54 protein-coding genes, 2 pseudogenes and 1 riboswitch (1 of these 57 running past the window's edge) are annotated in these 57,671 nt (G+C 40.8%); of the genes and pseudogenes, 48 read left to right on the top strand and 8 right to left on the bottom strand.

Annotation, left to right across the window (positions count from 1 at the left end; genetic code table 11):
• From ACQRD1_RS00280 to ACQRD1_RS00270, 3 genes are all read left to right on the top strand, one after another.
• Nucleotides 1-1,293 carry the 3' portion of a [FeFe] hydrogenase, group A gene (locus ACQRD1_RS00280; protein WP_235233731.1) on the top strand. Its footprint begins 462 nt before the window's first position, so the window shows 1,293 of its 1,755 coding nt (coding positions 463-1,755); its start codon lies beyond the left edge, outside the window; it ends in the stop codon at nt 1,291-1,293.
• Between the two features lie 168 nt (nt 1,294-1,461).
• Nucleotides 1,462-4,074: a bifunctional acetaldehyde-CoA/alcohol dehydrogenase gene (adhE, locus tag ACQRD1_RS00275; protein WP_235233732.1), complete on the top strand. Its 2,613-nt coding sequence runs from the start codon at nt 1,462-1,464 to the stop codon at nt 4,072-4,074.
• A gap of 233 nt (nt 4,075-4,307) precedes the next feature.
• Complete coding sequence (locus ACQRD1_RS00270; RefSeq protein WP_235233733.1) at nt 4,308-5,063, top strand: aminoglycoside phosphotransferase family protein; 756 nt, start codon at nt 4,308-4,310, stop codon at nt 5,061-5,063.
• A 172-nt stretch (nt 5,064-5,235) separates the two neighbouring features.
• On the opposite strand, the gene ACQRD1_RS00265 is transcribed toward ACQRD1_RS00270, so the two are convergent.
• Nucleotides 5,236-6,324, bottom strand: coding sequence for a cell wall hydrolase (locus tag ACQRD1_RS00265; RefSeq protein ID WP_427786765.1), 1,089 nt, complete (start codon nt 6,322-6,324; stop codon nt 5,236-5,238).
• A 112-nt stretch (nt 6,325-6,436) separates the two neighbouring features.
• On the opposite strand from ACQRD1_RS00265, the gene ACQRD1_RS00260 reads away from it, so the two are divergent.
• From ACQRD1_RS00260 to ACQRD1_RS00180, 17 genes are all read left to right on the top strand, one after another.
• A complete protein-coding gene (locus ACQRD1_RS00260) occupies nt 6,437-7,018 on the top strand; it encodes a hypothetical protein (protein ID WP_235233735.1) in 582 nt (193 codons plus the stop codon).
• Complete coding sequence (locus ACQRD1_RS00255) at nt 7,008-7,841, top strand: Cof-type HAD-IIB family hydrolase (RefSeq protein WP_235233737.1); 834 nt, start codon at nt 7,008-7,010, stop codon at nt 7,839-7,841. Before ACQRD1_RS00260 ends, ACQRD1_RS00255 begins: the two co-directional genes overlap by 11 nt.
• Nucleotides 7,842-7,856: 15 nt before the next feature.
• Nucleotides 7,857-8,684, top strand: coding sequence for an undecaprenyl-diphosphate phosphatase (locus ACQRD1_RS00250; protein WP_427786764.1), 828 nt, complete (start codon nt 7,857-7,859; stop codon nt 8,682-8,684).
• 142 nt (nt 8,685-8,826) lie between these two features.
• A complete protein-coding gene (locus ACQRD1_RS00245; protein ID WP_235233739.1) occupies nt 8,827-9,600 on the top strand; it encodes a basic amino acid ABC transporter substrate-binding protein in 774 nt (257 codons plus the stop codon).
• A gap of 22 nt (nt 9,601-9,622) precedes the next feature.
• A complete protein-coding gene (locus ACQRD1_RS00240) occupies nt 9,623-10,315 on the top strand; it encodes an amino acid ABC transporter permease (protein WP_427742629.1) in 693 nt (230 codons plus the stop codon).
• On the top strand, nt 10,305-11,051 hold the full coding sequence (locus ACQRD1_RS00235) for an amino acid ABC transporter ATP-binding protein (protein WP_328282621.1): 747 nt from the start codon (nt 10,305-10,307) through the stop codon (nt 11,049-11,051). Before ACQRD1_RS00240 ends, ACQRD1_RS00235 begins: the two co-directional genes overlap by 11 nt.
• Before the next feature lie 195 nt (nt 11,052-11,246).
• Nucleotides 11,247-12,476, top strand: coding sequence for a PucR family transcriptional regulator (locus tag ACQRD1_RS00230; RefSeq protein ID WP_427786763.1), 1,230 nt, complete (start codon nt 11,247-11,249; stop codon nt 12,474-12,476).
• Between the two features lie 105 nt (nt 12,477-12,581).
• Nucleotides 12,582-13,742 (top strand): double-cubane-cluster-containing anaerobic reductase, encoded by a 1,161-nt coding sequence (locus ACQRD1_RS00225; RefSeq protein ID WP_235233245.1) that lies wholly within the window; start codon nt 12,582-12,584, stop codon nt 13,740-13,742.
• Nucleotides 13,743-13,986: 244 nt separating this feature from the next.
• Nucleotides 13,987-14,988, top strand: coding sequence for a methionine ABC transporter ATP-binding protein (locus tag ACQRD1_RS00220; RefSeq protein WP_235233244.1), 1,002 nt, complete (start codon nt 13,987-13,989; stop codon nt 14,986-14,988).
• Nucleotides 14,988-15,656, top strand: coding sequence for a methionine ABC transporter permease (locus ACQRD1_RS00215; protein ID WP_235233243.1), 669 nt, complete (start codon nt 14,988-14,990; stop codon nt 15,654-15,656). The genes ACQRD1_RS00220 and ACQRD1_RS00215 overlap by 1 nt, the downstream gene beginning before the upstream one ends.
• Nucleotides 15,657-15,730: 74 nt before the next feature.
• A complete protein-coding gene (locus ACQRD1_RS00210) occupies nt 15,731-16,564 on the top strand; it encodes a MetQ/NlpA family ABC transporter substrate-binding protein (RefSeq protein ID WP_235233242.1) in 834 nt (277 codons plus the stop codon).
• A gap of 111 nt (nt 16,565-16,675) precedes the next feature.
• Nucleotides 16,676-17,593, top strand: coding sequence for an AEC family transporter (locus ACQRD1_RS00205; RefSeq protein ID WP_347375752.1), 918 nt, complete (start codon nt 16,676-16,678; stop codon nt 17,591-17,593).
• Between the two features lie 12 nt (nt 17,594-17,605).
• Complete coding sequence (locus ACQRD1_RS00200; protein WP_347375753.1) at nt 17,606-18,691, top strand: uroporphyrinogen decarboxylase family protein; 1,086 nt, start codon at nt 17,606-17,608, stop codon at nt 18,689-18,691.
• A gap of 68 nt (nt 18,692-18,759) precedes the next feature.
• Nucleotides 18,760-18,935: riboswitch (cobalamin riboswitch) on the top strand.
• An 83-nt stretch (nt 18,936-19,018) separates the two neighbouring features.
• The gene (locus ACQRD1_RS00195; protein ID WP_427786762.1) at nt 19,019-19,954 is read left to right on the top strand and encodes a CobW family GTP-binding protein; all 936 of its coding nucleotides are present in this window, start codon (nt 19,019-19,021) and stop codon (nt 19,952-19,954) included.
• Between the two features lie 18 nt (nt 19,955-19,972).
• Nucleotides 19,973-20,623, top strand: a complete 651-nt coding sequence (locus tag ACQRD1_RS00190; RefSeq protein ID WP_235233238.1) for a corrinoid protein — start codon at nt 19,973-19,975, stop codon at nt 20,621-20,623.
• 14 nt (nt 20,624-20,637) lie between these two features.
• Nucleotides 20,638-21,663, top strand: a complete 1,026-nt coding sequence (locus tag ACQRD1_RS00185) for a uroporphyrinogen decarboxylase family protein (RefSeq protein WP_235233237.1) — start codon at nt 20,638-20,640, stop codon at nt 21,661-21,663.
• Between the two features lie 10 nt (nt 21,664-21,673).
• Nucleotides 21,674-22,543 carry a uroporphyrinogen decarboxylase family protein gene (locus tag ACQRD1_RS00180; protein WP_235233236.1) on the top strand — a complete coding sequence of 290 codons (870 nt, stop codon included), beginning with the start codon at nt 21,674-21,676 and terminating at the stop codon, nt 22,541-22,543.
• Nucleotides 22,544-22,637: 94 nt separating this feature from the next.
• On the opposite strand, the gene ACQRD1_RS00175 is transcribed toward ACQRD1_RS00180, so the two are convergent.
• Nucleotides 22,638-23,249, bottom strand: a complete 612-nt coding sequence (locus tag ACQRD1_RS00175; protein ID WP_347375755.1) for a peptidylprolyl isomerase — start codon at nt 23,247-23,249, stop codon at nt 22,638-22,640.
• 189 nt (nt 23,250-23,438) lie between these two features.
• Here ACQRD1_RS00175 and ACQRD1_RS00170 point away from each other — a divergent pair, with 189 nt between their 5' ends.
• From ACQRD1_RS00170 to ACQRD1_RS00105, 14 genes are all read left to right on the top strand, one after another.
• The gene (locus tag ACQRD1_RS00170) at nt 23,439-24,488 is read left to right on the top strand and encodes a uroporphyrinogen decarboxylase family protein (protein WP_427786761.1); all 1,050 of its coding nucleotides are present in this window, start codon (nt 23,439-23,441) and stop codon (nt 24,486-24,488) included.
• A 104-nt stretch (nt 24,489-24,592) separates the two neighbouring features.
• Nucleotides 24,593-25,894, top strand: coding sequence for an ABC transporter substrate-binding protein (locus ACQRD1_RS00165; protein ID WP_235233233.1), 1,302 nt, complete (start codon nt 24,593-24,595; stop codon nt 25,892-25,894).
• A gap of 49 nt (nt 25,895-25,943) precedes the next feature.
• Nucleotides 25,944-26,831 carry a carbohydrate ABC transporter permease gene (locus tag ACQRD1_RS00160; RefSeq protein ID WP_235233232.1) on the top strand — a complete coding sequence of 296 codons (888 nt, stop codon included), beginning with the start codon at nt 25,944-25,946 and terminating at the stop codon, nt 26,829-26,831.
• Nucleotides 26,832-26,841: 10 nt separating this feature from the next.
• Nucleotides 26,842-27,663 (top strand): carbohydrate ABC transporter permease, encoded by an 822-nt coding sequence (locus ACQRD1_RS00155; RefSeq protein WP_235233231.1) that lies wholly within the window; start codon nt 26,842-26,844, stop codon nt 27,661-27,663.
• A gap of 23 nt (nt 27,664-27,686) precedes the next feature.
• Complete coding sequence (locus tag ACQRD1_RS00150) at nt 27,687-29,354, top strand: DUF4091 domain-containing protein (protein ID WP_427786760.1); 1,668 nt, start codon at nt 27,687-27,689, stop codon at nt 29,352-29,354.
• A gap of 15 nt (nt 29,355-29,369) precedes the next feature.
• Nucleotides 29,370-31,442: a molybdopterin-containing oxidoreductase family protein gene (locus ACQRD1_RS00145; RefSeq protein ID WP_427786759.1), complete on the top strand. Its 2,073-nt coding sequence runs from the start codon at nt 29,370-29,372 to the stop codon at nt 31,440-31,442.
• Nucleotides 31,439-31,855 carry a 4Fe-4S dicluster domain-containing protein gene (locus ACQRD1_RS00140; RefSeq protein ID WP_235233228.1) on the top strand — a complete coding sequence of 139 codons (417 nt, stop codon included), beginning with the start codon at nt 31,439-31,441 and terminating at the stop codon, nt 31,853-31,855. The genes ACQRD1_RS00145 and ACQRD1_RS00140 overlap by 4 nt, the downstream gene beginning before the upstream one ends.
• 60 nt (nt 31,856-31,915) lie before the next feature.
• A complete protein-coding gene (mobA, locus tag ACQRD1_RS00135; RefSeq protein ID WP_235233227.1) occupies nt 31,916-32,503 on the top strand; it encodes a molybdenum cofactor guanylyltransferase in 588 nt (195 codons plus the stop codon).
• Nucleotides 32,496-33,701, top strand: coding sequence for a molybdopterin molybdotransferase MoeA (locus tag ACQRD1_RS00130; RefSeq protein ID WP_427786758.1), 1,206 nt, complete (start codon nt 32,496-32,498; stop codon nt 33,699-33,701). The genes mobA and ACQRD1_RS00130 overlap by 8 nt, the downstream gene beginning before the upstream one ends.
• A complete protein-coding gene (gene mobB, locus ACQRD1_RS00125) occupies nt 33,683-34,189 on the top strand; it encodes a molybdopterin-guanine dinucleotide biosynthesis protein B (protein WP_427786757.1) in 507 nt (168 codons plus the stop codon). Before ACQRD1_RS00130 ends, mobB begins: the two co-directional genes overlap by 19 nt.
• Nucleotide 34,190: 1 nt before the next feature.
• Nucleotides 34,191-34,664 (top strand): cyclic pyranopterin monophosphate synthase MoaC, encoded by a 474-nt coding sequence (gene moaC / locus ACQRD1_RS00120; RefSeq protein WP_427786756.1) that lies wholly within the window; start codon nt 34,191-34,193, stop codon nt 34,662-34,664.
• Between the two features lie 36 nt (nt 34,665-34,700).
• Nucleotides 34,701-35,633 (top strand): molybdopterin-binding protein, encoded by a 933-nt coding sequence (locus tag ACQRD1_RS00115; RefSeq protein WP_235233223.1) that lies wholly within the window; start codon nt 34,701-34,703, stop codon nt 35,631-35,633.
• Between the two features lie 14 nt (nt 35,634-35,647).
• The gene (mutY, locus tag ACQRD1_RS00110; RefSeq protein ID WP_427786755.1) at nt 35,648-37,393 is read left to right on the top strand and encodes an A/G-specific adenine glycosylase; all 1,746 of its coding nucleotides are present in this window, start codon (nt 35,648-35,650) and stop codon (nt 37,391-37,393) included.
• Between the two features lie 106 nt (nt 37,394-37,499).
• Nucleotides 37,500-38,651: a double-cubane-cluster-containing anaerobic reductase gene (locus ACQRD1_RS00105; protein ID WP_235233221.1), complete on the top strand. Its 1,152-nt coding sequence runs from the start codon at nt 37,500-37,502 to the stop codon at nt 38,649-38,651.
• A gap of 58 nt (nt 38,652-38,709) precedes the next feature.
• Here the strand turns inward: ACQRD1_RS00105 and ACQRD1_RS00100 are convergent, their stop codons facing one another.
• The 4 genes from ACQRD1_RS00100 to ACQRD1_RS00085 all read right to left on the bottom strand — a co-directional run bounded on the left by ACQRD1_RS00100 (nt 38,710) and on the right by ACQRD1_RS00085 (nt 42,034).
• Complete coding sequence (locus tag ACQRD1_RS00100; RefSeq protein WP_347375766.1) at nt 38,710-39,378, bottom strand: phosphatase PAP2 family protein; 669 nt, start codon at nt 39,376-39,378, stop codon at nt 38,710-38,712.
• Nucleotides 39,379-39,477: 99 nt separating this feature from the next.
• Nucleotides 39,478-40,212 (bottom strand): glycerophosphodiester phosphodiesterase, encoded by a 735-nt coding sequence (locus tag ACQRD1_RS00095; RefSeq protein WP_331473117.1) that lies wholly within the window; start codon nt 40,210-40,212, stop codon nt 39,478-39,480.
• Nucleotides 40,213-40,317: 105 nt separating this feature from the next.
• A complete protein-coding gene (locus ACQRD1_RS00090; RefSeq protein ID WP_235233219.1) occupies nt 40,318-41,238 on the bottom strand; it encodes a diacylglycerol/lipid kinase family protein in 921 nt (306 codons plus the stop codon).
• Nucleotides 41,239-41,431: 193 nt separating this feature from the next.
• Complete coding sequence (locus tag ACQRD1_RS00085) at nt 41,432-42,034, bottom strand: TetR/AcrR family transcriptional regulator (RefSeq protein WP_347375767.1); 603 nt, start codon at nt 42,032-42,034, stop codon at nt 41,432-41,434.
• A 179-nt stretch (nt 42,035-42,213) separates the two neighbouring features.
• Here ACQRD1_RS00085 and ACQRD1_RS00080 point away from each other — a divergent pair, with 179 nt between their 5' ends.
• The 9 genes and pseudogenes from ACQRD1_RS00080 to ACQRD1_RS00040 all read left to right on the top strand — a co-directional run.
• Nucleotides 42,214-44,370: a Tex family protein gene (locus ACQRD1_RS00080; RefSeq protein WP_347375768.1), complete on the top strand. Its 2,157-nt coding sequence runs from the start codon at nt 42,214-42,216 to the stop codon at nt 44,368-44,370.
• A 27-nt stretch (nt 44,371-44,397) separates the two neighbouring features.
• Nucleotides 44,398-45,279, top strand: a complete 882-nt coding sequence (locus tag ACQRD1_RS00075; RefSeq protein ID WP_235233216.1) for a YitT family protein — start codon at nt 44,398-44,400, stop codon at nt 45,277-45,279.
• Between the two features lie 50 nt (nt 45,280-45,329).
• Nucleotides 45,330-47,078, top strand: a complete 1,749-nt coding sequence (locus ACQRD1_RS00070) for an ABC transporter ATP-binding protein (protein WP_235233215.1) — start codon at nt 45,330-45,332, stop codon at nt 47,076-47,078.
• A 3-nt stretch (nt 47,079-47,081) separates the two neighbouring features.
• Nucleotides 47,082-48,986, top strand: coding sequence for an ABC transporter ATP-binding protein (locus ACQRD1_RS00065; protein WP_235233214.1), 1,905 nt, complete (start codon nt 47,082-47,084; stop codon nt 48,984-48,986).
• A 90-nt stretch (nt 48,987-49,076) separates the two neighbouring features.
• Entirely contained in the window at nt 49,077-50,354 is a 1,278-nt protein-coding gene (locus tag ACQRD1_RS00060; RefSeq protein WP_427786754.1) for a serine dehydratase subunit alpha family protein, read from the top strand.
• A 360-nt stretch (nt 50,355-50,714) separates the two neighbouring features.
• A complete protein-coding gene (locus tag ACQRD1_RS00055; protein WP_427786753.1) occupies nt 50,715-50,909 on the top strand; it encodes a hypothetical protein in 195 nt (64 codons plus the stop codon).
• Nucleotides 50,910-50,967: 58 nt separating this feature from the next.
• Nucleotides 50,968-51,966: a helix-turn-helix transcriptional regulator gene (locus tag ACQRD1_RS00050; protein ID WP_235233211.1), complete on the top strand. Its 999-nt coding sequence runs from the start codon at nt 50,968-50,970 to the stop codon at nt 51,964-51,966.
• 310 nt (nt 51,967-52,276) lie between these two features.
• Entirely contained in the window at nt 52,277-53,488 is a 1,212-nt protein-coding gene (locus ACQRD1_RS00045) for an ATP-binding protein (RefSeq protein ID WP_427786752.1), read from the top strand.
• A gap of 8 nt (nt 53,489-53,496) precedes the next feature.
• A pseudogene (locus ACQRD1_RS00040) lies at nt 53,497-53,604 on the top strand (site-specific integrase); the annotation flags it as partial.
• Here ACQRD1_RS00040 and ACQRD1_RS00035 read toward each other — a convergent pair.
• Nucleotides 53,575-53,832 carry a hypothetical protein gene (locus tag ACQRD1_RS00035; RefSeq protein WP_427786811.1) on the bottom strand — a complete coding sequence of 86 codons (258 nt, stop codon included), beginning with the start codon at nt 53,830-53,832 and terminating at the stop codon, nt 53,575-53,577. The pseudogene ACQRD1_RS00040 and the gene ACQRD1_RS00035 overlap by 30 nt on opposite strands.
• A gap of 501 nt (nt 53,833-54,333) precedes the next feature.
• Here ACQRD1_RS00035 and ACQRD1_RS00030 point away from each other — a divergent pair.
• From ACQRD1_RS00030 to ACQRD1_RS00010, 5 genes and pseudogenes are all read left to right on the top strand, one after another.
• Nucleotides 54,334-55,254, top strand: a pseudogene (locus tag ACQRD1_RS00030) (Abi family protein).
• A gap of 152 nt (nt 55,255-55,406) precedes the next feature.
• A complete protein-coding gene (locus tag ACQRD1_RS00025) occupies nt 55,407-55,622 on the top strand; it encodes an AAA family ATPase (RefSeq protein WP_235233208.1) in 216 nt (71 codons plus the stop codon).
• Between the two features lie 219 nt (nt 55,623-55,841).
• Nucleotides 55,842-56,429 (top strand): type IV toxin-antitoxin system AbiEi family antitoxin domain-containing protein, encoded by a 588-nt coding sequence (locus ACQRD1_RS00020; protein WP_427786751.1) that lies wholly within the window; start codon nt 55,842-55,844, stop codon nt 56,427-56,429.
• Nucleotides 56,426-56,665 carry a hypothetical protein gene (locus ACQRD1_RS00015; RefSeq protein WP_427786750.1) on the top strand — a complete coding sequence of 80 codons (240 nt, stop codon included), beginning with the start codon at nt 56,426-56,428 and terminating at the stop codon, nt 56,663-56,665. Before ACQRD1_RS00020 ends, ACQRD1_RS00015 begins: the two co-directional genes overlap by 4 nt.
• A gap of 17 nt (nt 56,666-56,682) precedes the next feature.
• A complete protein-coding gene (locus tag ACQRD1_RS00010) occupies nt 56,683-57,147 on the top strand; it encodes a nucleotidyl transferase AbiEii/AbiGii toxin family protein (RefSeq protein WP_427786749.1) in 465 nt (154 codons plus the stop codon).
• Nucleotides 57,148-57,234: 87 nt separating this feature from the next.
• Here ACQRD1_RS00010 and ACQRD1_RS00005 read toward each other — a convergent pair.
• Nucleotides 57,235-57,671: YecA family protein (locus tag ACQRD1_RS00005; RefSeq protein WP_427786748.1), on the bottom strand; the 437-nt coding region annotated here is incomplete at its 5' end.

Below are 57,671 nucleotides of genomic sequence, written 5' to 3'. Positions count from 1 at the left end.
TGTGATAAAGTACAGGGATTGAGTGTCTGGGATGTGGAAGGAACCGGATCCAGAACGACTGTAAATGTAGGTGGTCATAAGAACATTCAGGAAGCAGACTGTTCATTGTGCGGACAGTGTATTACACATTGTCCGGTAGGAGCATTGAGCGAGAGAAATGATACGGAAAAGGTCTGGGAAGCAATTGCAGATCCAGATAAAATTGTTGTAGCTCAGGTTGCACCGGCTGTACGTGCTGCATGGGGCGAACAGATTGGACTTGCTCCAGAAGATGCAACCATTGGAAAGATATTGGATGCCTTGAAGCGTATGGGTGTGGACTACGTGTTTGATACTGTATTTTCAGCCGATCTGACAATCATGGAAGAAGGACACGAATTTGTTCAGCGTTTTACAAATGGTGAACTGAAAGATCGCCCGATGTTTACATCATGCTGTCCAGGATGGATTCGTTTTATTAAAACACAGTATCCACATTTGGTAAAATATTTATCCTCTGCAAAATCACCACAGCAGATGTTCGGCGCAGCAATGAAGACCTACTTTGCAGAAAAACTAGGTGTATCACCAGAGAAAATCTACACCGTGTCTGTAATGCCTTGTGTTGCGAAAAAAGGCGAGAGCGAGATGGAACTGTTCTATGGAGAATATGCAGGACATGACATTGATACAGTAATCACGACCAGAGAGCTGGTAAGAATGATTCGTTCTGCACACATCAGCCCTGATACATTGGTAGATATTGAAAGCGACCGCCCGATGCAGGCTGGTACAGGAGCTGGTGTCATCTTTGGAGCAACTGGCGGTGTAATGGAAGCAGCGCTTCGATCCGCATATTATATCATCAAAGGAGAAAATCCACCGGCAGATGCATTTACTGCAGTAAGAAGTCAAGGCTTCAACGAAAATGATGGTGTACAGGAAGCAGATTTCCAGATTAATGATATTACCGTCAGAACCGCTGTTGTAAGCGGTCTTGGCAATACCAGAGCACTGCTTGATAAGATAGAACGAGGAGAAGTACACTACGACTTCGTAGAAGTTATGGCATGTCCAGGAGGCTGCGTAGGCGGAGGCGGACAGCCAATCCACGATGGTGAAGAGCTGGCCTTTGAACGCGGCAAGAACCTGTACTATCTGGATGATAATTATGACATTCGATTCTCACATGAGAATCCAGATATCCTTCAGATGTACGAAGAATATTTCGAAAAGCCAATGTCACATAAAGCTCATATGCTGTTACATACAGAACATGATGCAAAAATAGTAAATTACGGCAAAGGATTTTAAAAAATAGTTAATAGGGGACGTAGTAAAATTAAAAAATACTACGTCCCCTGTTATTTTTTTGTCATTATCGTTAAAAAAATATCAAAAACATATTGACAAATAATTAACACACAGTTATACTATGACCATTGAAACGATAGTAACACAGTTACAGGGAGGATAATCAAAATGGCAAAGAAAAAAGAGGCAGTACCAGAGATTATTGATAATGTCGAAGCTCTTGAAGCAAAGATGAAGGCGATGAGAGAAGCACAGAAGATCTTCGCTACATTCACACAGGAGCAGGTAGATAAGATCTTCTTCGAGGCAGCAATGGCAGCAAACAAGATGCGAATTCCTCTTGCAAAACAGGCAGTTGAGGAAACTGGTCGTGGTATCGTGGAAGATAAGGTTATTAAGAATCATTACGCAGCAGAGTATATTTACAATGCTTATAAGAATACCAAGACTTGCGGAGTTATTGAAGAAGACCCAGCATATGGAATTAAGAAGATTGCGGAACCAATTGGCCTTGTAGCGGCAGTTATTCCTACAACTAACCCAACATCAACAGCAATTTTCAAAACATTGATCTGCTTGAAGACCAGAAATGCAATTATCATCAGTCCACATCCGGCAGCAAAAGCCTGTACGATCGCTGCAGCAAAGATTGTTCTGGATGCAGCTGTCAAAGCAGGAGCACCGGAAGGAATTATCGGATGGATTGACGTTCCGTCCCTGGAACTTACCAATACAGTTATGAGAGATGCAGATATTATCCTTGCAACAGGTGGACCTGGAATGGTGAAGGCTGCATACTCTTCAGGAAAACCGGCACTTGGCGTTGGACCTGGAAATACTCCTGTTATTATTGACGAGACAGCAGATATCAAGATGGCAGTAAATTCTATCATTCATTCTAAAACATTTGACAATGGTATGATCTGTGCATCCGAACAGTCTGTAACGGTGCTCGACAGTATCTATGATGAAGTAAAGAAAGAATTTGCATATCGTGGATGCTATTTCCTGAAAAAAGGCGAAGAGCTGGATAAAGTTCGTAAGACTATCATTATCAACGGTGCCTTAAATAATAAGATCCCAGGAAAATCTGCATATGAGATTGCAAAACTCGCAGGTGTAGATGTCCCGGAAGATACCAAGATCTTAATCGGTGAAGTGGAATCCGTTGATATCTCTGAAGAATTTGCGCATGAGAAATTATCTCCGGTACTTGGAATGTACCGAGCAAAAACATTTGATGAAGCCCTTGCAAAAGCTGAACAGTTGGTAGCAGATGGCGGATATGGACATACATCTTCTCTGTATATTCATCCTGCAGAGAAAGAGAAGATTGCAAAACATGCAGAAGCAATGAAGACTTGTCGTATCTTAATCAATACTCCATCTTCTCAGGGCGGTATCGGTGATCTTTATAACTTTAAACTTGCTCCATCTCTTACACTTGGATGTGGTTCTTGGGGAGGCAACTCTGTATCTGAGAACGTAGGTGTAAAACATCTGATTAACATTAAGACGGTCGCAGAGAGGAGAGAAAATATGCTGTGGTTTAGAACACCTGAGAAAGTATACTTTAAGAAAGGCTGTATGCCGGTGGCACTCGATGAACTCGGAACAGTGATGCACAAGAAAAAAGCATTTATCGTAACAGATACCTTCTTATATAAAAATGGTTATGTAAAACCAATTGAAGAGAAATTAGACCAGATGGGAATTCAGCATACATGCTTCTATGAAGTAGCACCAGATCCGACTCTGCAGTGTGCACAAAAAGGAACAGACCAGATGAGAGCATTTGAACCAGATACAATCATCGCACTTGGCGGTGGATCTGCAATGGATGCAGCGAAGATTATGTGGCTGATGTATGAGCATCCAGAAGCAAACTTTGAAGACATGGCTATGGACTTCATGGATATTCGCAAGAGAGTATTTACCTTCCCAAAAATGGGAGAGAAAGCCTACTTTGTTGCAATCCCGACATCTTCTGGTACAGGTTCTGAAGTGACACCATTTGCCATCATCACTGATGCAGAGACAGGCGTAAAATGGCCGATTGCAGATTACGAATTACTTCCAGATATGGCAATCGTCGACGTAGATAATGCAATGACAGCTCCAAAAGGACTGACAAGCGCATCCGGTATCGACGTTATGACACATGCAATCGAAGCATACGTATCCATTATGGCAACAGACTACACAGATGGACTTGCAATGAAAGCCGTTAAGATGGTATTCGATTATCTGCCATCTGCATATGCAAACGGAGCCAATGACCCAATCGCAAGAGAAAAGATGGCAAATGCATCCTGTATGGCTGGTATGGCATTCGCAAATGCTTTCCTTGGCCTGAACCACTCCATGGCCCACAAACTTGGAGCATTCCATCACTTGCCACACGGTGTCGCAAACGCAGTTCTCCTGACAGAAGTCATGAGATACAATGCAGCAGAAGTTCCGACCAAGATGGGAACATTCTCCCAGTACCAGTATCCACACGCACTTGCAAGATACGCAGAATTAGGACGCTTCGCCGGATGCCAAGGCAAGACAGACGAAGAAGTATTCGAAAACTTCCTCGCAAAACTGGAAGACCTCAAAGAAAAGATTGGAATCAAAAAATCCATCAAAGAATACGGAATCGACGAGAAATACTTCCTCGATACATTGGATGATATGGTTGAACAAGCCTTCAACGACCAGTGTACAGGAGCAAACCCGAGATATCCACTCATGAAAGAAATGAAAGAAATCTATCTGAAGTGTTACTACGGTTAATATTAGGGACGTAGACTTTTTAAAAAAGTCTACGTCCCTAATTGTGTTTTGTGGTGTACCTAAATGGAAAAAGGGGTGTACCCAAATGAATAAAGTTAATTATTTAACAATAAAAATATGCAATAAAAATAAGTTAAAAAAATATCAAATTACTCTTTCCAAATGAAATTTAAGGGTGTATAATGCAGTTAACAAATAAAAGATCGGAAGTATTATACAAGGAGGCACAGCTTATGAAACTTGAAGGAAGTAATTTGATCGTGAAACGTCCGTACAAAGAAGTCTACAAATGCGATAAAGAGATTGTCAAGGTATTCGAGACCACACATCCAAAATCTGCAGTGTTTAATGAGGCGTTGAATACAGTAAGAGTAGAGGAATCAGGATTGGATATTCCGCAATTAAAAGAGGTTACACAGATTGATGGCAAATGGGCTCTGGTTATAGAGTATAAAGAAGGAAAGACTTTGGAAGAGATGATGAAGGTGGACCATGATAATCTGGAAAAATATATGTCAGATTTTGTGGATCTGCAGCTGAAGGTTCAGAGTAAGAAAGCGCCGATGCTTAACAAATTAAAGGATAAACTGGCGAGACAGATTAATGGACTAAAAGAATTAGATGCAACACAGAGGTATGAATTGTTGACCCGTCTGGAGAGTATGCCGAAGCACACTAAGCTTTGCCACGGTGATTTTAATCCAAGTAATGTAATTGTAGGAAAGAATGGCAAGATGACGGTTGTTGACTGGGCGCATGCGACCCAGGGAAATGCCAGTGCGGATGCAGCTATGACTTACCTTCTTTTTGCACTGAAAGATCAGGATGCAGCTGACCTCTATATGAAGCTTTTCTGCAAGAAGAGTGACACTGCAAAGCAGTATGTACAGCAATGGCTTCCAATCGTAGCAGCATCACAGTTAGAAAAAGATAATGAGCTGGAAAAAGATTTCCTCATGAAATGGATTGACGTTATGGATTATCAATAGCCATGTTGAATAAAAGAGAATAAAGTAAAAGAGAATAGAGTAAAAGAGAATAAAGTAAAAGAGAGAGAATACGGAAAATAAATTCCATATCCTCTCTCTTATGTTATATGATGAGATACATATTATCTATCTGCGAAGTTAATAAGCAAGATAAAAATATCATATTAAAATATTAATAAAAGACATTTCCACCAATATTAATTCCCTGAACTCCAGAACCAGCATAATTGAAGTTATAGCAATGAATAACCGCAGAGTGCCGTGCACCGCCCAAAGCGGCCTGTGCAACAGAATATGCTGTGGAGGATGGTCCCTTTGCAAGGACACGCTCCAAAGAACCGTTCCAGGTAGGACTAAATTGTCCAGACTGATAAATGACACCGCGTAAGGTGCTTGGATAACTCGGGCTGGCAACACGGTTCATGATAACCGTTGCTACAGCTAACATACCATCATAGCTATTACCGGCCTCACATTGGAGTAAAGCGGCAAACAAAGCTACATCTGAGGTGGAAGCATCGATTGGATTTCCTCCGTTGGTAGTTGAACCTGAAGAACCATTGTTGTTCTGACCACCATTGCCAGGCGATGTGACAGAACCAGCAATCTGATTATTCTGTGCAGTTTTACTTGCTTCCTCAGCGGCACGTGCACGGTCCAGCTGTTCTTTATAATCATCCAATTGTCCGGAAGTAGAAGCAATCTTTGAGTTGAGCTCTTCTTCTTTTGCGGTCAGATCACTTTGCATTTGTGCAAGTTCTTCCTGCTTTGCAGTCAGATCCTCTTGTTTTTTTTCTACATTGACACGAACCTCTTTTAACTCGTCCAACATATGTCTGTCATACTCACTGATAGTTGAGACATATTCTGCCTTATTCAGAAAATCAGCCATATCTTCTGAAGAAAATAATATCTGCAATAAAGAAACATTGCCACCTTCATACATGAATTTGATTCTATCTTTCATGGAATCATACTGCAGTTCTTCATTTAATTGAGCTGCGGCCAAATCCAGCTTGGCTTTCTCGACCTCAGCTGATAAGTCCTCAATCTGAGCTGCGGCAGAGTCCAACTCAGCGCTTAGAGCAGATAATTGGCTGTTCAAATCATCTAACTGATCTTGTAATCCACCAGTCGTTATCTCCAATTCATCAGCAGAAGGCGCTGCGAATACCAGAATATTTGTAGAAGCAATTGTTACGGTGGAGATAGCAATCGCTATGAGTGACCGTAATATACGTTCCTTTTTTGGGTTTATCATATTCATATCCTTTCTATCTACGATAAGTGCACAACATATTATACAACAAATTGCTTTATAAAGCAAACTTTGTTAGAATAGAATATAGAATTTAAGATTGAGAGGAATGCATATGAAAAAATATGAAGAAGAGCATTATAAATATGACAATATAAAAAAACATATTTATCCTTGGATAAAAGAAGAACTTACAGATACACAGGCCTTGAATGGCAAGAGGATTTCTGAACAGGATACTCCTGTTGTGGCATTTATCGGTGATTTGAAGATTATATTTGTTATTAAAAGAAGCGATGAAGCATATGAAGTTCTAAAGGATAATATGCTTCCGCCGGAATGCGATATTGAGGAATTATATCACACAGCTTGTGAGAATTTGAACAGAGATGTAGAATTTGTCATTGCAAATACCTGGTATGGCGGATTTGCGGTTCTTGCAGACGGACACCATGAAGCAAGTGCTTTATGCTTTAAGCATATCTGGCAAGTTTGTGTAGACAAATTAAAAGACGATCTGATCATTATGGTGCCGGCAAAGGATACGATCCTATTTGCACCAGCCGGACAGAAACAGGTTGTAGAAAAGTTAATCGAACATGGAGAACAGGCGTATGAACAGGCTCAGAATAAGATTAGCAGATCGCTGATGTTATTTTCGAAAGACAGAAAGGAATTATCTGAATATGAGAAGTAAGACAAAATTAATAGCGCTTGATCTGGACGGAACGCTTCTGACTTCAGAGAAAAAGATTACGCCGTATACTGGGAAGATATTGCAGGATGCTGCGGCACAGGGAATTATTGTGATGCCGGCGACAGGAAGACCAATCAGTGGAATCCCCAAAGAATTATTTGATATTCTTGATTTTAAGTATGCGGTAACCGCCAACGGGGGAAGAATCATTGATATGAGACAGAACAAGGCAATCTATGAGTGCCCCGTTCCATTAGAAACAGCGAGAATACTTCTGGACATATTCGAACATTATGATACCTTAAGAGAGATTTATTATGATGGCAAGGGATATGCCGAGAAAGATGCATTGGAGGACATTGATCGTTATCTTGAAGAGGCGCCGATGGCAGATTATCTGGTGAAGACCCGAATTGCAGTACCTGATATTCGTGCAAAGTTTGAGGAGGAAAATAGAGGAAGTGACAAGGTACAGGCAATATTTGCGAATATAGAAGACCGCAATGCAGCACTGGAAGAGTTAAAAGCAATACCGGATATAGAGGTTACAGGTGCACTGACTAAGAATATAGAGGTTAATGCAGCTGGTGTAAGTAAAGGAAATGCTTTGATTCAGCTCGGAATGATCCTTGGAATTAGCCGGGAAGAAATTATGGCATTTGGAGATGGATCGAATGATTTGAGCATGATACATAAGGCAGGTATTGGTGTTGCGATGCTTAATGGAACTGAAGAGGTAAGAGCAGCGGCAGATTATGTGACGACACTGTCGAATGACGAAGATGGAGTTGCACATTTTATAGAAGAGCATGTGCTGCAGTAAGAAAAGGAGAGAAAAATGTTAGATGTATTAAAAGTAATCATTCTGGGAATTGTTGAAGGTATTACGGAGTGGCTTCCTGTCAGCAGTACAGGGCATTTGATTCTGGTAGGGGATCTGCTTTCGCCAAGTATGAGCGATGAATTTATGGAAATGTTTAATGTTGTGATTCAATTGGGAGCGATTATGGCAGTCGTAGTTCTGTATTTTCATAAATTGAACCCATTCTCGCCAAAGAAAACCCAGAAGCAGAAGATGCTTACCTGGCAGATGTGGATTAAGGTATTGATTGCATCTGTTCCAGCTGCAGTGATAGGATTGTTGTTTAATGATATTTTAGATGAGATATTCTATAAACCATTGCCTGTAGCAGTTATGTTGATTGTCTATGGTATTCTCTTTATAATTGTAGAAAATCGGAATGCAGGAAGAAGAGCAACTGTAAGAAAAATCTCGGAGCTGACGGTTCCAATGCTTCTGTGGATTGGATTTTTTCAAATGTTAGCGTTAATTCCTGGAACTTCCAGGTCGGGTGCTACGATAATAGGAGCTTTGTTGATTGGTATTTCTAGAGAAGTGGCTGCGGAATTTACCTTCTTTCTTGCAATTCCGGTCATGTTTGGTGCAAGCTTCCTGAAGTTAGTAAAATTCGGGCTCCACTTTACAGGTTCAGAATTGGGACTTTTGCTCTTGGGATGTCTGGTGTCATTTGGATTGTCAATTATTGCCATCAAGTTCTTGATGGGATATATCAAGAAGCATGATTTCAAGGTGTTTGGATATTACAGAATCGTGTTGGGAGCTTTGATCATTCTTGTGACGATTGTTCAGGCATTTCTTGCATAAAAATTTATCCATAGTCAAGTGGATTTTTCCTGTAAAATATGTGGAAAAATCCACTTGTTTTTTATGGAAAATATGATAAAATATGAACTAGCTTGTATTTTTATGCAGAATAATAAATAAAGCAAATTGGAGGAGATTAGGTATGAAACTGAAAAAAATAGTTAGTGTATTATTAGTAGCTGCATGTGTATTCTCATTGGCAGCATGTGGATCTAAGAAAGATTCTGGAGAATCTGAGGATGGTGGCAAGGCTGACAAATTGGTAATGGCTACCAACGCAGAATTCCCACCGTATGAATACCATGAGGGTGATGAAATTGTTGGAATTGATGCTGAGATTGCAGAAGCTATTGCAGAAGAACTTGGCATGGAACTAGAGATTGAAGATATGGCATTTGATTCTATCATTCCGGCTGTTACAGCAGGAAAAGCTGATATAGGTGTTGCTGGTATGACTGTTACGGAAGACCGTAAGGAAAGTGTAGACTTTTCAGAGCCATATGCAACAGCAACGCAGGTTGTTATTGTAAAAGAGGACAGCGATATTGCAGGACCAGATGATCTGGTAGGAAAGAAAGTCGGTGTACAGTTAGGAACAACAGGTGATATCTATGCAAGTGATATCGAAGATGCAACTGTTGAGCAGTATAACAAAGGTTTTGAAGCAGTTCAGGCATTGACACAGGGCAAGATCGATGCAGTTGTAATCGATGGTCAGCCTGCAAAAGAGTTCGTAAAAGAAGCAGAAGGCCTTAAGATCTTAGATGAAGCATTTACAGAAGAGGAATATGCAATTGCAATCGCAAAAGACAATACAGAGTTGAAAGACCAGATCAACGATGCTCTTGCAAAGTTAAAAGATTCTGGTAAGTTAGACGAAATCATTGGAAAATACATTAAAGCAGACGCTGAATAATCAGAGAGTAAGGATGTAGGGTATGTTACAGACATTTCAGGATAAATTTTATCTTAATTTTATAAAAGATGACCGTTGGAAATATATACTGGATGGATTGGGTGTTACACTCAGGGTAACGTTTTTTGCAGTTTTGATCGGTATTGTATTAGGTTTTCTGGTAGCAGTAGTCCGCTCCACTTGTGATAAGACAGGAAAACTTAAGATTTTGAACGCAATTTGTAAGCTTTATCTGACAGTAATCCGTGGAACACCAGTAGTTGTACAGCTGTTGATTATCTATTTTGTAATTTTCGGAAGTATGGATATCAGCAAGGTAATTGTTGCAGTAATGGCGTTCGGATTGAATTCGGGAGCGTACGTGGCAGAGATCTTCCGTTCGGGAATTATGTCTGTAGACAGCGGGCAGTTCGAAGCAGGAAGAAGTCTTGGATTTAATTACGCCCAGACTATGATGTATATTATAATGCCGCAGGCATTTAAGAATGTTTTGCCGGCTTTGGGAAATGAGTTCATTGTACTTTTGAAAGAGACGTCTGTATCTGGTTATATTGCCCTGCAGGATCTTACCAAAGGCGGAGATATCATCAGAAGTCGTACATATGACGCTTTTATGCCTTTGATTGCTGTTGCATTGATCTATCTTGCAATGGTACTTATATTTACAAAGCTTGTAAATATTCTGGAAAGGAGGTTAAGAAGCAGTGACCACTAATCAAGGAGATACCTTAATTAAGGTAGAAGGATTACATAAGATCTTCGGGGAACTGCATGCGCTTAACGGAGTTTCCGAGGAAATAAAGAAAGGGGAGGTAGTAGTAATCGTTGGACCGTCTGGTTCTGGAAAATCTACTTTCCTGCGTTCATTGAATCTGTTAGAAGTACCTTCCAGAGGCCATGTGTATTTTGAAGGTGTTGATATAACAGATAAAAATGTAGACATTAATAAGCATCGTCAGAAGATGGGAATGGTATTCCAGCACTTTAATCTGTTCCCGCATAAGACGATTCTGCAGAATATTACGCTGGCACCAATCAAGCTTCTCGGACAGAAGACAGAAGATGCGCAGAAGCGGGCAATGGAACTGTTGGAATTGGTTGGGCTGCAGGAAAAAGCAAATGCTTATCCATCTCAATTATCAGGCGGACAGAAGCAGCGCATTGCGATTATCCGTTCCCTGGCAATGGATCCAGATGTTATGCTTTTTGATGAGCCGACATCAGCCCTTGATCCAGAGATGGTCGGTGAAGTTCTGGAGTTGATGAAGCAGCTTGCGAAAGATGGAATGACGATGGTGGTAGTGACCCATGAGATGGGATTTGCCAAAGAAGTCGCTTCCAGAGTTATTTTTATGGATGAAGGACAGATCAAAGAACAGGGAACTCCGAAAGAGTTCTTTGAACATCCGAAGGATCCGAGACTTCAGGAGTTCTTATCGAAGATATTGTAATAGAATATGATGTGTTAAAAGGATATCTTACAAAATGAGATATCCTTTTTTATATAAAATTGACTATTACTATAAGTGAACCCGAATATAGACATTAACGATTGGACAGAGATTTTTATCTTTAATATAATAAAATCAATATTTAAAAGTGTTTTTAGAATGGTAAATGATGTCGCAAAATGGGGGCATATATACATGAAAGAGAATTTTGACTTAAATGTCTGTTACAGAAAAGTATTTGAAATATTAAGTACAGAATGTAATATGCAAAAAGTAATCAACAGTATTGCAGATTATGCGGAAGTATCTTTTTTGGTAGTGGATATCGGAGGAAAAGCACTGGCTGCTTCTGACAAAAAACTGGATATAGGATGTCTGTCAGAACAAGAGATTGCTTACAAGGAATCTATGATTAAAATTATCTCTAAATGTATAGAATGTCAAAATAAGAATGAACAAAAAACATCTACTTATATAGAAGATGATGGAGAGTATAAAGTAGTTAATTCTATAGAAGTCAAAGGAAATACGGAAGGCTTTTGCATCGAAATGATTTCTTCAGATGCGGAGATGTCAGAAGATGAAAAAGAGATGATTTGTCAGGTAAATGACATCACCTGTCAGGCGTTGGGAATGGTGCTTGAACGTTATGGAACACAGGTCCATTATCATTCGTCTACCCTTAGGCGTATGATTGCAAGGAGCTTGTTTGAAGGAGAAACTGAAGAACGGTTGAGACTTAAGGGTATGCAGGAAATGTATGATGCATATGTAAAAGCACCATTTATTGTTGCTACTCTGGAATTAAAAAAAGATAGCATGATCCAGCTTCAGAAAGCCGGAAATCAGATAATGGATGTATATCACAATTCATTTGTATATATTAAGGAACGTACATTGTGTGTATTATTTTGCGATATTCATCTGGAAGAAACAGAAGGAATTATACGACATATTTTGGATGAAATCTGCGAGAAGTATGATATGCTCTGTGGATTTAGTGATGTATTTGAAAAAAGTGAACTGATTGATAAAAAAAGTTTTATGGCGTTAAGAGCACTTGAGATTGGGCGAAAAGTGGAACCGGATAAGAGACTATATATGGAATATGATTACTATATTCAGATCGTTTGTTCCTGTGCAGCGCCTTATATTGGGAAAGCGAGATATCTGGAAGATGAGCTTTTACAATTAAAATACGAGGATGAAGCGAAAGGGACTGAATTTTATAATACATTAAAAGAATATTTGCTTCATGGCAATAATGTAAGCATGACATCAAAGAAGTTATATATTCATCGGAATACGATGATCTATAGGCTTGGGAAAATTAATGAAATATTGGATGTAGATATTAATGATCCGGTAGTTTCCAGGCGATTAATGCTCAGTATTATGCTTCAGGAGCAGGAGGAGAGCATGTGATTGTGCAGTTTGCATAATTGAGAGAACGATGTTTGTATGGAGAATAATTGGAATTTTGGGAAGCATATGCTAAGATAAAAGTGATAATGTGTGAGGAGAGTTAATATGAATATTATTAAAGAGCTTCCTGAGATTTTTGAAGAGTTTGCAGAGCAAAAAAAACAGTCTTTTTTAACTATAAAGGAATTTAAAGAAAAGGGAACTCCTATAATAGGAGCGTATTGCTCTTACTTTCCGCGTGAAATAGCAATTGCTATGGGAGCTGTGCCGGTAGGATTATGCTCGTCATCCGAAGAAACGGTTCAGATTGCAGAGAGTATATTGCCGAAAAATATTTGCCCCTTAATTAAATCTAGCTATGGATATGCAATTTCTGACAGATGTCCATATTTTCATTTTTCTGATCTTGTTGTTGGAGAGACGACATGCGACGGAAAGAAAAAGATGTATGAGATGATGGCAGAATTTAAGGATGTCTTTGTGATGGAACTTCCCAATATTCAGTCTGAAAAAGGACTTGAGTTGTGGAAGCAGGAGATTATCCGCCTGAGACATTATTTGGAAGAAAAATTTCAAGTTGTTATTACGGAAGATGATATAAAGCATGCAATTCAGATTGAAAATCGACGAAGGATAGCGTTGAAACGCTTGTATGAAGTCATGAAATTGGATCCAGTTCCAATTATGGGGATGGAATTGCTTGATGTATTATATGGAAGCAAGTATAAGTTGAATCTGGAGAAAGTTCCAAAAGAATTGGACGCTTTGACGAATCAGATCCTGGAAGAGTATGAAGAGAAACCAAAGAAGGAACATCGTCCAAGAATACTGATAACAGGATGTCCAATTGGTGGAGATTCGAAAAAAGTCGTGAAAGCAATTGAGAATAATGGCGGTGTAGTTGTTGCTTTTGAAAATTGTACAGGTGCAAAAGTAATTGATAAATTAGTAGATGAGAATAATCCGGATGTATATGATGCGATCGCAAAAAAGTATTTTTATATTGGGTGTGCGATTATGACGCCAAATGATAATCGTATTGAGTTGTTAGGCCGGATGATCGATGACTTTAAAGTCGATGGAGTTGTGGAGATGATTTTGTCGGGATGTCATTCTGTTCAGATGGAATCAATTAGTGTTCGTAACTTTGTCAATGAAGAAAAGCATATTCCATATCTTGATATTGTTACGGATTATTCGCAAGGGGATATTGGACAGTTGAACACAAGGATGGCGGCATTTATTGAAATGCTCCGTATGAAATAATAATATAATAGATTTGGATGCTCACCATTTCGGTGAGCATTTTTTTCTTTGGGAAATTGTAGCTTATATAGATGATAAAAATAAATAGAAGAATATATAGATTATATAAATAATATAACCAAATATTAATGCGTAAAATTGTGCGCAATGCACAATAGAATGACAAAATATTGGAATTGTAGATGATGAAACTAAAGGCTTATTTCAATAAAATAGTAAGAGTGTTGTACAAGGAGGAAGAAAATTGATTGAAATAAAGAATTTAAAAAAAGTATGGGAAGATGATGGTAGCAGCGTTCTAGAAGATATTAATCTGACAATTGAAGATGGTGATATCTATGCTTTGGTTGGTCGAAGTGGAGCGGGAAAGTCGACATTGTTGCGCTGTATTAATGGACTGACTTCCTATCAGGAAGGAAGCCTTGTAGTAAATGGATGTGAGATTAATCAATTAAAAGAGAAAGAATTGAGAGAATTCCGCAGACATGTAGGAATGATATTTCAGCATTTCTCCTTGTTGGAAAGAGAAACGGTATATCAGAATATAGCGCTTCCGATGCAATGTTGGAAATATTCAAAAGAGGAAATTGATAAAAAAGTAAAAGAATTATTAGAATTAGTTGGATTGACGGATAAGATGAATGCAAAGCCGAGAAACTTAAGCGGAGGTCAGAAGCAGAGGGTTGCTATCGCAAGAGCTTTGACTATGGATCCGCAGATTCTCCTTTGTGATGAAGCAACATCAGCATTAGATCCGAAGACAACCAATTCTATACTGGATCTTTTGATGGAAATTAATCAGAAGATTGGAATTACAATTGTTATTGTTACACATCAGATGGAAGTGGTTAGAAAGGCATGCAATAAAGCTTGTATTTTGGAACATGGTAAGATTGCAGATGAAGGAACAGTAAAAGATATATTTATTAAACAGCCAAAGTCACTTCGCAGACTGTTGGGTGAAGAAAAAGTAAATTTGCCAAAGACTGGGCATAACCTTCAGATTGCACATATGGTCAATGATCTTCATGACGGAGAATTGTTTGGAAAGATGTCTTCTGATTTAGGATATGTATTTCCAATCTTGAATGGGAAAATCCAGGAATATCAAAATGAAAGTATGGGAATCTTCGTTATCAATGTGGATAATGAGCACTTTGAGAAAATCACAGAGTATTTAGATAAGAAACAGATTAACTGGCGTGAATTAGAAGTCGTTGATGAGGAAGAGGAGGAAGAGGAATAATGTCATTAAAAAATTTTACATTTGCACAAATCTGTCAGATGATTATTGTCCCGGCATTTTTTGATACTTTGAAAATGCTTTTGATTTCAGGCTTTATATCAACAATTTTAGGGTTCGTATTTGGAGTTATCTTAATTGTGACTGAAAAAGGTGGATTATATGAAAATGTTGTAATCAACAGGATCCTGGATTTTATCGTGAATACAATACGCTCTTTCCCATTTATTATCTTGATGGTTTCTATCATTCCATTTACAAGACTGATTGTGGGAAGTTCTATAGGAGATACAGCAGCTCTGGTTCCACTTACCGTTGCATGTACACCATTTATGGCAAGAATTTTTCAAAATAGCTTTAAAGAAGTGGATCCTGCTTTAATTGAAGCAGCGCAGTCATTTGGAGCTTCAAAATGGCAGATTGTTATAAAAGTAATGTTAAAAGAATCTGTACCATCTATTATTTCTGGATTGTGCCTTGCGATTATTAATCTGCTTGGAGCAACAGCCATGGCAGGAGCCGTTGGAGCGGGCGGATTAGGAGCAGTGGCGCTTACTTATGGCTATCAGAATTTTAATCAGCAGATTATGTATTCGATTTGTGCAATATTAATTGTTCTGGTTGCAATTATACAATATTTTGGTGACTGGATTTATAAAAAGTTAAAATAAAGATAATGGAATAAAAACAGAATAATAACAGAATAATTCTGTTTTTAGATATATTAATATTTTAGGAGGTAATTATGAAAAAAAGATTATTAAGTGCCATTCTTGTTATAGCTATGGCAGGAGTAATGCTTGCAGGATGCGGAAGCAAAGAGTCTTCAAGTGAAGACACAGCTGCTGAATCTACAGAAAAGAAAGAAGTTGTGAAAATTGGAATTCGTGCTGATATGGTAAATCAGCTGGAAGCTGTAAGAGATGAGATTGAAGCTCTTGGATATACAGTGGAAGAAAGTGTGTTTGATGACAGCATTCAGCCAGATGTAGCACTTGCAGAAGGAAGCCTTGATATGAACTGGTATCAGCATGGCCCTTATCTGGAAAGTTACAATGCAGAAAATGGAACAGATCTTGTTATGATTGAACCAAAAACTTTCTATCCTTTATTTGCAATGTATTCTAATAAATGGGATTCTGTGGAAGAGCTTCCAGATGGAGCAACTATTGGTCTTTGTAATGACGCAACAAATCAGGCACGTGGTCTGAATATGCTTCAAGCGCAAGGATTAATTACATTGGATGATTCTGTTGAAGTTCCTACAATGTACGATGTGAAAGAAAATCCTCATAACTTTAAGTTTATTGAAGCTGAGATGTCTGTGCTTCCACAGTCATTGGGAGATGCTGATGCAATCTGCCTTGCAGCTGGTCATATGGTAAATGCAGGACTTTCTGCAGAAGGATATCTTTGCCAGTCCGATGATAATGATACTTATGCTGTTGGATTTGCTGTAAGAAAAGAAGATAAAGATGCTGAATGGGCAAAAGAGATTGCAGAAGTTGTTCAGTGTGATGACCTGGCTGAGTATTTTAAAACAGAAAAACAGGGAACACAGATTCCATGCTGGGAATAATGAATTTAAATGATGGTAGGAGGAAAGGGGCAGACAGTTATTGGCTGTCCTTTTCGTCTTCCCAGTTAAATACAGGTGTGTTTGCCTGGGAAGGTGAAAAGGAGGAAGGTTGTGGGATTAGCATCGATTACATTATATAAGACATTGGTTATGGTATTTCTCGCATTAGTGGGGGTATTCGGCTATAAAACAGGAATTGTAGATGAAGAGATTAACAAAAAATTGTCGGATCTTGTACTGACACTTTTTACACCGATTCTGTTATTTACATCATTTCAAAAAGATTTTACGAAGGAATTATCATCAGGATTATGTATTTCTGTTTTGCTGTCGGTGATTGCATTTGGAATTATATGGTGTATATGTAAGGCAGTTGTATGCAAACAGGAGAAAAATTATGCAGCAGTGGAACACATTGCGCTTATGTATTCTAACTGCGGGTTTATTGGAATTCCGATGGCACAGGCCATTTTTGGCGAAGATGGAGTTTTTTATATGACAGCATATGTGGCATTGGCAAATTTCCTATTGTGGTCGCATGGAATTATTGTGATGTCTGGGAAAATGAATCTCAAATCAGTGAAAAAGGTATTCACATCACCTACGATTATTGCGATTGTATTGGGCGTAATTTGTTTTGTTATACAGATCAGGATGCCGAAGATTATTGAGGAACCGTTAGAAATGATTGCAAATATGAATACGCCGATGGCTATGATGGTAGCGGGAATTAATATTGCACAGGCAGACTTAAAGCATACATTTCAAAAAAAAAGGTTGTATTGGCTGAGTTTTGTAAAATTAATCATTATGCCGATGTTATTAATTGGACTATTGAAAATGTTTTCGGTGGAAGATACGGTTAAGACGGTTATTGTATTGGCGACTGCCTGCCCAGTGGGAGTGACAGGAAGCCTGTTCGCACTTCGTTACGGAAAAGATGCCATATATGCATCAGAATTATTTGCAATGTCGACGATTATATCAATTGTAACAGTGCCGCTTATGATGCTGTTTTGTGGCGCGTAGGGAGGAATAAAAATGGAATTGATCAAATTAGAAATGACCCCAAAGGAACGTACAATTGCTTATGCACAAGGAGAGGAAGTAGATAGAATCCCGACCTCTCTTAGCGCAAGTGAGACTGTGCCGCCCTTATATGGAATTCCTATTAGTAAATATTATTTTTCGGCAGATTTGATGGTAGAGGTAGAGAGCCGTCTGGCGGAAGATTTCCATGCAGATAATATGGGAATTGGATTAGGACTAAGAACACTGGTAGAGGCATTAGGGACGAAACTAGAGTATCCAAAGCAAAATGTGTCTTATATTTTAGAACCGGCATTAAAAAGCTTTTCAGATGTGGAGAACATGGAGTTGGTGAATGTGGAAAAAGACGGAAGATTCCCCATTATTATTGAAGCGTTTGAACGGCTACAGGAAAGATTCGGATCAGAACGGGTTCTTGGCAGCGGTCTTGCAGGTCCACTTACAACAGCTGCCAGTCTGATTGGAACAGAAACGTTCTTAAAAGCAACAGTGAAAAATAAAGAAGGTGCACATCGACTTCTTCAATATAGCACAGATTGTATTGTGAAGTGCTGCAGAGATATGAATCAGAAACTGGGAATTAAGTTTATGTTATCAGAGCCAATGGCTTCTCGGGATCTTTTAAGTAAAAGACAGTTTAATGAATTCTTTGTGCCTTATCTGAAACAGGCTGTTAAAAGATTGAACGAATTTCAGGGAGCAACGTCTATTCATATTTGTGGACATACAAAAGACCGGTGGCAGGAAGTGGTTGATGCCGGTGTTTCAGGATTCTGGGTAGATAATTGTGAGAGCTTGAAAGAATTGAAAGAGGGTTATGGCAACAGAATTGCTATCAGCGGTAATCTAATGCCGGTAGACGTACTGAGAAATGGGACGGTTAAAGATATTGAAGAACATGTAAAAAAATGTATTGCAGATGCAGGCGATAATCCTTGTGGATATAATCTGTGCCCTGGATGTACAACCCCGGTAGGAACGCCGAAAGAGAATATGATTGCATTCATGAATGCGGCAGCAATCTACGGAAGAGGGGCGAAAAAAGGCTGTATGCCAAAAGGAATGATAGAAATATAATTCATAGGAATTGTCTATAAAACTATTGGAATTATCAATTGGGATGAAAAGATATTTTATGCTACCATATGAGTAGTAACATATATAGTGATGCATAGGCATTGAAAAGGAAATCTGGTGAGAGTCCAGAACAGCCCGCTCTACTGTATGACAGACGATAACCTGAATACCACTCTGGGATAGAGGAAGGCAGGATTAGAGGGAGAAGTTAAGTCAGGAGACCTGCTATATATGAACGAGCTTATCGGTGGGGAGAAAGCGGTGTGTTTACGCTGCTTTTTCTGCACCGTTTTTTTCTGCTATAAAGCATGTCTTAGGGGTGAGTGAATGGAAGTACAGATTGTATCAGGTTTTTTGGGAGCTGGAAAGACAACTTTTTTAAATAAATATCTACCACTTCTGAAGGGAAAAACGGTAGTCATAGAGAATGAGTTTGGGGATGTGGGACTTGATGGAGAATTGATTCAGGAGGATCTTCCGGTTAAAGAATTGTATGCAGGATGTATCTGCTGCAGTCTGGCGCTGGATTTCCAAAAAGGGATTAAAGAACTTGCAGAGCAGTTCCATCCGGATCGGATTGTTATTGAACCTTCTGGTGTGGGAAGACTTACAGATGTTGTAAAGGCCTGTGGCCGGGCAAAAGAAAAGGAAGGAATAGATCTTAGAATTACCAAATTGATTGTAATATTAGATATTACGGAGTTTGAAGATTATATAGATGGTTTCGGTGCGTTTTACCTGGATCAGATTCAAAATGCAGGACTTATATTATTGAGTAATCTGGAACAGGTGTCAAAAGAGGAAAAGAATCGATTGATTTCGGAGATAAGAGAGGTAAATCCCGATGCTGTTATATATGAAGATGACTGGCGTAAGATGGAAGGCGCAGCATTGTTAGAGCTTTTGGATATGACAGAAGATTATGAAAATAATCCGGAAGATGATATGGAAGAGATCATGATGTCGCCGGCTTTCGCAGATAAGATATTTTCCAGTATGTCAATAGAAAATGCCAGAGAAATGACTGCTCATGAATTAGAGAAGGCGTTGTATGGATTAAAGGATAAAAAATATGGAAAAGTCCTGCGTGCCAAAGGAATTGTAAAAGCAGGGGGTGGAAGAGTGTTGCATTTTGATTTTACACCATCCATTGTGGAAGTGGCAGATATCTCGGATACCGTCAAAGGGACGAAAGTGGATGAGATTATTATTATAGGATGTAATTTGAATGAAACAGCGATTTGGGAGCTGTTTTCTATATAATGCAAGGAGGAAAGCAAGATGCAGGCAAAGGAAGAGTTGTTGCAGAAATTATCAGACTGTGTGTTTGATATGGAGGATGAGGAAGTTGTAGATGTGGTCAAAGAGTATATTGAATGTGGTTATGACCCACAGGAAGGTATGCTGGAAGGCCTGGTTGATGGAATGAAGAGAGCCAGTGCCATGTATGAAGAAGGAGAATACTTTGTGCCGGAACTGATTGTATGTTCTGATGCAATGTATGCTGGAATCGAAGAGTTCCAAAAATATCTGCCAGACACAGAAGACACTAGTATTGGTAAAGTGTTAATCGGTGTTGTAGAAGGAGATACTCATGATATTGGAAAGAATCTGGTAAGAATCATGATGGAGACTGGAGGATTCGATGTTCATGATCTGGGACGAGATGTGCCTTTGGATGCATTCGTGGACTATATCAGAGACAATGATGTAGATATCTTGTGCATGTCTTCGTTAATGACTACGACAATGCCGGGCATGGCTACAGTCATTGAGAAGTTAAAAGAAGCAGGACTTCGTGATAAGGTCAAGATTATGGTCGGTGGAGCACCGGTATCTCCGGCGTTCGCAGAACGCATTGGTGCAGACGGATATACCAGAAGTGCAATTGAAGCAGTTGAATTTGCAAAGAAATTAGTTGGGGCAGCATAGGAGGATATAATATTATGATGGGAAAAAGAGAAGCGGTAAAGGCAATTTTGGAAGGGAAAGGCGCCGATAGGATTCCCGTAATTATGAATGCATTTTCACTTCCGGTTGCCCGCTATGGATATACAATGCCAGAGGCATTGATGGATCCAGAGAAGCTTACAAAATGTATGGTCGGTACCAGACGTGAACTTGGATATGATGGTTTGTGTGCTGGTGCATATAGTGGAATTGCCCGGATGATGGGTGGCCATCTTCCGAACAGTGAAGGTAAGATTGTCGGAGATGGGGATGATGTCGTACATTCATTAGAAGATATCAAAAAATTGCGTCCCTTTAAAGCTGAAGAGTGTATGGGATTAAAAGGGATATTAAAGACTATTGAGTTGATGCGAAAAGAAGAACCAGACGAGCCTATATTTGTAATCGTACATACACCGACGGCGGTAGCATTTACCTTAATGGGAGCAAAACCGGCATTTAAAGCGATGGTAAAGAATCCGGAATTGTTCCGTGCAATTTCTGATTATGTAGAAGATGCAGTCGTTGAGTCCTGTAAAGTACTTACGGATGCCGGGGTTGATTTCCTGTGGTTCCCGACACCGAATTTTGGTGGCTACTGTATTTCAAGAAGATCCTATGAAAAATGTATTTCGGAAAGTAATATTCGTGCATTAAAGAGAATCAAAGACGATGGAGCACCAATCGTGCTGCATACTTGTGGATTATATGATGACAGATTTGATCTGGTGTTAAATGAGTCTGGAGATGCTTGGCATATTTCTGATACCAGTACTAAGAAAATCAAAGAAGAATATGGAGATAAGGTAGCATTAATGGGAAGCATCCCTTGTGTCTCTGTTCTTCTGGAAGGAACAGAAGAAGAAGTGTACCAGTTCTCTTATAAAGAATGTATGGATGCTGCAAAGGATGGGCGGTTTATTTTGAGCGGAGACTGCGACGTACCGCCGTCAACGCCGGATGAGAACATGAGGGCAGCAATCAGAGCTGCAAAGGATGCAGAAAAAGTATTGTTCGGATAGGAGAATTATTATGGGAGACATCAAAGATTTTCACTGTACCTATGATAATTCAGTAGGAATCAGTGGAGAAGTAACCGATGGACTTGACCTTACGTTCCCGGATGCATATATGCACTGGGATACAATGGCAAAACTGTCAAAAGCATTGAAGGAGCATGATAACGCTTCTTTCTGTGAACTGCCATTTTGCCATACCGTTGAGGCAGAAGCAATGGGCGGCATCATTAATTATGGAAATGAGACGACCGGACCACGGGCAAAAGAATATATCTGTACTGCAGTAGAAGAACTGCTGGAACTACCGGAAATTGATTTTTCTCAGGGAAGAATCCATGAGGTTCTGCTTGCTTGTAAAGCACTCCGCGACCAAGGGGAACATATAGTTCTCCAGATATCTGGACCATTTACGATTCTGAATGTTTTGATTGATGCAAAATATGTGTTCAAAGGATGGCGCAAAAAGCCGGAGATTATGAAAGAAGTGTTCTGGAAATTCGGTAATCAGATATTAAAATTCATGGAAGAGGCGAAAAAGTATGATGTAGACCTCATTAGTTATGCAGATTCTTCCGGTGGTGTAAATATTCTGGGGCCGAAGATGGCGGAACAGGTCGTAGAAGAATTTACTTATGAATTTCTGAAAAAAGCAGAAGCACTTGCGGATGATAAGACCTTAATCTTGTTGTGCCCGAAGACAACATTTGCGCTGCTCGGAATGGATAAGGCAGAGTTGGTTGACCGGAAGTTGACTGGGCCGATGTCATATGGAGCGGCCTGCATTGAGATGACCGGTCAGATAAAATTCGCGGGCCAGATGTGTATTAAAAATGTGGGATATCATATGGATAATGGTATCTTTAAAGAAGTGAAATTGAAGTAGAGTAGGTTTAAGGGTGTGAAAGGCTGTCTGGAATCAGGTAAAGAAATGAACGTTCCATTGACAGCCTTTTTGTTATTATCAAATATAGATGCTTTTATTCATGAGAGTTCGTATCGCTGTGACGTTCCCAGAACTGTGCCCATGAAGGAGTCATGACACCTTCGTTTATGCGAATCGGATCTGGATAAGTGATGCCTTTTAGATCTAATTCTACATGGTCGATGATCTCTGGTTCTACAGGAGTATTCACTATAAGACCAGGAATCGGAAAATCGTCAACCGGACGGATTGCGACGTGCTCCAGGCGGAGAATTTCTTCTATTCCAGATATCACTTTCCCGAAGACTGGATAGTGTCCTTTGTGTTCCGGACAAGGACGTAAGGGGAAGAAGAATTCACAGCCTGCCTGACCAAGATCATCATATCCGCCCATGCATACGCATCCGACCTCGGAGTCCAGAGGTGTGAGTTCTGGATGAAGTTCATATTCAAAAGGAATCAGATATTGCCCTTCTTTTTTTCGAAATCCGGTATAACTGATGTCGACCCAGTGTCCGGGAACGATCCGTTCGATTGGGTGGCCGTCAAAGACACCATGGCTGGCAGCATAGATAAAGCTGGATACTGTATTCGGTGCAGTCTCAGGTAAGAGTTCAATGACGATGCGAGATTGGTTTGCCATATATATCGTAGCAGTCGGATTCATAAGTTTATCTCCTTTTTCGTAAATTTTATGGGATTAAGGATTTTCGTCCCTGATATTAATATTATAAAATGTGAAGGTAAATAATGCAAATCAAGACTGTATATTTGCCAATTGCGAATATGTCTAAAATCATCTAGAATAAAGAAGATTGAAGATACAGATCAATATAAATGAAAAGGCGGAGATGAAATGAGAGCGGTAAAACATAGAGCGGATCAGATGACGCCATTGGAAAGAGCGGAAGCAATCGCAGCCGGAAGAGATTGTGACAGAGTTCCCTGTGTTCCTTTTATGGGTGAACTGAAGTGCAGTCTTGCAGGAATTACAGTCTGGGATTTCTGGCATGATCCACAGAAGATGGCAGATGCCGAGGTTATTGCGTTTAACAGATATGGGTATGACCGGATTACGATCGGACCAAATACCAGGGGAATCACGGAAGCGTTGGGAGGGAGATTTGTATATCCGGAAAAGGGACTTCCTTATGCAGATGAGCCTTTTTTGAAGTCATATGATCAATTGGATGATATAGATCCCATAGATGCAAAGAAGAATCCGAGAATCCAGACATTTGCGAAGGAAGCAGATATTCTGCAGAAAGAGGCAGCAGATATTGTGCCGATCGAATCCAGCATAGGCGGACCATTTACGATTGCATCGAATCTGCGGGGGGTGGAACTGCTTCTACGTGACTGCCGTAAATGCCCAGAACAGATTGACCGATTAATGAGAATTATTACCGATAGTCAGAAAAGCTGTATAGATGTGGCGGCTGAATATGGGGTGGGAATTGCAATGGCTGACCCGGTGGCAAATCCGGCGTTGATCGGACCGAGAATGTATGAGAAATTCATCTATCCGTATACGAAAGAATTAACGGATTATGCGTTGAAAAAGACTGGAAGAAAAGTGTCACTTCATATGTGTGGCACGACATACAGTATCTGGAAATACCTGCGGCAATATGAGTTAAATGAATTGAGTCTGGATAATATTATTGATCTGGAGAGGGCTGTAGAAGAGTTGGGAGAATATATCCCAATTGCAGGAAATGTTGACCCGGTGGAGATTGTGATGAACGGAAGCAAAAAAGAGATATTCCAGGCAGTAGAGCATTGTGTGAATATTGGAAAGCTTGCGAAGAAAGGATTTCATCTGGCAACAGGATGTGATATCCCGGAGACTACGGCGCCGGAACAGGTGGATTATTTTATGGAAGCGGCAAGAAATCATATATAGATTTTTTGAATAAATAAACCCATTCATTGAGATAATGAATTTGCGTATGTCTACCCAAAATGCTAGGATTATATTGTACTAACTATACAAGGGAGGATATGTAAATGAAGAAAAAACTAATAAGCGCATTGTTGGTTGTTTCCATGATTGCGACATTATGTGCAGGCTGTGGAAATAACGGCGGAGATTCAAGTGAGTCAGATTCTGCCGAAAAGACTTTGGAAGTATGGGTTCCGCCACTTGATGATGATACTGAGAATAATTGGGGCGGTCTGATGGGAGACTGGGAAGAAGAGAATGACTGCAAAGTCAACATCACAGTTGTTCCATGGGAAAAATATGAAGAGACTTATACAACTGCTCTGAATGCCGGAGAAGGACCGGATGTTGGTTATATGTATAACGAGATGTTCCCTACATATATTGATGCAGGTGCTGTAGAAGATATGTCTGATTATGTAACAGATGAAGATAAAGAAGAGTATAAGTATCTGAGTAATGGATATATGATGGACGGACAATATGGATGGCCATTAGTTACAGGTGTTCCGTTTGTGTTATACTATAATGAAGATATTCTTGCAGAATTGGGCGAAAGCGCTCCGGAGACATGGGAAGATTTTGCACGTATCTGTGAGAAGGCAACACAGGATACAGATGGAGATGGAGAGATTGATCAGTTTGGACTGGCTTGCGGTATGAATACCAGCGATGTCGGCGCAATGCAAATCCTAAATGCATATTATTACTGGGCATTGTGGCAGAATGGCGGACAGATTTACAATGATGATCTGAAATCTGTTTCATTTGCAGACGATGCAGGTGTAGAGGCTATGACTTGGCTGAAAGATATGACTCAGTATATGAATCCAGACTTCATGTCTTATTCTTGGGCAGATGCATTCAGCACAATCTTTGGAGAAGGAAAATCTGCTTTTGGTATCTATCGTTCTTCTCAGACAGATGGAACAACATTTGCAGAGACTTATCCGGAACTGAATTGGGATTTTGTAACCTCCCTTAAAAATGTCGATTTTGGTACCTTTGGTGCTACAGATTGTCTGACATTGATGTCTGCTGCTGATGACAAGGACCTTGCAATGGATTTCATCAAGTATGTAACTGGTTCTGATTTTATGGAACAGTATCATGCAAAATGCCCGGGTGCTGCACTTACAGAGAGTGAGCCATATGTTGGTGATGAAAAGATGGCTAAGATCTACAATGAAGATAAAGATAAGTGGCACGGACTTCAGGTTGGTCCATGTGGTGTTGATATCCTGACACAGTTATCTGCTGATTTCCAGGGAATTATGTCTGGTGAATTAACAGTAGAAGACGGACTAAGTGAAGCAGAAGAATATGCGAATGGTCTGCTGGATGAATATTGGGCAGATAAAGAATAATTGACAGAAATGCCCGCTTGAATGCGGGCATTTCTTTTGAAAGGGAACTATGGAGAAAAAGAAAAGAAGTATAAAAAAGATAGAACCATATTGTTATATCTTGCCGATTGCATTAATTTTGATCACATTCGTAATTGGTTCGGTAATAGTATCCATTGTACTTGGATTTACCAAATACAACATTATGAGTGAACCGGTATTTCGTGGATTCGAAAATTATGCGAAATTAATGTCGGACAGCAAATTCATAAAAGCATTGAAGAATACAATTAAGTTAATGGTTATGATTGTACCGTTACAGACGATATTGAGTATTGTGGTGGCAACATTTCTGGTGGCGAATCGAAAAAAGTTTCTTGGAAAGCTTGCTAATAGTATTATATTTATTCCGGTGCTTTGTTCTAACGCTGTTGTTGGTGTAGTATGGAGAGAATTGTTGAATGGAAAACTTCCAATCATAGAGAAGTTTTTTGGATTATTCGGAATAAAACCTTCGATGTTGCTGGGAGATGCCAAGACGGCATTGACAGTCGTTGCAATGGTGGCGGTGTGGAAGACGTTAGGATATTATGTTGTTATATATTCTTCCGGATTATTAGGAATATCCGACAGCTTTTATGAGGCAGCAAAAGTAGATGGTGCAAGCAAAACGAAGAGCTTTTTCATGATTACGCTCCCTATGCTGAAGCCGACCATCATCATGGGTGTATTTTTATCCATAACCAGTTCCCTGCAGTGCTTTGACTTGATCTTTACATTAACTGGAGGAGGACCAAACAATGCATCGACAACGCTGGTTGTATATGCGTACTCGAAATGCTTTAGTTCGGGTTCGGCAGGATATGCGATGGCGATATCGAATGTTTTGTTTATTGTAATTTTGATTGTGGCATTACTACAGCGTGGTATGATAAAGAGAGAAGCTTCAGAGATATAGCGAGGGAAATATGGAATTAGTAAAAAAAGGATTAAAAAATATAATATCAGACGCACTTTTGATCGTAATTATTATTGTAAGCATATTTCCGTTTGTATATATGTTCATGATGTCTTTTAAATCTACGATCAATGCCTATGATTTTGATTTTTCGCTGGATAAGTTATCATTAATACAGTACCAGAAGATATTCGCAATGAATAACTTTGAAAGGTATATTTTTAACAGTGTGTTTGTAGCGGTTGCCGGAGTGATTCTGACCGTTACAGTATGCTCATTGGCAGGATATGCATTTGCAAAAATGAATTTTAAGGGGAATGATAAGATATTCCTGTTTTTGGTTTTGACATTAGTTGTTCCGTCAGAAGTTATCATTGTCCCCTTGTTTTTGATTACAAAGGGCCTGGGATGGTTGAATACATATAGGGCATTAATCTTGCCGCTTCCTACGGCATTTGGTGTATTTATCATGCGTCAGGCAATTCTGGATGTCCCGGCTGATTTGATTGATGCTGCAAAGATTGACGGGTGTGGCAATCTGAAAATATTCTTTAAAGTGGTCCTGCCGTTAGTAAAGTCTTCAGTTCTTGCGCTGGCGATTTTTACGTTTGTGGGAGCATGGAACAATTTCCTGTGGCCATTGGTTGCATCTACAAAGCAGGAGATGAAGACTTTGCCGTTGGCATTAAGTATGATGAAGACTCAGTTTAATACAGACGTAGGTCTTACGATGGCATGTGCAGTTGTGAACTTTCTGCCACCATTTATATTCTATCTGTTTATGCAGAGTAAGTTCAAAGAAGGTATCACTTTAAGTGGTATGAAAGGATAGTAAATGAAACGAGGGGAAAAGAGATGCACAGACAAACAGAAATCAAATATGAAATGAAATTACTTAGTTCTTTAGTGAAGGTCTTTCAGGACGAGACTCCGGTATATCGTCCAGAATGCCAGGTGTTAAGTGCACTCTGGGGTGAGACGGTGTCTTTCCAGGTGGCTTACACAGGAGACTTCTTTATGAGAGAGCGCTTGGCAGTTCAAGTTGTGTCACCAATTGCAGAGCATGTGCGTGTGAGAACCGTAGAACAGGTTCCGGTCGGACGTGCGACCAATGGAATTGTAGATGATAATTATCTGAAGACAACCTCTGGCTTGTATCCGGATCTTCTAAGAGACCTGAAAGATGGTAAAGCAATCGTATGTTCCAATCAATGGAGAAGCCTCTGGGTAGATGTCGAGGTGACAGAAGAGATAGAAGCCGGAGAATATGAGATAGAAGTTCAGCTTGTAAAAGAAGGAAAAGTAGTATGCTCCGTTGTGCAAAAACTGACGGTATATGCTGTCACTCTGCCAAAGCAGACCATTATGCATACAGAATGGATGCATGCCGACTGCCTGGCGGATTATTATCAAGTAGAAGTGTTCTCGGAAGAGCATTGGCAGATTTTGGAGAATTATTTTCATGAGTATGTAAAACGTGGCTGTAACATGATGCTGACGCCCCTTTTTACCTCTCCTCTGGATACTGCGATCGGACTTGAGCGTACAACGACTCAGTTGATCGAGGTAGAAGTAAAAGATGGAGAATATTATTTCGGCTTTGATAAGATGAAGCGTTGGATTGATCTGTGCAAGAAGTGTGGAATCGAGTATTTTGAGATGTCACATTTATTCTCCCAGTGGGGAGCAAAGTATGCACCGAAAGTTGTTGCTATGGTAGATGGCAGGGAAGAGAAGATCTTCGGCTGGCATACACCGGCAGTGGGGGAATATACCCGATTCCTGGAGAGTTTTCTGCCACAACTGATCGCAAAGCTTCGGGAATGGGAGATTGCAGATGTGACGTATTTCCATATCTCAGATGAACCTCGAGAAGAAGATCTGGAAAGCTATAAGGCAGCAAAGGAATCTCTTGGAAATATGCTGGATGGATTCCATACATTTGATGCACTGTCCAGTTATGAATTCTACCGACATGGATTGATTGATAAGCCAATTCCCGGAAATAACGAGATTGAAGAATTCCTGGAGCATGGACTTACAGATATGTGGATCTATTATTGCACCGGACAGTTCTATGAAGTCAGCAACCGGTTTATGTCCATGCCGTCTGCAAGGAACCGGATCTATGGCCTGCAGCTTTATAAGTATGATATTATCGGAATCCTGCACTGGGGTTATAACTTCTACAATAGTCAGTTCTCGATTGAACATATCAATCCATATGAAGTGACAGATGCAGATAATGCATTTCCGGCAGGAGATCCATTTCTGGTATATCCTGGCGCAGATGGTTTCCCAGAAGAATCCATCCGTATGATGGTTCATTATGAGGCTCTTACAGACTTAAGGGCGTTAGAATTGCTGGAATCTCTGACCAGTAAGGAACACGTCATGGAAGTGATAGAAGGGGAATTGGCAGAGCCGTTGACTTTTAAGAAATATCCGAAATCAGATATGTATCTGATTACCTTGCGTAACCGGATAAACCGTGAGATTGCAAAATATACGAGTAAAAAGTAGGAAAGCAGGCGAGATATGTCCGAGATGAAAGTTGTAAAAACAAGTTGTTCTACCTGCGGTAGCTGTTGTGAAGTGGATACCTATGTTGAAGATGGAAAATTGGTATCCGTAGAAGGTGCACGTAATACTCCCATGCAGTCTGGCGGCATGTGCGCCAAAGGGGCTGCAGCTAAGCAATATGTATATAACAAAGACCGCATCTTATACCCGATGAAGCGTGTAGGGAAAAAAGGAGAGGGAAAGTTCGAACGTATATCCTGGGAGGAAGCGTATGAAATGATTGCCGAGAATCTCCTGCGGATCCGTAAGGAATCCGGACCAGAATCGGTTGTATTCTATGCAGGATATCCGAAATGGTACCGGCCAGCGTTATTGCGTCTGGCAAATGCATTTGGCTCTCCTAATTATTGCACGGAATCCAGTACCTGCTTCCAGGCAGCAGCCCTCGCATGGCGTTCACTGTACGGGAACGGAATCTGTGGACCGGATATGAAAAATGCGAAGACACTTCTAGTCTGGAGCTCGAATCTATACCATTCTAATACGCCTATGAGTGGAACTTATCAGGGACTGAAGAAAAGGGGCGTTAAGATTATTGTAGTGGATCCCAGACATTCTGTGACGGCACATGATGCGGATATTCACCTGCAGCTTATTCCGGTAACGGATGGAGCGCTGGCTCTTTCCATGGCACAAGTCATCATAGAAGAGGGATTATATGATAAGGAATTCGTAGAGAATTATGTCTATGGGTTTGAAGAATATAGGGAGTATGTACAGAACTTTGTTCCAGAAGAGGCTGAGAAGATTACCGGAGTTCCGGCAGCTCAGATTCGTCTGGCGGCAAGAACCTATGCCGGAAATAATCCGGCAAGTGTGATGTTCTCTGCTTCACCGATTGTACATCATATTAATGGAGTGCAGAATTACCGTGCGGTATTTTCGCTGATTGCGATTACCGGTAATTATGACGTGGAAGGCGGAAACCGGACACAGCCGGGACTCTTTTCTCCGGCAAATGAATTTGGCAGGGTCAGACGTTTCGATGGAATCGAAGCGATCGGGAAGAAGGAGTTCCCGGTGTGGTTCGACCTGTCCTGTGATGAAGCGCAGTGTACGAAACTTGCGGATTACATATTGGAAGAGAAACCGTATCCAATCAAAGCGGTATTTGCGATGGGACTGAACCATCGGATGTGGCCGCAGCCGGAACATCTTCAGCGGGCGCTTGAGAAACTGGACTTCTATGTGAATGTGGAATTATTTATGTCGGAGTCTTCTAATGCCGCGGACCTTGTACTTCCGGCATGTACTTCTTACGAGAGAGAAGAGGTGCACGTTGGAAAAGGAGGAAGATTCTATCTCTCGAATCGGGCTATTGAACCAGTTGGCGAAGCGAAAAATGACATTGAGATCATTATAGATCTGTTGAAGAAAATGGGATTAAAAGATGAAGCCCTGGAGAATGGATATGACGTATATATGCAGTATATTCTTGAACCATCCGGCCTTACGCTGGAAGAATTAAAGAATCATCCGCAGGGAATGCAGGGAAAGAATCTGTTCTCTCCAGCGGTGAAGACATATGAATCAGCACCTCTTCATACCCCGTCCGGGAAAGTGGAGCTGAAGTCGCTGGTGCTGGAGAGATACCGGGGAAGTCATGGCTATGAAGGGCTTCCAGTATACCATGATTATCGGACGGAAACGAAGATAGACAGGAATCAATATCCATTGATTCTAAGTACGGGTAACCGCAAACCACAGTTTTTTCATGCAAGAGTATATCGAATGGCATGGCTTTCGAATATAGAGAAAGCAACACTGGTGGAGATCCATCCTGAGGATGGGGAAAAATATCATATTAAGGACGGAGCAACTGTAAAAGTAGTATCGCCATCTGGAGAGATGGTTGGAATTGCTGCCTATACGATTGCAGGAAAGCCGGGAGTGGTCAATATCTATCATGGCAATCCAAAGGGAGATGCCAATGAATTGATTGGGAAAGATTATCTCGATCCAATATCAGGCTTCCCGGGATACAGAAGTTATTTTTGCAGGATTGAGAGAGTGGAAGAAGAGTCATGAAGATGAGATTGAATCAGGAAAAATGTATTGGCTGCTATGCTTGTTATGTGGCATGTATTGCAGAACATAATCCGCCGGAGGCAGAGGACGCTTATAGTTATAGAACAATTAAGACGAGTGTAAAAGATGGATTGCAGAAGAAAGTCTGCGTGGGATGTATTCAGTGTGGAGCGTGTATGATAGCCTGTCCTTCTGGTGCAATTTATCGAGAGGAAGAATATGATATTGTACTTGTCGATCAGGAGAAATGTATTGGCTGCAGGACTTGTGAATCTGTCTGCCCGAATCAGGCGATACGATACAATGCACATGGCAAGATGGAGAAATGCGACGGCTGTATCGAGCGGCTTCGGCAGGGAAGAGAGCCGGCTTGCGTCAGGGTATGCTGTGCAAAAGCTCTGACAATAGAATAAAGGCCCCAGGAGTTCCGTAAGCGGAACTCCTTATTATTTACAGAGATGGAGGTGATAAAGATGCAGGCTGATGGGTTGATTCTTGCAGGCGGAAAGAGCAGCAGAATGAATGGAATTCATAAAGGAAATCTCATGTATCGGCAAGAGTCCTTTGTAGATCGTCTGGTTAATGAATTTAAGAAAGAGGCCCGGAATATCTGGATTTCTTATGGGAATCAAGTCCATAAAGAATATAAAGGCTGTAAGATTGTGCTAGACAAGTATATGGGGTGTGGTTCGATAGGGGGTCTTCATGCAGGACTTCAAAACAGCAGAAATAAGATTATAATGACGGCGCCTTGTGATATGCCATTGATTGAGATGAAACTATATTATTTTCTGGAACAGTTTCTGAAGCCTCAAAGCTTTGGCGTTGTTCCGTTAACAGAAGGAAAGATGCATCCATTAGCAGCTCTTTATCGGAAAGAGGCGGCAAAGATACTGGAACAACAGATTCAGATTGGGAATTATCGTGTAAAAGATGCGGTAAAACGTATGCCCGTCTATTTTGTAGAAGTATCACAATACCCGGATATAAGAAAGATGCTTCTGAATATTAATACACTTGCGGAATATCGAATGTTGACAAGAGGAGAAGAGTATGAATAGATTAAGTTTGCAGCAGGCACAGGAACTTCTGCTTGAGAGAGTGGAGCAGATTAAGGAGACTGAAAAGATCGTCTTGTGGGATGTCACTGGAAGAGTTCTGGCGGAAGATATCACAGCGACGAGGAATCAGCCGCCGTTTCCACGTTCTCCTTTGGATGGCTATGCAGTCCGAAGTGAAGATCTAAAGGAAGCGACCAGAGAGCATCCGGTATATCTTAAAGTGTTGGAAGAAGTGACTGCAGGGCATGTGGCAAGAGAGTATGTGTCAGAGAACACGGCTGTTCGGATTATGACAGGGGCTTTGATTCCAGAGGGAGCAGATTGTATTGTAGGACAGGAAGATACCGATTATGGTGAAGATGTGGTCGCAGTTTATCAGGAAATCCGTCCTTATGAAAATTATTGCATGGAAGGAGAAGACTATAAAGCAGGGCAGAAACTTTTGTCAGAAGGGACAATGCTTGGCGCGGTAGAAGCAGGAGTTCTGGCAAGCCTTGGCATGGAGCAGATACCCGTTTACAGAAAAGTAAAAGTTGCATTGCTTACGACTGGGGATGAGATCCTGCTCCCGGGTGAAGAATTATCTCCTGGGAAAATCTATGATTCCAATCTCTATACTTTGGGAACCCGATTGTTGTCCTGGGGAATGGATGTCACCTACAGGGAGCGTGTAGGAGATGCCCCCAGACTTGCGGCAAAGAAGATAGAACAGGCAGCAGAGAGAGCGGATATTATCATCACAACAGGTGGAGTATCTGTCGGGAAAAAGGATATTATGCATGAAGTATTGGAAATACTGTCTTGTGAGAAGCTATTCTGGAGAATTGCCATCAAGCCGGGAATGCCGACATTATGTGCGCAGTATCATGGTAAATTATTGATATGCCTGTCTGGAAATCCGTATGGTGCAGCAGCGAATCTCGAACTTCTGGTCCGTCCGGTACTGGCAAAGATGTCTGGAAGGACTGATCTGCAGCTGAAACGAGTACATGCAGTTGCTGAAAATGAATTTCCAAAGAAAAGTAGCGTGACAAGATATGTACGTGCGCATTATAATAATGGATATGTAAGGATTGCGGACGGATCGAATGCCTCTGGAATCTTAAGTTCCATGTGTGGATGTAATTGTATGATTGAGATTCCGGCAGGAACCGAGCGATTGAATAAAGGAGATCGAGTATGGGTCGTGATGTTATAGAAAAGGGACCGATGATTGTTGCAGTGTGCGGAGTGAAGAATTCTGGAAAGACTACACTAATTGTGAAGTTGGTGGAAGAGCTGACAAGACGGAAGATCAAGACCGCCGTTATAAAGCATGACGGGCATGATTTCATAAGTGATGTTCCGGGAACAGACAGCTACCGTTTTCATCAGGCCGGTGCCTATGGAACTGCTGTGTTTTCTGATTATCGGATATCCGTACATAAGGAAGGCTGTGGGGAACAGGAACAAGAATTGATCCGTCAATTCCCAGAAGCCGAAGTAATCTTGATGGAAGGTTTAAAAAACAGCAGCTATCCTAAGATGGAAGTTATTCGAAAAGAGATATCCCATGATCCGGTATCGAATCCAGCAGGGCGCTTTCTGATCGTAACAGATTGGGGGCCGGAGGAATATGCAGAACCAACGGCAGGATTCGAAGAGATTGATCTGATCTTAGAAAAGATGATAGATATGGGGGAATAAGATGGAACTGACACATTTTGATAAAAAAGGAAATGCCATTATGGTAGATGTAACGGAGAAGAATGTGACGGATCGAGAGGCGGTCGCAAGTGGAAGAATCAAGGTAAGTCCGGAAGTATATGCAGAGATTGTCAATGGAACTGCCAAAAAAGGAGATGTATTAGGAGTTGCCAGAGTTGCAGGAATCATGGCAACAAAGCAGACATCGAATCTGATTCCGTTATGCCATGTGCTCCCGATTACAAAGTCCGAGATTGACTTTCATATGCTCAGAGACAGCTATGAGGTGGAGGCTGTCTGTACGGTAAGAGTATCAGGAAAGACAGGGGTTGAGATGGAGGCATTGACAGGAGTCAGTGTGGCGCTTCTGACAATCTATGATATGTGCAAAGCGATTGATAAACGTATGGAAATCGGGGACATTCATCTGTGTAAGAAGACAGGAGGCAAGAGTGGTGACATCCATATCTTATAATAAAGCAGAGGAATGTCTGAGATTAGGAGGAGAGGCATGGGAATCGTAAGAGCGGTCTGCATCAGCGACCGAAGAGGAATTCAAAAAGTAAATGTGGAAACTGCACAGTTTGAAGAGGGATTTGGAATCTGTGGGGATGCCCATGGGGGCAATTGGCATAGACAGGTAAGTCTGCTTTCCGCAGAGAAGATAGATGAATTTAATCAAAGAGGGGCGGATGTAGAATCTGGTGCGTTTGGAGAGAATCTGGTGGTCGAAGGATTTGATTTTAGAGAATTACCGGTAGGAACTACCTTCCAGTGTAATGATGTGATACTGGAGATGACCCAGATTGGAAAGGAATGCCATACGCATTGTCAGATCTATCAGAAGATGGGAGAGTGTATCATGCCGACGCAGGGAGTGTTTGCCCAAGTAATTCGTGGCGGTACCATCTCTGTCGGAGACGAAATGAAGATCATAGAAAGGGCGGACACACGTTACACAGTGGCAGTTGTTACGTTGAGTGACAAGGGTGCGCAGGGAGAGCGTGAGGATACGAGCGGGCCTCTGATCTGTGAGATGGTAGAAGATGCCGGATACCGCGTGGTGGAACGACTGCTTCTTCCAGATGAGCAGAAACAGATTGAGCAGGAATTAATTCGGCTGGCAGATGGAAGACAGGTGAACCTGATATTGACCACCGGAGGGACAGGTTTCTCCGAGAGGGACAGGACACCAGAGGCTACTATGGCAGTGGCGACTAGAAATGCACCTGGAATCGCAGATGCAATCCGTATGTATTCTTTGTCGATTACTGGAAGAGCAATGCTGGGAAGAGGAGCATCCGTCATTCGGAATAAGACGGTGATTGTGAATCTCCCGGGAAGTAAAAAGGCAGTCAGAGAGAGCCTGGAATATATCTTGCCACATCTGAAGCATGGGATACAGATTCTATTGGGCGATACTTCAGATTGTGGAGGGAAGTAAGGAGTAGAGTACAGATGATATATGATCGTATGGTACCAGGGACGTTCTTAGAACGTCCCAATCGTTTTATTGCATATGTAGAGATAGAAGGAAGGAAAGAGACGGTCCATGTGAAGAATACCGGACGCTGTGCGGAGTTACTTCAGACAGGGGTAAGAGTATATTTACAGGAATCAGAGAATCCTGGCCGGAAGACGAAATGGGATCTGATCGCGGTAGAGAAAGGCAGCCGGATGGTCAATATGGATTCCCAGATTCCGAATAAGGTAGTAAAAGAATGGCTGGAAGCAGGTCATTTGTTTGAAAATATTACCAGAATACAGCCGGAGTTTACGTATGGCAATTCTCGGTTCGATTTGTATGTCGAGGCAGATGGAAAACGGATTTTTATAGAAGTAAAGGGCGTGACGCTGGAGCAAGATGGTGTTGTACGTTTTCCGGATGCGCCGAGTGACCGGGCGGTGAAACATGTGGAAGAGTTGAAGGCGGCAGTCAAAGAAGGATACGAAGCTTACGTGTTCTTCGTGATTCAGATGAAGGATGTCCGGTATTTTACGCCGAATATGGACACACATCCGGCGTTTGGAGAGGCGCTTCGAGATGCCGCCAGGGCAGGAGTACATGTGTTGGCATATGACTGTGAGGTCTCCAGTGACCGAATTGCTATTGCGGATAAAGTTCCGGTAGTATTAGAAGATCCTGCGTTATATGAGATGGTATCTCCAATTGTCACATGGTTTCAGAAGAATAAGCGTGATCTTCCCTGGAGAAATCATCCGGATGCTTACCGCGTGTGGGTATCAGAGATTATGCTTCAGCAGACGCGGGTTGAGGCAGTAAAGCCTTATTATGAACGCTTTTTAAGAGAACTGCCAACGGTGAAGGATCTGGCTGAAGCAAAAGAAGATCAGTTATTAAAACTCTGGGAAGGACTGGGCTACTATAATCGTGTGAGAAATATGCAGAAGGCTGCACAGCAGATTATGATAGACTATCAGGGACAGTTTCCAGACACCTTTGAAGAGATTCGTTCTCTGAAAGGTATTGGAAATTATACGGCAGGTGCTATCAGTGCATTTGCCTTTGGACTTTCAAAACCCGCAGTAGATGGCAATGTATTGAGAGTCATTTCCCGACTGATGGGCAGCAGAGAAGATATTATGAAGCAAAGCGTACGAAGTAAGATAGAAGAGAAACTGGAACATGTGATTCCAGAGGGGGCAGCCAGCGATTTTGATCAGGGATTGATTGAACTGGGTGCACTTGTCTGTGTGCCTAATGGGGAACCAAAATGTACCGAATGCCCAGTCGCACATCTATGTGAGGCAAGAAAACAGGGGATGATAGCGGAGATTCCGGTAAAAAGCAAAGGAAAGGCACGTAAGATGGAAGACAAGACAGTACTTATATTCAAGGACGGAGAAAAGCTTGCCATTCAAAAAAGACCTTCCAAAGGTCTCCTCGCCGGACTCTATGAATTCCCGAACCAAGAAGGTCACCTGACGATGGAGGAAGTGACGGCCTACAGTAAAAAGATTGGTCTCATGCCAGTTCGGATAAAGAAGCTGGAAGATGCAAAGCATATTTTCAGTCATATAGAATGGCATATGTCAGGATATGAGATTGTTGTAGATGAGTTAGAGAAAACCAATGAGAAAGCATTTTTATTTATTCATCCAGAAGAGATAGAGAAGAAATATTCCATTCCATCTGCATTTGAAGCATATACCCGTTATGCGGGCATAAAAAAAGATATATAGAAAACAACTATATATAAATGCTGTTATCAATATTTTCGATTTTAGCTTGTTTTGTGGAAGTGGTATGATAATAGTAGTTTTGAGTGATGATTAAGGAGGAAATGTAATGGAAGTTATCAAAGATTTACCAGAGGTATTCGAAGAATTTGCGGAACAGAGAAAGAATTCTTTTCTGGCAGTAAAGAAGTTAAAAGATCAGGGAGTTCCGGTAGTAGGAGCTTATTGCACGTATTTTCCACAAGAGATTGCAATGGCTATGGGGGCTGCTACTGTAGGCTTATGCTCCACTTCAGATGAGACAATTCCTGATGCAGAGAAGGATCTGCCGAAGAATCTATGTCCATTGATCAAGTCTAGCTATGGATTTGCCAAGACGGATAAATGTCCTTTCTTCCATTTTTCAGATGTTGTAGTCGGAGAGACAACCTGTGACGGTAAGAAGAAGATGTATGAGTATATGTCTGAGTTCAAGGATATATTTATTATGGAGTTGCCGAATACTCAAAGTGAAGAATCATTAAAATTATGGAAGAGTGAGATTATTCGTTTCAAAGAATACTTGGAGAAAAAATTCGATGTTACAATTACGGAGGATGATGTAAGAGAGGCCATTAAAGTCAATAACGAAGTCCGCAGATCTCTGAAGCGACTGTATGAAGTGATGAGACATGATCCGGCTCCAATCACGGGACATGACCTGTTTAAAGTATTGTACGGAAGTGGATTCAAGTTTGACAGAAAAGCAATTCCGGCAGAGACAGATGCTTTGGTTGAAAAGATTGAAAAAGAGTATGCAGAAGGAAAGATGCTGGAGAAAAAACCACGTATCGTCATTACAGGATGCCCAATCGGTGGAGCTACAGAAAAGGTTATCCGTGCAGTGGAAGATAATGGCGGTGTCGTTGTTGCTTTTGAGAACTGCAGCGGTGCAAAATCTATTGATAAACTGGTAGACGAAGAGAACCCAGATGTATATGATGCATTGGCAAGACGTTATCTGAATATTGGATGTTCTGTTATGACTCCAAATCCGAACCGTCTGGATCTTCTCGGAAGACTGATTGACGAGTACAAAGCTGACGGCGTTGTGGAGATGACACTTCAGGCTTGTCATACATACAATGTGGAGACCCTGGCAATCCGCAGATTTGTCAATGAAAAGAAGGGAATTCCTTATATCAATGTAGAGACAGACTATTCCCAGGCAGACATTGGTCAGCTGAATACAAGAATTGCAGCATTTATCGAGATGCTCTAAGATATGAAAAATGCCAGCTGCTGCATGATGCAGGGCTGGCATTTTATTATACATATATTTAGATCGGCTGATGAGAAAGCTTTGGTACTTTCCTTTCCTGTGTCGCATATACAAATGGATATATAATGCATGCCATCGCGATGGCAGCGATTACATCCGTTACAGAATGCTGCTTCAAGAATACTGTTGACAGAATGATCAGAACAGCAAGGATATAAGCAGCCCATTGAATCGGACGATGCTTCTTCAAACGTTCATCATAAGCAATTGCAATACATGCGCCAATGGAGTTGAATACATGGATGCTTGGCAGTACATTCGTTGAAGTATCTTTTGAGTAGACATATTTTACAAGATCAACAAAGATGTTATCTCTTGCAAATGTAGTCGGACGCAAGTGCTGACCATTTGGAAATACTGTGCAGATAATCAGGAAAAGCGTCATACCGGTAATTAAAAATGCGGCAAAGCGATAGAATCCTTTTTTATCTGTAAAAAACAGGTATGTGGCAGTTGCAATAATAAACATGAACCATAACAGGTATGGAACGACAAAATATTCTACAAAAGGAATATAGTCATCCAATGGTGAATGAATCCAAAAGTAATCGACTCCGGTTCTATTTTCCAAATACAAAAACCAAGGCATATAGATGAATGCATATAAAAGTACCCATGCATGACTATATTTCTTGGCTGTTTTTTTTATCCTCTCTATGGCTTTCATAAACATGACCCCTTTGTAAGCCTCTTAACATATCATATTCCTGGTTCAACAGGGATTATAACATGAAAAAATTGAATCAACAACCTTGTTCACGGTTTGTTAATAATTTTCACATGGTTTTTCGAAAATCTGAATGTCAAAATGCTGTTTTCCGCGGCTTAACATCTTTGGTGTTCGAAGTGTCCATACGGCAATCGGAATATGAAAGAGATTCTTTAGTATCCATACATTGGCGACCGGAAGATCACTGAGCTTATAAGAGATGAAGTCCGGGCGGCCGAGAAAGTTAGCGAGCAGATGCTTTACCACAAAACGGAAGAACCAGAATTCTTCCTGGTTGTCAGCGGTCAGATTAGAAGAAAGCTGGCCTCTTAAAACCTGTGGTGCGTGAAGTCGGAACCATCGAATTCCCATAGTGTTAAAAGATTGAATGAGATATCTTCCGTGATACCCTTGTAATTGACGGAGCGTTTCTTCGCAGATCTGCATGGAAGAGGTAGGAATCTTCAATTCAATCAGCAAAGGGACTTTTCCATCTACAAGAGATAGTACATCTCTGAAGAGAGGGATTGTCTCTGAAGTTCCCAGAAGGTGACAGGATTTTAGCTCATGTGAAGTTAGATTTTCAATGGTATCCGGACGGCTGCACATCCTTTTTAGTGTATCGTCATGGAATACAACAAGTTCTCCGTCTTTGGTCAGATGAAGGTCAAGCTCGATTCCGTATCCATTTGCCAGTGCAGCTCGAAATGCCATCATGGAATTCTCCGGAATCCCCTTTTCCTTGCAATGATATCCGCGGTGAGCGAACATCGTATGTCGATAGTGAGTCATATCTTTCTTTCGTGAAAGGCGGGGACATATTGCATAGATATAAAGAAGTATGAATACAACAAATAATAAAACAATAAGCCCAATCATCATAAAGTCCTCCGTAACTTAAGGTGCACTGATCAGCCGTATTTTTTCGGGTTCCAGATAAGCCTGAATATGTTTCCGCTGAAAGACAGGTTCTCCGTCCGTGTGGATAGGAAGTGAGACTTCACTTACGATGTCAATCTTTCGGCAGGAATCAATATGTATACCTTTGAAATGTGTATGCCAACCCTTGAAAGCCGTAGGAAGTAAAGCGAGTATCTTTAACTTTGGCATGTCTGATACAACGATAATATCCAGCAGATCATCATTTGGACGGGCTTTTGGACAGAATTTAAAACCGCCGCCCTCGTAAGCCAGATTCATGGCTGTGGCAAAATATACCTTCTCAAATTCAATTTTCCGTTCGTCATCCAGTGTGATCGTCATTTTTTTTGGTGATATTGTAAGGATTCTGTGAAGTGCAACTCCGGCATAGGTTAGTTTGCCAAGTTTGAGTTTGTTCAATAGTATTTTTAATTTGGACACCATGACTTCATGGCAGACTCCGGCGTCAAATCCAATCCCGGTGCTTACTGCAAAGCGTCGTTTCTTGTCTTCGTATTCGAGAACTCCGATGTTGAGTGGTGTATAGTGTGAGGGGGCAAGAATATTTTCTAAAGCCCTGGCAGGATCGGTTGGAAGATTCAGACCGCGGGCAAAGTCGTTACTAGAGCCGATTGGTATGTAGCCAAGAGTAACCTTTGCCAGATCGACGATTCCAGAGATTACTTCGTTAATCGTTCCATCGCCTCCAAGTACAATAATCGTATGCGGTTCGTGATCAGCGGTAATCTGGCGGACAATCTTGGTAGCATGGTGCTGATATTTGGTGAAAAAAACTTCGTATAATATGTTCTTTTCTTTTAAGACGAGTTCAATGCTTTTCCACATCTGAATTCCCAAGCCAGAACGGGCATTGGGATTGGTTATGAACGTATACATAATGGTTCTCCTATAGATATTATCAATAAGTAAAAAGCTCATATTAAAATAAGCAATTGGCATTATTTGAAGGGTAGCGTTATAATACAGTTACAAGATATTATTGTTAAATGGTTTCACTACCATATTCCCTTCTAGAAAATCCTTTAAGTCCGCTTGCTTGAAGGATTTTTTTTGCATAGAATGAAAGATATTAAAATAATCCATTCAGATAAGTTTCAAGAGAACGTTTCATATTTCCCTCAAAATCTGTATCCCCACTTTTCAGACACCACTCAAATACATTGCCGATTACGATCATACGGATATCGGTGGTGATATCTTCCAGCGCCAGAGAAGGATGGATGATATTCGCATCTATTACTTTTTGCAGATAGTTTGATACCGTAATGATTGGATAGGGCCGCTCTGTTCGAATCAAAGGATTGAGTGACTGGTTCTTGGGGGTATAGTAATTGGACATAAATTCTACACCAAGTTCTTGACAATAATGAACGTAGTTTAAATATACATAGATAATGGTCTGTTTTGCTTCTTCGGCATTTTCCGGAAGATCCAGAAGATCTGGATTAATGCTTGGTTGTTCTTCGATATAATAAGATAACAGGTCATCCTTAGTCTTGAAATGGTGATAAAAGCTTCCGTTTGATACGCCAGCCTCTTCGCAGATGTTTTTGATAGATAACTGATCGTATCCTTTTTTCTGCAGGATATGCTTGGCGGCACGAAAGATCTTGTCCTTGGTTTCTTTGGATTTTAACTGTTGTTTGGATAGTTCTTGTGTTGCTTGCTGCATGTTTATACTCCCTCTGGAAATAATTATTTTGCTTTTGTCATTATAGCATGGGAGATATGAATTTTCAAGAAAACAGAGTGAACTCGGTATTGCGTATGCCATTGCGGTTTCCAGGGAATTCCGCTATAATAATTACTAATGCGCATATGAGATTTAAATGCAGCGGAAAGGGTTACAGTATGGATATTAATCAGAAGATTACAGAAGAATTAAATGTAAAGAGATGGCAGGTAGATGCTGCAGTCAAATTGATTGATGAAGGCAATACCATTCCATTTATTGCCAGATATAGAAAAGAGGCTACGGGAACACTGGATGATGAGCAGCTTCGTAAATTATACGAAAGATTGAATTATCTGCGTAATCTGGAAGAGAAAAAAGAACAGGTATTATCCAGTATTGAAGAACAAGGAAAATTAACAGAAGAGCTGAAGAAGCAGATTCTGGCAGCTGAGACATTGGTCGTAGTAGAAGACTTGTATCGCCCGTATCGTCCGAAGAGAAGAACGAGGGCGACGATTGCTAAGGAAAAAGGATTGGAACCTCTGGCGGCGGTGATCACTCTTCAGAAGATGAGCCGACCGGTGGAAGAAGAGGCAAAAGCATATGTGAATCCTGAAAAAGAGGTCAATACTGTTGCAGAAGCGATTGCGGGAGCAAGAGATATCATTGCAGAGAGTATCTCTGATGAAGCGGATTACCGAAGCTGGATTCGTAAGATTACGATGCAGAAAGGCCGCCTCATCTCAACAGCGAAGGATGAGAAGGCTGAATCTGTCTATGAGATGTATTATGACTTTGAAGAGCCGGTGAATCGATTGGCAGGTCATCGTGTGCTGGCATTGAATCGTGGAGAGAAGGAGAAGTTCCTGACGGTGAAGATTGAAGCTCCCGAGGAAGATATTATTCGATATCTCGAGAAGAAGACGATTCATGGAGACAATGCTTATACAACTTTGGTCTTAAAAGAAGCAATAGAAGACAGTTACAAACGTCTGATTGCACCTGCAATTGAACGGGAGATCCGCAATGATCTTACGGAAAAGGCAGAAGATGGAGCAATCGAAGTGTTCAAGAAGAACCTGGAACAGCTTCTGATGCAGCCACCGATCGTAGGGCAGACTGTTCTTGGATGGGACCCGGCTTTTCGTACCGGCTGTAAGCTCGCGGTGGTAGATCCGACCGGTAAGGTCATTGGGACAACGGTCATCTATCCAACGGCGCCAACGACACCACAGAAGATACAGGCATCCAAGGATCTGTTAAAGAAGATTATCAAGAAATATAACATTACGCTTATCTCAGTGGGAAATGGTACGGCTTCCCGGGAATCAGAGATGTTCATCGTAGAATTATTAAAAGAGATTCCAGAGAAGGTTCAATATGTAATTGTTAACGAAGCTGGAGCATCCGTATACTCTGCCAGCAAGCTGGCGTCGGAGGAATTCCCGAAGTTCGATGTGGGACAGAGAAGTGCGACATCCATCGCCAGACGACTTCAGGATCCTCTGGCAGAACTGGTGAAGATTGATCCAAAATCCATCGGTGTAGGACAGTATCAGCATGACATGAATCAGAAAAAACTTAGTGAAGCGTTGTCCGGTGTAGTAGAAGATTGTGTTAACAGAGTCGGCGTGGATTTGAATACAGCGTCGGCACCACTTTTGGCATATATTTCCGGTATCTCAGGAACCATAGCTAAGAATATCGTAACCTACCGCGAGGAAAATGGACGTTTCACTGACCGGAAGCAGCTTTTGAAGGTTGCTAAGCTTGGACCAAAAGCTTTTGAGCAATGTGCCGGTTTCATGCGGATCCAGGGAGGGGACAACCCGTTAGATGGCACCAGTGTACATCCAGAATCTTATGAGGCGGCAGAAAAGCTGTTGAAAAAGCAGGGATTTGCAGTAGAAGACATCAGCGGTGGAAAGCTTGTGGGCTTGTCACTGACAATCAAAGACTACAAGAAACTTGCAAAGGAATTGGGAGTTGGCGAGATTACTCTGCGGGATATTGTAAAGGAACTGGAAAAACCAGCGCGAGATCCGCGTGATGAGATGCCAAAACCGATTCTTCGGACAGATGTCCTGGAGATGAAAGATCTGACGGAAGGTATGGTGTTAAAAGGAACTGTCAGAAATGTAATTGACTTTGGTGTGTTTGTGGATATCGGAGTCCATCAGGATGGACTGGTGCATATTTCCGAGATCACGGATAAAAAATATATCAAGCATCCACTGGAAGTAGTGAGTGTGGGAGATATTGTAGATGTTAAGGTGCTGAGTGTAGATCTGAAGAAGAAGAGGATTCAGCTGACAATGAAAGGTATTTCATAGATTTTCGAAAGAGAGGTTGATGAAATCATGAAAAATTGGAAGAAAAGCTTGTTCACTCTGGCAGGAGTACTGATAGGAAATGTAATTCTTGCGTTGGCAGTTGGGGCGTTTATTGTGCCGCACGGAATTATCATGGGCGGTGCGACCGGTATCGGTCTTACCATTACTCATTATATACCTGTCAATTTGTCAGTAATCGTATTTATTATTAATGCAGTTCTGTTTATATTGGGTACTTTTGTGTTGGGAAAAAAGTTCGCGCTTACGACCATCATCAGTACCATTGTGTATCCGGTATTCTTGTCGATTGTGCAGGCAATCCCGGGAATTGACACTTTGACTGACAATATTATGCTGGCAACGATCTATGCAGGTGCGTTGCTGGGAATAGGAATCGGACTTGTAGTACGTGTGGGAGCATCTACTGGAGGAACAGATATCCTTGCGTTGGTATTGAATAAATGGTTCCACGTATCGATTGCAGTTATGATGTATGTGGTGGATTTTATCGTCTTGGGATTCCAGGTGCTCTTTTCAAATTCTGAGCAGATTTTGTATGGTATTCTTGCACTTGTTCTCACGACGTTGGTTATGAACCGTGTCATACTGATGGGACAGTCTCAGATTCAACTCTTTGTTATCACTGAGAAATACGAAGAGGTTAAGGAAAGAATGTTGAAAGAGATTGATGCCGGAGTAACCATGGTTCATATAGAGACTGGTTATGGGGAAAAACAACAGAAAGGTGTGCTGTGTGTTATCCCGAACCGAAAATTATATTCTGTAAATCAGATGGTCCAGGCTGTTGATCCAAAGGCGTTTATTACGATTACCCAGATTAACGAGGTACGTGGACGGGGATTTACAATGGAAAAAGTACGTTACGGAGAGGAAGAAGAGACTCAATAAGCATATACTTGATGAACAGACAGAAGAAGCAGGCAGAAAGGAGGAGCCCGATGGTACGGACTTTATTAAAAGAAGTAAAAGAGTATAAATTTGTATCTATCATCACCCCGTTATTTATGATCTTGGAAGTTCTGATGGAGATGCTGATTCCATTTTTAATGGCTTCGATTATTGATGATGGTGTCAATGCGGGAAATATCCAGCATATTTATAAAGTCGGCGGAATTATGATCGTGGCAGCAGTGGTTGGCCTTTTTGCCGGAATGGCAGGCGGAAAATTCGGTGCAAAGGCTTCTGCCGGATTTGCGAAAAATCTAAGAGAAGCTATGTTTAACCATATTCAGACATTTTCATTTTCAAATATTGATAAATACAGTACTGCTGGTCTTGTTACACGTCTGACAACGGATGTGACGAATATCCAGAATGCTTACCAGATGGTACTTAGGATGTTTACCAGAGCTCCGGCCAGCCTGATCTGTGCGATGATTATGGCATTTCGCATCAATGCGCGACTTTCAAATATTTATCTGATTGCGGTACTTTTGTTGGGAACAATTCTTGTGCTGATCATGAGCCATGCTACACGTTATTTTCAACAGGCATTTCCAAAATATGATGAACTGAATGCATCTGTACAGGAAAATGTCTCTGCGGTCCGTGTTGTTAAGGCGTATGTCAGAGAAGAACAAGAGACGAATAAGTTCAAAAAAGCCAGTGAGAATATCTATCGGATCTTCGTAAAAGCAGAATGTAACCTGGTGTATAATGCACCATTAATGCAGTTGACAGTCTATTCCTGTATCCTTCTGATCAGCTGGATCGGTGCAAAGATGATTGTGGCGACTACTCTGACAACGGGAGAACTTATGAGTCTTCTCGCGTATTGCATGAACATATTGATGAGTCTGATGATGATGTCCATGGTATTTGTCATGGTATCCATGAGTACAGCCAGTATTCGTCGTATCTCAGAAATCCTGAATGAAACCAGTGATCTTAAGAACCCTGAGAATCCATTGTTGGAAGTGGAAGATGGAAGTATTGAGTTTTCACATGTGTATTTTTCTTATAAAAAGGACAGTGAGGAACCTGTCCTGAAGGATATTAATCTGAAGATTCGCTCTGGTGAGACAATAGGAATTATCGGAGGAACCGGAAGTGCCAAGACCAGCCTTGTGAATCTGGTAAGCCGTCTCTATGATGTGACGGAAGGAGAGATCCTGGTAGGAGGACACAATGTTAAAGATTACGATATGGAAGCATTGCGTAATCAGGTATCCGTAGTGCTGCAGAATAATGTGTTATTCTCTGGTTCGATTCTGGATAACCTGCGATGGGGTGATAAAGAAGCAACGGAAGAAGAGTGCCGGAATGCCTGCGTGCTTGCCTGTGCGGATGAATTTATTCAGAGATTCCCGGATGGATATCAGACGCATATTGAACAGGGAGGAAGTAATGTGTCTGGTGGGCAGAAGCAGCGTCTGTGTATCGCCAGAGCACTTCTTAAGAAACCGAAGATATTGATCTTGGATGACAGTACCAGCGCGGTGGATACAGCTACGGATGCCAAGATCCGCAGGGCGTTCCGGGAAGAGATTCCGGATACGACGAAGCTGATTATTGCGCAGAGGATCTCCAGTGTGCAGGATGCAGACCGCATTATTGTTATGGAGGAAGGAAAGATCAATGGATTTGGAACGCATGAAGAATTAGTTGCGAATAATGAGATCTACCGAGAGGTCTATGAATCACAGACCCAAGGCGGCGGAGACTTCGATGAAAAGGCAGGTGAGTAGCAGATGACAGGTCCAATGGGAAGAGCACCGCGAGGTGTCAAATCGAACGTAAAAAATCCGGGGAAATTATTCAAAAGGTTGATGAGCTATGTATTCCGCAATTATAAATACCATTGTGCTGCAGTTCTGATACTCATATTCCTTGGTGTCATTGCAAATGTGCAGGGAACTATGTTCATGAAGAATCTGATCGATGATTATATTACGCCATTTTTGCTGACAGATCAGCCAAATTTTGCGCCGCTTGCCAAAGCAATCGGAAGAGTTGCATGCTTTTATGCAGTCGGCATTATCTCAACCTATCTGTATAATCGGATCATGGTCAATGTAACTCAGGGTACATTGCGGGATATGAGGGATGACCTTTTTGAACATATGCAGAAGCTGCCGATCAAATACTTCGATACGCATTCACATGGTGATATCATGTCTGTATATACAAATGATATTGACACTTTGCGTCAGATGATCAGTCAGAGTATACCGCAGGTTATCAACAGTGGATTTACGATTATCAGTGTATTTGTCAGCATGCTGATCTTGAATATTCCGTTGACAATCGTAACACTGATTATGGTCGGAATTATGATTACCTGTTCCAAAGCCGCTGCCGGAAGGAGTGGAAAGTACTTCCTGGAGCAGCAGCGTAATCTTGGAGCAGTGAATGGACACATTGAAGAGATGATGAATGGGCAGAAAGTAGTCAAAGTGTTCTGTCATGAAGAAGAAAGCAAAGAAGAATTTAAAGAATTAAATGACAGACTCTTTCATAGCGCTGATAAGGCTAATACATTTGCCAATATTCTGGGTCCGATTAATGCACAGATTGGAAATGTCAGTTATGTAGTCTGTGCCATTGTGGGTGGTATACTTGCACTCAATAAAGTAGGCGGCTTTACGCTGGGGGGTCTGGCAAGTTTTCTGACCTTTAATAAGAGCTTTAGTATGCCGATCAACCAGGTAAGCCAGCAGTTAAATGCAATCGTAATGGCCATGGCGGGAGCAGAACGAATCTTCAAGCTGATGGATGAGGAACCGGAAGTGGATAATGGTTACGTAACACTGGTCAATGTAAAAGAGAAGAATGGGACATTGGTGGAGTGCCCGGAGCGAACCGGAAAATGGGCATGGAAACATATTCACCAGGCAGATGGAAGTATAGATTATGTCGAAGTCAAAGGCCATGTGGTCTTCAATGGAGTTGATTTTGGATACAATGATGATAAGATTGTACTTCATGATGTAAAATTGTATGCAGAACCGGGGCAGAAGATTGCATTCGTTGGATCTACCGGAGCTGGTAAGACAACGATTACCAATCTGATCAATCGTTTTTATGATATTCAGGATGGGAAGATCCGTTATGATGGAATTAATATAAATAAGATAAAAAAAGCGGATTTACGGCATTCTCTCGGTATTGTTCTGCAGGATACGCATTTATTTACCGGGACGGTAAAAGAAAATATCCGTTTTGGAAGACTGGATGCTACAGATGAAGAGGTTGTGGCAGCGGCCAGATTAGCCAATGCGGATGGATTTATCCGTAGGTTGCCGGAAGGATACGATACCGTGCTGACGGGGGATGGCGCGAATTTAAGTCAGGGACAGCGACAGCTTCTGGCAATTGCCCGTGCAGCAATTGCAGATCCACCGGTATTAATTCTGGATGAGGCGACCAGTTCCATTGATACCCGAACTGAGCGAATCGTACAAGATGGTATGGATAAACTGATGCATGGAAGAACAACCTTCGTCATTGCTCACAGATTATCTACTGTACGTAATTCCGACTGTATCATGGTACTGGAACAGGGAAGAATCATTGAGCGAGGGACGCATGATCAGCTGATTGAAGAAAAAGGAAGATATTATCAGTTGTATACTGGAAATTCCATCAGTGCATAATTGCACAACTATTGCAACGAAGTTGAAACTTTCTTATAATAAAAATAGAGTTAAAGTTCGTGATAACAAAAATATAAAGGAGTGACAATTGTGCAGAAAACAGATGAAAAATATCAGGCATATGTTCAGATATTGAAGGAAGAACTGGTTCCGGCAATGGGGTGCACGGAGCCAATTGCACTTGCCTATGCAGCGGCAAAAGCAAGAGAAGTATTGGGATGCATTCCTGATAAAGTAAAAATTGGTGCAAGTGGAAGTATCATTAAGAATGTGAAGAGTGTAATCGTTCCGAACACGAATCATCTGAAAGGAATTCCGGCAGCAGCAACCGCCGGAATCATCGCCGGAAGACCGGAGAAAGAGTTGGAAGTTATTGCAGAAGTATCGGAAGACCAGATTCAGCAGATGATCTCATTTCTGCAGGAAACATCGATTGAAGTAGAACATATTGACAATGGAATTACCTTTGATATTGTGGTTACAGTCTGCAAAGACGATAACTATGCAAAAGTCAGAATTGCCAACTATCATACGAATATCGTGCTTATTGAAAAGAATGGAGAAGAGATTTTGTCTGTCCCGGTAGAAGGCGAAAGTGAAGAGGGCCTGACAGACAGAAGCTGCCTGGATATGGAAAGTATCTGGGACTTCATTAACACCGTAGATATAGAAGACATCCGGGAAGTGATCGGACGGCAGATAGAGTACAATACGGCAATTGCAGAAGAAGGATTACGAGGTGATTATGGCGCCAATATCGGGACTGTACTGTTAAAGACTTACGGAGATGATGTGAGAACCCGTGCAAAAGCAATGGCAGCCGCTGGCTCCGATGCACGTATGAATGGATGTGAACTTCCAGTTATTATCAATGCCGGAAGCGGGAATCAGGGCATGACCTGTTCACTTCCTGTTCTGGAATATGCCAAAGACCGAGGGGCAGACGAAGATAAGACCTATCGTGCACTGGCATTATCCAATTTGGTGGCGATTCATCAGAAGACCGGAATTGGAAGATTGTCTGCGTATTGTGGAGCTGTCAGTGCGGGTGCGGCAGCAGGCGCAGGAATCGCATATCTCTGTGGCGGCGGTTATCAGGAGATCATCCACACCGTTGTCAATGCACTGGCAATCGTATCCGGTATGGTCTGCGATGGAGCAAAGGCTTCCTGCGCGGCCAAGATTGCAGCATCCGTTGATGCCGGAATCCTTGGATACAATATGTTCCTTAACGGTCAGCAATTCTACGCCGGAGAAGGTATCGTGACCAAAGGTGTTGAGGCTACTATCAGTAATATCGGACGCCTCGGCAAAGAAGGAATGCGAGAGACGAACGAAGAGATCATCAAGATGATGATTGGAGAATAGAGATTAATCATAAGAGACGGAGGAATTATTGTTTCCTCCGTCTTTTATCTCTTCAATTCTTCTTGAATTTTTTTCCTTTGTCTGCGTTCGTGGGCAAGCTCTTCCTGAATCATTTTTTCAACTGTATCAGTTTATCAGATTTTTCTCATATAAGTCAAAGAGAAAATTTAAATTTTAACAATAAATATTTGATAGTTGGGGGATCGTATAAGTCCAGATTTCGACCCTTTTAATTTGCTAAACTAATGATAACGAAGAAAAGCAAACGAGTTTATCATATGAATGGAGGTCGGAAATCAATGAAGGGATATGCTACACAGGCTGGTTACATGGGATATGTAGAAGGAAGATATATGTTATTTGCAAGCGAAGAAGAGTACAGAGAATTCATGGAAGATTAGAGATTCTGAGAGGAAGATGAAGGTAAATCTGGTCAAAGAGTCTGATAACGAGGCAGATAAGGAAGCAATTAAAGTAGAACTTCCGGGGTTTGGTATAACTGCAATAAGTCCTGAAGATGGGACTTATTACACCCACATTCCTTTGTATTCGTGATACAATAGATTTATCAGGAATGAAGTTATCAGTTTGAATATAAAGGAGGATGCATTTTATGGCAGAAGGGAATAATCAGAAATTAAAGATTCTATATCTTTTGAAGATATTGATGGAGAAAACAGATGAGACCCATAGAATCACCATGCCGGAAATTATTGAATCATTAAAGGCATACAATGTGAGCGCAGAACGTAAAAGCCTATACAATGATCTTGAAAATCTGCGGATTTTTGGAGTGGATGTTATCGGGGAGAAGGAAAATAAGACCTATTATTACTATATCGGAAATCGACAGTTCGAGCTGGCAGAATTAAAGCTTCTGGTGGATTCTGTACAATCGGCAAAATTTATCACTGCGAAGAAGTCCAATGAACTGATCAAAAAAATTGAGGGACTTGCCAGTCAATATGAAGCCTCTCAGCTTCATCGCCAGGTCTATGTAACAGAACGGGTCAAGACGATTAATGAAGGAATCTATTATAACGTGGATCAGATTCATCAGGCAATTGCAGCCAATGTGCAGATTACATTTCAATACTTTAACTGGAACGTGGATAAGGAGCAGGTTCTTCGAAAAGATGGGGCTTTATATCAGGTTAGCCCTTGGGCACTGTCCTGGGATGATGATAATTATTATCTTGTGGCATTCGACAGTCAGGAAGATAAAATCAAGCATTTCCGAGTAGATAAGATGCTCCACATCGAATTAACCAAAGAGAAACGAGAAGGAAGCAAGCGGTTCGAACAATTTGACATCGGCGCTTATTCAAGAAAATTATTTGGAATGTTCGATGGTGAAGAAGAGACTGTCCAGATTGAATGCGAAAACTATCTGGCCGGCGTTATGATCGACCGATTCGGAAAAGAAGTCATGATGCGGAAAGAAGATGAAGATCACTTCGTTGTAAGCGTCCGAGTAGCCGTCAGCAGACAATTCCTCTCTTGGGTTATGTCCCTGGGTGAAGGAGCGAAGATCGTGGGGCCGGAGAAAGTGGTCGGGCAAGTGAAAGAAGAGATTCAGAGATTGATGCGGCAGTATGGGAGTGAAGAATGAAAGAGAACCAGTATTTATAATGGTTTCAGCCATCTGAGCAGATGAATTTCCCATTTACTGTGGTAGGTGGGAGTTTTTCTATTATTTTAGATATGGTTATTTTGGGCTACAATATAGTAAGAGAAATGATTTGGATTTTAGCCAAGTATAATTTACTAAAGTACAGTTGACTAAATTGCGAGTACAAAACTAATAATATATTTTAAATCGAATTAAATTATTCATTTTGCAATAGTTTCTGGTTATAACCGCAAAACTTATTGAAAATATGGGTTAATTGCGGTAATATAATGATATGGAGGTGGTAGATATGATTAACAGACCGCTTTATACAGAGAAAATCATGGTTTACACAGACACGCCATTTGTAAAAGTACTCACTGGTGTTCGCCGTTGTGGAAAATCCACAATATTGAAAATGATTATGGAAAAGCTGCAGAATGAAAGAGGAATCTCGGAAGACCAAATTGTATCCATGCGATTTGATTCCATGGAATATGAGGATATGACTGCAAAGCAGATGTTTGAAGCTGTGAAAGCAAAGTTTAGTGAAAACAAAAAGACCTACCTCTTTCTTGATGAAGTACAGGAAATTGAAGGGTGGGAAAAGGTTGTGAATTCGTTGGCCAGTGATTACGATGTGGATCTGTATGTAACTGGATCCAACTCTCGTATGATGTCTTCGGAAATTTCAACTTATCTTACGGGACGATATGTTTCTTTTCGTATTTTCCCTCTTTCCTTTGAAGAGTATCTGACTTTCCGGAAAGAGTATACAGAAGTAAAAGATGTTCATGCGGAACTTGCAGATTATATTCGTCTTGGAGGCTTCCCGGCAACACATCTGCGTGATTATTCACAGGATGAGGTTTATACTATCGTTCGCGATATTTACAATTCGACAATCTTTTCTGATATTGTAAGGAAAAACCAGATTCGTAAAGTTGATCAGTTGGAGCGAGTGGTTAAATACACATTTTCTAATGTGGGAAATACTTTTTCTGCAAAATCCATTTCAGACTATTTGAAATCAGAGCATAGAAAGATAGATAATGAGACTGTATACAGTTATTTGGAAAAACTGGAAAAGGCATATCTACTACATCGTTGCTCCAGATATGATCTGCAGGGGAAAGAGATTCTGAAGACACAGGAAAAATTTTATCTTGCAGATACTGCGCTTCGATATAGTGTTCTGGGGTATCATCCGGACAGCGTTGCTTCCAGTTTGGAAAATGTTGTCTATCTAGAACTTTGCAGGCGAGGATACGAGGTTAATATAGGTAAGACAGCAGATGGTGAGGTTGATTTTGTCGCGCAGCGTCAAGGTGAAAAACTGTATGTGCAGGTTACTCAGGAAATACGATCTGAGAAAACCGAGCGAAGAGAGTATGATCGTCTACTTGAAATAAAAGATAACTATCCGAAATACGTTCTTCGAACTGACGAATTTGCCGGAGGTAATTATGAAGGCATTAAGAGTATGCATGTTGCGGATTTCCTTTTGAGTAGGGAATACTAATGTGGATGATACCAGAAGTGACACCTCATGTATGCCACCATACTTACTGCAGCAACATGGCAAAGACAGGAATCAATCCAAAGTCATTACAGTATCTGATGTTCCGTAATTCCATAGACAAGGACGAGATAAATATCTTTCCTGGAAGCAGTGATCTGCACTTTTACATGGGAAAGATAAGCATCATGTATTTTGCCTTTGTAAAACAGAGGAAGTTTTACCTTGCCTTTCCTGCGGTTACGCAGCTCCGTAGCAAATACCCACTTATTGTGATATAGGAACTTACGCTTTGCAGTCAGACGAATGATATAATCCTGCCCCATGGAATCCAGCTTCAGGAACATCTTGTTATCATCATAACCTCGATCCATGACAAAGGTTGCTTTTTCGAATAAAGCAGCTGCACGTTCCATTGCAGAGAACGTGATATCGTTGATGGCTGGGACACCATTTTCTGACCAGCGTCAGATAAGTCTTAAGAGCAGCTTTCGGAGTCCCTTTTGCAAGGTGTCTGGAAATTTTATTGGAAAAAGATAAAATTTCCCGTTTCATTTGATACGTATTTGATGTAAAATTAACCACAGGGAATCCTCCTTCTTTTTGTTTAGTACGGTTATTTTGTGGTGATTTAATTTTACATCAAAAAGGAACAGGATTCCTTATATTTTGGGCATTTTTTTAAAGTTGTGGATAGACAATGCCGTAGAGCGGGCTTCAGGTAGATAAGACTGCGGAAACTCAAGAAAAAGGAATCTTGACAGTCACAATAAAAGTTGTATAATGATAGTAACAGAACCCACCACGCCTCTGATTTTCATGCGCAACCCGGTGGGACTTTTTCATTTATGGGGTGTTTTATGTATCAATATCCAAAACAAATATTAACAATAGCACAGCAGGTACAATCATATATTGATGCAGGAATGGTAATTACTTCTCGTGCGGATGTAGAAAAGGCATTAAAGTCAGTTGGGTTTTATCGTTTGCGTGGATACTCTTTCCACTTATATGATAATGTTACAAAGAAGTATGTTCCAGGAACAAAGTTTGAAGATATTTTAAAGTTGTATCAATTTGATTAGGAATTATCTGCTATGATTTTTTCAATGATTTCTAAGATTGAGGTGGCTTTGAGAGTACAATTAGTGGAATCGTTACTTATACACGGAGAACCACTTGTTTTGCAGGATTCATCGATTTTTAAAGAGAAAAAACTGTATTGGCAGAATATGTCTACAGTAGCGTCAGAAATTGCTCGTTCTAATGATGTGTTTATCAAATATAATTTTGATAATCATGATGGAGAGGTGCCTGTATGGGCAGCTGTTGAAGTTCTTTCATTTGGTACGTTATCGAAGATAATTAAAAATTTGAAAACAGGTACTGGAAGCTCATATTCTATATTGGCAGCTAATTATCAGTATAAATCGAAAAAAGGAAATTTGGTAAATCCATCACAGAAAATGTTTGCTTCATGGATACAGGGTGTTTCAGTATTGCGCAATATGTGTGCTCATAATTCCAGAATTTACAACCGCACAATACATACGACACCGGAAATTCTGGATGCAGATAAAGTTACACCACCACCGGCACATAACGGTTTGTATCAAATCTTACTGGCGATGAAGTATCTGCGTTCATCCGATGAGGAGTGGACAGTATTTGTGAATGCCTTTGATAAGCTGATTCAAAATAATATTGGTGTAATCAGTCTTACAGCGATGAATCTTCCGACAGATTGGAAAGCACATCTAAGTGTATAAACGCAGTAGAACTGCATAAAATAGTAAAGCAGACCTAACCAAGCATTTTATGCTCAAACCGGTTAGGCTTTCGGCGAAGTGTTACGATAAGCACTTCGCCATTTTTTATAGTATACTATTCTGGAAGAATTAAGTTGATTCAGGAGAAGCCTATGAAAATTTCACGATTAATCATAAAAAATTATAGAAATCTGAAAGATGTAGATATTTGTCTGGGAGAGACTGTTGTTTTTATAGGTGAAAACAATAGCGGAAAAAGTAATCTGTTACGAGCAGTGACTTTACCATTTCTAACAGATGAATCAAGTTTCTCAGGAAAGAGCCTATCTTGGATAGATATAAATGATGCTGCGAAGGAAAAATATTAGGGGCTATCAAAATCTCTACAGACCTATCTTCTATAGAACGGCGGGTGAGTGCTGCGTGTGCAGTCGCGAAATGAAAGATGGGGTAGCTCACTGAAAATCCATTGACAAAGCGTGAAATAATTACTATAATTTTAATTAAATTCGGCAAAGTAATAAAGCGCCGAAAATTATTTAAATAATTATCACGAATTTGGATATACTGGAATTGAGGTGAGAAAGATGACAAAGACGGCACAGATTTCCAATGACCAAATGATTTTTTCGGTTCAAGAGCTGAAAGATAAAGGTTTTTCATATTATAAAATCAATCAGATGGTTGACCAGGGGATCCTGATAAAACTGAATAAAAAGTATTATGAAAATGCAAATTTTGATGGTGAGGGATCAGATTTCTACTATGCCTATGCATTTGTACCAGACGGAGTAGTTTGTCTGCTGAGTGCAGCCGTGTATTATAAACTGTCTACTTATCGCCCGGATGCCATTGATGTAGCAATTCCGAGAAAAGCAAAGGTATCAACACTACCGGATTGGCCGGAACTGAATGTACGCTATTTTACAGATGACCGGTTTGGTATTGGCATCGAGACCGTAGAAGATGGAAATAACAGATTTCGCATTTACGATATCGAGAAAACTGTTGTTGATATTGTTTTCTACAGGGAAAAAATTGGAATTGAGGAAACAAAGGAAGTTCTTACAACTTATCTGCATCGGAGTGACCGTAATCTGAATAGGCTAATCAGATATGCAGAGATGCTCAAATGTGGAGAGGTAATGAAAATGTATCTGGAGGTGCTGGTATGAAAAATGCTGTATCCGTAAAGGACAGATTAAAGAAACTGGCGATAGAAGATGGAAAGACTATGCAGGATAAGTTGGTCACATATGGTTTGGAGAGAACAATATATAGATTATCTGTTTCAAATTATGTGGAGAGATTTACACTAAAGGGTGGTATTTTTTTGTATGCACTATTTGATGGAGAGTATGCTCGTGCAACAATGGATACCTGGACAGAACCAAGGCTCCGGTATCAATAGATATTGGTTTTGGTGATGTGGTGTATCCAGAAAGAATGAAAATGGAGTTCCCGGTTCTGCTGGATATGGAAGTTCCGGAGGTATATGCCTATTCGATTTATTCCGTCATAGCAGAAAAGTTTGAGGCTTTTGTTTCTTTGGGCCTTGCAAATGGTAGATATAAGGATTTCTATGATATCTATGTTTTGGCTGACAGATATGATCTTAATGGTATGGAATTAAAGAATGCGATTGTAGAGACCTTTACCCATCGAGGTACCGGTTTTGATGATATTGCAGCTTTTGATAATGATTTTACCAAGGATGAGATAAGGCAGAGAAGATGGAGAGCCTTTATCAAAAAGAAAAAAGCACTGGTAAAAGTAGAATTTGAAGAAACTATGCAACTACTAAAAGAGTTATTGCTGCCCATCGTGGATTCAATTCATAACAATAATTCCTTTGAGCAGACATGGAGTAAAGAAACAAAAAGTTGGATGTAAATACATAAAATTAGTGACCAGGGATCGTGTAGAGATACATGGTCCTTTTTTTGCAAAGAAGGAGATGAGTAGGTGACTATTTCAGAATTAAATTGTACCAATGTGTTGCTTAAGTATTTCTTTAAGGAGTTCGTGTATAGAGATTTGTATGTTTACAAAGACCTTTTTATCATGATAAGAACAAAATCCAGTAAAAGTGGTTGCAATTTTTCTGCCTTGTTCTTGAGATGATTGAAAAATTAAATTTGATGTTCCGTTTAAAGTCTCAACCCAGCCGTTTTCTGCTATTTTTGAGAGAATACGATTATTTTGAATAGCATGAGCTTTTACAATTTTATCTGTGCATTCAGCTTTATTAGGGTGCAAGCATTGTTTGATTTGACCATCTCTTTTTAGGCTCTTTTGAGCGTCAAATGTAGCTTCAGCAAGAAACTCGATTTCACTTTTATTCAAACAGCATTTCTTGTACTTTTTGCCACTTCCGCATGGGCAGAGATTGTTTCTTCCTATTTTCATAATAATTA

Origin of the sequence: Bariatricus sp. SGI.019, assembly GCF_050315235.1 — a bacterium.
In the GTDB taxonomy this organism is placed as follows: Bacteria; Bacillota; Clostridia; order Lachnospirales; family Lachnospiraceae; genus JAFBIX01.
This window is presented reverse-complemented; position numbering and strand designations above follow the sequence as displayed.

What these genes read in the sequence shown, in the direction of transcription:
- ACQRD1_RS00075 (WP_235233216.1), top strand. Translation starts at nt 44,398, where the DNA reads ATGAAAAATTGGAAGAAAAGCTTGTTCACTCTGGCAGGAGTACTGATA.
- ACQRD1_RS00100 (WP_347375766.1), bottom strand. Translation starts at nt 39,378, where the DNA reads ATGAAAGCCATAGAGAGGATAAAAAAAACAGCCAAGAAATATAGTCAT.
- mobA (WP_235233227.1), top strand. Translation starts at nt 31,916, where the DNA reads ATGCAGGCTGATGGGTTGATTCTTGCAGGCGGAAAGAGCAGCAGAATG.
- ACQRD1_RS00085 (WP_347375767.1), bottom strand. Translation starts at nt 42,034, where the DNA reads ATGCAGCAAGCAACACAAGAACTATCCAAACAACAGTTAAAATCCAAA.
- ACQRD1_RS00245 (WP_235233739.1), top strand. Translation starts at nt 8,827, where the DNA reads ATGAAACTGAAAAAAATAGTTAGTGTATTATTAGTAGCTGCATGTGTA.
- ACQRD1_RS00160 (WP_235233232.1), top strand. Translation starts at nt 25,944, where the DNA reads ATGGAGAAAAAGAAAAGAAGTATAAAAAAGATAGAACCATATTGTTAT.
- ACQRD1_RS00045 (WP_427786752.1), top strand. Translation starts at nt 52,277, where the DNA reads ATGATTAACAGACCGCTTTATACAGAGAAAATCATGGTTTACACAGAC.
- ACQRD1_RS00090 (WP_235233219.1), bottom strand. Translation starts at nt 41,238, where the DNA reads ATGTATACGTTCATAACCAATCCCAATGCCCGTTCTGGCTTGGGAATT.
- ACQRD1_RS00250 (WP_427786764.1), top strand. Translation starts at nt 7,857, where the DNA reads ATGTTAGATGTATTAAAAGTAATCATTCTGGGAATTGTTGAAGGTATT.
- mutY (WP_427786755.1), top strand. Translation starts at nt 35,648, where the DNA reads ATGATATATGATCGTATGGTACCAGGGACGTTCTTAGAACGTCCCAAT.
- ACQRD1_RS00270 (WP_235233733.1), top strand. Translation starts at nt 4,308, where the DNA reads ATGAAACTTGAAGGAAGTAATTTGATCGTGAAACGTCCGTACAAAGAA.
- ACQRD1_RS00230 (WP_427786763.1), top strand. Translation starts at nt 11,247, where the DNA reads ATGAAAGAGAATTTTGACTTAAATGTCTGTTACAGAAAAGTATTTGAA.
- ACQRD1_RS00165 (WP_235233233.1), top strand. Translation starts at nt 24,593, where the DNA reads ATGAAGAAAAAACTAATAAGCGCATTGTTGGTTGTTTCCATGATTGCG.
- ACQRD1_RS00070 (WP_235233215.1), top strand. Translation starts at nt 45,330, where the DNA reads ATGGTACGGACTTTATTAAAAGAAGTAAAAGAGTATAAATTTGTATCT.
- ACQRD1_RS00140 (WP_235233228.1), top strand. Translation starts at nt 31,439, where the DNA reads ATGAAGATGAGATTGAATCAGGAAAAATGTATTGGCTGCTATGCTTGT.
- ACQRD1_RS00170 (WP_427786761.1), top strand. Translation starts at nt 23,439, where the DNA reads ATGAGAGCGGTAAAACATAGAGCGGATCAGATGACGCCATTGGAAAGA.
- ACQRD1_RS00095 (WP_331473117.1), bottom strand. Translation starts at nt 40,212, where the DNA reads ATGACTCACTATCGACATACGATGTTCGCTCACCGCGGATATCATTGC.
- ACQRD1_RS00115 (WP_235233223.1), top strand. Translation starts at nt 34,701, where the DNA reads ATGGGAATCGTAAGAGCGGTCTGCATCAGCGACCGAAGAGGAATTCAA.
- ACQRD1_RS00020 (WP_427786751.1), top strand. Translation starts at nt 55,842, where the DNA reads ATGACAAAGACGGCACAGATTTCCAATGACCAAATGATTTTTTCGGTT.
- ACQRD1_RS00260 (WP_235233735.1), top strand. Translation starts at nt 6,437, where the DNA reads ATGAAAAAATATGAAGAAGAGCATTATAAATATGACAATATAAAAAAA.
- ACQRD1_RS00210 (WP_235233242.1), top strand. Translation starts at nt 15,731, where the DNA reads ATGAAAAAAAGATTATTAAGTGCCATTCTTGTTATAGCTATGGCAGGA.
- ACQRD1_RS00150 (WP_427786760.1), top strand. Translation starts at nt 27,687, where the DNA reads ATGCACAGACAAACAGAAATCAAATATGAAATGAAATTACTTAGTTCT.
- ACQRD1_RS00240 (WP_427742629.1), top strand. Translation starts at nt 9,623, where the DNA reads ATGTTACAGACATTTCAGGATAAATTTTATCTTAATTTTATAAAAGAT.
- ACQRD1_RS00130 (WP_427786758.1), top strand. Translation starts at nt 32,496, where the DNA reads ATGAATAGATTAAGTTTGCAGCAGGCACAGGAACTTCTGCTTGAGAGA.
- ACQRD1_RS00145 (WP_427786759.1), top strand. Translation starts at nt 29,370, where the DNA reads ATGTCCGAGATGAAAGTTGTAAAAACAAGTTGTTCTACCTGCGGTAGC.
- ACQRD1_RS00050 (WP_235233211.1), top strand. Translation starts at nt 50,968, where the DNA reads ATGGCAGAAGGGAATAATCAGAAATTAAAGATTCTATATCTTTTGAAG.
- moaC (WP_427786756.1), top strand. Translation starts at nt 34,191, where the DNA reads ATGGAACTGACACATTTTGATAAAAAAGGAAATGCCATTATGGTAGAT.
- ACQRD1_RS00015 (WP_427786750.1), top strand. Translation starts at nt 56,426, where the DNA reads ATGAAAAATGCTGTATCCGTAAAGGACAGATTAAAGAAACTGGCGATA.
- ACQRD1_RS00195 (WP_427786762.1), top strand. Translation starts at nt 19,019, where the DNA reads ATGGAAGTACAGATTGTATCAGGTTTTTTGGGAGCTGGAAAGACAACT.
- ACQRD1_RS00175 (WP_347375755.1), bottom strand. Translation starts at nt 23,249, where the DNA reads ATGAATCCGACTGCTACGATATATATGGCAAACCAATCTCGCATCGTC.
- ACQRD1_RS00065 (WP_235233214.1), top strand. Translation starts at nt 47,082, where the DNA reads ATGACAGGTCCAATGGGAAGAGCACCGCGAGGTGTCAAATCGAACGTA.
- ACQRD1_RS00080 (WP_347375768.1), top strand. Translation starts at nt 42,214, where the DNA reads ATGGATATTAATCAGAAGATTACAGAAGAATTAAATGTAAAGAGATGG.
- ACQRD1_RS00190 (WP_235233238.1), top strand. Translation starts at nt 19,973, where the DNA reads ATGCAGGCAAAGGAAGAGTTGTTGCAGAAATTATCAGACTGTGTGTTT.
- ACQRD1_RS00035 (WP_427786811.1), bottom strand. Translation starts at nt 53,832, where the DNA reads ATGTTCCTGAAGCTGGATTCCATGGGGCAGGATTATATCATTCGTCTG.
- ACQRD1_RS00025 (WP_235233208.1), top strand. Translation starts at nt 55,407, where the DNA reads ATGAAAATTTCACGATTAATCATAAAAAATTATAGAAATCTGAAAGAT.
- ACQRD1_RS00255 (WP_235233737.1), top strand. Translation starts at nt 7,008, where the DNA reads ATGAGAAGTAAGACAAAATTAATAGCGCTTGATCTGGACGGAACGCTT.
- ACQRD1_RS00185 (WP_235233237.1), top strand. Translation starts at nt 20,638, where the DNA reads ATGATGGGAAAAAGAGAAGCGGTAAAGGCAATTTTGGAAGGGAAAGGC.
- mobB (WP_427786757.1), top strand. Translation starts at nt 33,683, where the DNA reads ATGGGTCGTGATGTTATAGAAAAGGGACCGATGATTGTTGCAGTGTGC.
- ACQRD1_RS00200 (WP_347375753.1), top strand. Translation starts at nt 17,606, where the DNA reads ATGGAATTGATCAAATTAGAAATGACCCCAAAGGAACGTACAATTGCT.
- ACQRD1_RS00215 (WP_235233243.1), top strand. Translation starts at nt 14,988, where the DNA reads ATGTCATTAAAAAATTTTACATTTGCACAAATCTGTCAGATGATTATT.
- ACQRD1_RS00225 (WP_235233245.1), top strand. Translation starts at nt 12,582, where the DNA reads ATGAATATTATTAAAGAGCTTCCTGAGATTTTTGAAGAGTTTGCAGAG.
- ACQRD1_RS00105 (WP_235233221.1), top strand. Translation starts at nt 37,500, where the DNA reads ATGGAAGTTATCAAAGATTTACCAGAGGTATTCGAAGAATTTGCGGAA.
- adhE (WP_235233732.1), top strand. Translation starts at nt 1,462, where the DNA reads ATGGCAAAGAAAAAAGAGGCAGTACCAGAGATTATTGATAATGTCGAA.
- ACQRD1_RS00180 (WP_235233236.1), top strand. Translation starts at nt 21,674, where the DNA reads ATGGGAGACATCAAAGATTTTCACTGTACCTATGATAATTCAGTAGGA.
- ACQRD1_RS00265 (WP_427786765.1), bottom strand. Translation starts at nt 6,324, where the DNA reads ATGATAAACCCAAAAAAGGAACGTATATTACGGTCACTCATAGCGATT.
- ACQRD1_RS00155 (WP_235233231.1), top strand. Translation starts at nt 26,842, where the DNA reads ATGGAATTAGTAAAAAAAGGATTAAAAAATATAATATCAGACGCACTT.